The organism is Candidatus Glassbacteria bacterium, assembly GCA_019456185.1.
Lineage (GTDB): Bacteria > Gemmatimonadota > Glassbacteria > GWA2-58-10 > GWA2-58-10 > JAJRTS01.
Window position 1 is genome coordinate 110479 of the sequence record VRUH01000004.1, and the last position, 41068, is coordinate 151546.

General features: G+C 60.2%; 23 protein-coding genes. 6 read left to right on the forward strand and 17 right to left on the reverse strand.

Translation table 11 applies throughout. The annotated features are described in order from the left end of the window. The first annotated feature begins 26 nt into the window (after positions 1 to 26). Together FVQ81_02915 and FVQ81_02920 are read left to right on the forward strand one after the other, a co-directional pair. Positions 27 to 2945 (forward strand): hypothetical protein, encoded by a 2919-nt coding sequence (locus FVQ81_02915; protein ID MBW7995525.1) that lies wholly within the window; start codon positions 27 to 29, stop codon positions 2943 to 2945. Positions 2946 to 2968: 23 nt separating this feature from the next. After that, positions 2969 to 4228, forward strand: a complete 1260-nt coding sequence (locus FVQ81_02920; protein ID MBW7995526.1) for a PorV/PorQ family protein — start codon at positions 2969 to 2971, stop codon at positions 4226 to 4228. A gap of 104 nt (positions 4229 to 4332) precedes the next feature. Here the strand turns inward: FVQ81_02920 and FVQ81_02925 are convergent, their stop codons facing one another. The 15 genes from FVQ81_02925 to FVQ81_02995 all read right to left on the reverse strand — a co-directional run bounded on the left by FVQ81_02925 (position 4333) and on the right by FVQ81_02995 (position 31523). Then, on the reverse strand, positions 4333 to 5589 hold the full coding sequence (locus tag FVQ81_02925) for a Gfo/Idh/MocA family oxidoreductase (protein MBW7995527.1): 1257 nt from the start codon (positions 5587 to 5589) through the stop codon (positions 4333 to 4335). A 38-nt stretch (positions 5590 to 5627) separates the two neighbouring features. Then, positions 5628 to 8279, reverse strand: a complete 2652-nt coding sequence (locus FVQ81_02930; GenBank protein ID MBW7995528.1) for a hypothetical protein — start codon at positions 8277 to 8279, stop codon at positions 5628 to 5630. 62 nt (positions 8280 to 8341) lie between these two features. After that, entirely contained in the window at positions 8342 to 10426 is a 2085-nt protein-coding gene (locus FVQ81_02935) for a hypothetical protein (GenBank protein ID MBW7995529.1), read from the reverse strand. A gap of 157 nt (positions 10427 to 10583) precedes the next feature. Continuing rightward, entirely contained in the window at positions 10584 to 12242 is a 1659-nt protein-coding gene (locus FVQ81_02940; GenBank protein MBW7995530.1) for a sodium:solute symporter family protein, read from the reverse strand. 189 nt (positions 12243 to 12431) lie between these two features. Further along, positions 12432 to 13592 carry a hypothetical protein gene (locus FVQ81_02945; protein MBW7995531.1) on the reverse strand — a complete coding sequence of 387 codons (1161 nt, stop codon included), beginning with the start codon at positions 13590 to 13592 and terminating at the stop codon, positions 12432 to 12434. Beyond that, the gene (locus tag FVQ81_02950) at positions 13592 to 15895 is read right to left on the reverse strand and encodes a hypothetical protein (GenBank protein ID MBW7995532.1); all 2304 of its coding nucleotides are present in this window, start codon (positions 15893 to 15895) and stop codon (positions 13592 to 13594) included. Before FVQ81_02950 ends, FVQ81_02945 begins: the two co-directional genes overlap by 1 nt. Beyond that, a complete protein-coding gene (locus tag FVQ81_02955) occupies positions 15859 to 16710 on the reverse strand; it encodes a HEAT repeat domain-containing protein (GenBank protein ID MBW7995533.1) in 852 nt (283 codons plus the stop codon). Before FVQ81_02955 ends, FVQ81_02950 begins: the two co-directional genes overlap by 37 nt. 20 nt (positions 16711 to 16730) lie before the next feature. Beyond that, complete coding sequence (locus FVQ81_02960; protein MBW7995534.1) at positions 16731 to 18353, reverse strand: silent information regulator protein Sir2; 1623 nt, start codon at positions 18351 to 18353, stop codon at positions 16731 to 16733. A 137-nt stretch (positions 18354 to 18490) separates the two neighbouring features. Beyond that, positions 18491 to 20938 carry a hypothetical protein gene (locus tag FVQ81_02965; GenBank protein MBW7995535.1) on the reverse strand — a complete coding sequence of 816 codons (2448 nt, stop codon included), beginning with the start codon at positions 20936 to 20938 and terminating at the stop codon, positions 18491 to 18493. A gap of 16 nt (positions 20939 to 20954) precedes the next feature. Beyond that, positions 20955 to 22133, reverse strand: a complete 1179-nt coding sequence (locus tag FVQ81_02970; protein ID MBW7995536.1) for an amidohydrolase family protein — start codon at positions 22131 to 22133, stop codon at positions 20955 to 20957. 152 nt (positions 22134 to 22285) lie between these two features. After that, positions 22286 to 23845 carry a hypothetical protein gene (locus FVQ81_02975; protein MBW7995537.1) on the reverse strand — a complete coding sequence of 520 codons (1560 nt, stop codon included), beginning with the start codon at positions 23843 to 23845 and terminating at the stop codon, positions 22286 to 22288. 50 nt (positions 23846 to 23895) lie between these two features. After that, positions 23896 to 25758: a hypothetical protein gene (locus FVQ81_02980; protein ID MBW7995538.1), complete on the reverse strand. Its 1863-nt coding sequence runs from the start codon at positions 25756 to 25758 to the stop codon at positions 23896 to 23898. 505 nt (positions 25759 to 26263) lie between these two features. Further along, positions 26264 to 27793, reverse strand: a complete 1530-nt coding sequence (locus FVQ81_02985) for a sialate O-acetylesterase (GenBank protein MBW7995539.1) — start codon at positions 27791 to 27793, stop codon at positions 26264 to 26266. Positions 27794 to 27824: 31 nt separating this feature from the next. Next, complete coding sequence (locus FVQ81_02990; GenBank protein ID MBW7995540.1) at positions 27825 to 29384, reverse strand: sialate O-acetylesterase; 1560 nt, start codon at positions 29382 to 29384, stop codon at positions 27825 to 27827. A 24-nt stretch (positions 29385 to 29408) separates the two neighbouring features. After that, on the reverse strand, positions 29409 to 31523 hold the full coding sequence (locus tag FVQ81_02995) for a hypothetical protein (protein ID MBW7995541.1): 2115 nt from the start codon (positions 31521 to 31523) through the stop codon (positions 29409 to 29411). 247 nt (positions 31524 to 31770) lie between these two features. Here FVQ81_02995 and FVQ81_03000 point away from each other — a divergent pair, with 247 nt between their 5' ends. The 4 genes from FVQ81_03000 to FVQ81_03015 all read left to right on the forward strand — a co-directional run bounded on the left by FVQ81_03000 (position 31771) and on the right by FVQ81_03015 (position 38050). Beyond that, a complete protein-coding gene (locus FVQ81_03000; protein MBW7995542.1) occupies positions 31771 to 33942 on the forward strand; it encodes a hypothetical protein in 2172 nt (723 codons plus the stop codon). Positions 33943 to 34147: 205 nt separating this feature from the next. After that, complete coding sequence (locus tag FVQ81_03005; protein MBW7995543.1) at positions 34148 to 36298, forward strand: family 20 glycosylhydrolase; 2151 nt, start codon at positions 34148 to 34150, stop codon at positions 36296 to 36298. A gap of 19 nt (positions 36299 to 36317) precedes the next feature. Continuing rightward, positions 36318 to 37769 carry an amidohydrolase family protein gene (locus FVQ81_03010; protein MBW7995544.1) on the forward strand — a complete coding sequence of 484 codons (1452 nt, stop codon included), beginning with the start codon at positions 36318 to 36320 and terminating at the stop codon, positions 37767 to 37769. 11 nt (positions 37770 to 37780) lie between these two features. Further along, complete coding sequence (locus FVQ81_03015; protein MBW7995545.1) at positions 37781 to 38050, forward strand: hypothetical protein; 270 nt, start codon at positions 37781 to 37783, stop codon at positions 38048 to 38050. A gap of 7 nt (positions 38051 to 38057) precedes the next feature. On the opposite strand, the gene FVQ81_03020 is transcribed toward FVQ81_03015, so the two are convergent. Further along, on the reverse strand, positions 38058 to 38861 hold the full coding sequence (locus FVQ81_03020) for an endonuclease (GenBank protein MBW7995546.1): 804 nt from the start codon (positions 38859 to 38861) through the stop codon (positions 38058 to 38060). Between the two features lie 20 nt (positions 38862 to 38881). Continuing rightward, the gene (locus FVQ81_03025) at positions 38882 to 40213 is read right to left on the reverse strand and encodes a site-specific DNA-methyltransferase (protein MBW7995547.1); all 1332 of its coding nucleotides are present in this window, start codon (positions 40211 to 40213) and stop codon (positions 38882 to 38884) included. Positions 40214 to 41068 lie beyond the last annotated feature (855 nt).

A 41068-nucleotide genomic window follows, 5' to 3' on the forward strand; every position in this document is an offset into this window, starting at 1 on the left:
ACCTGCTCCACTCGCTCGGAGCGGCGATGGGCGCCAGCGGCCTGGAAGGCGAGGCGGGCAAGAGCGATTACAACAGGATCTGGAGTTCGCTGGACGCGGCCGAAGTTGCCGAGTGGCCGCCCGAGGGACGAATTCCCCGCACCTGGAGCGGTACCCCGGATATCGCCGCCGCCGGCGAGACTATGTTCTTCCACAGCGGCGATACGTACAACGGTTGGGGTTACGATCAGCTTTCTTTCCCCGTCGGCGTTTACCAGGGCTGGACCTTGCGTTTCCTGGACTTCGCCGAGAGCAACAACATCTGCTTCGTGAACAATTACGTGCGCAACATGAGCGAGTACATTCAATACGTCTCGAACGCTTCGTACCGAGACAACTTCGCTGCTGCCGCCAAAGACGAATTTGGCGGGATCACCTGGGCAGGGGTGGTGCTGGTCAAGAACAACCGGAATCCGAGATTTGGCGGTTCCTCGCGCGCCGGCTGGGCGGTCCATTATGGGAAGGAGATCACCTGCTTCTTCCCGAAGACCACGGGCGCTGGTGGCTGGAGCCCGCCGTCCGCCCCGCTGTATGTAATCAAGATGATCAACTACCCGGAGCTCAACGGTGAGACGATGCAGATGTCGTCGTTCCACACCTACGTCTCCGGCGATTTGGAGTTCGGTTTCAACGGCCACCTGCAGATGTATGTCGGTTACCGTTGGAGCACCACCTACCAGGTGGCGGTGGACAGGGAGACCGGTTTTTACACCAACGTCACCAACCCGTTCACCGGCAGGCTGCTTAAAGGCGCCTGGCCGGGCAGGCTGGTGCCCTCCGATGCCCGCTTCAACCAGTGGATCTGGGGCGGCGCCTCGAACTGGCAGAACTACACGAACTGGGGCGAGCTGCACGACGTGCGCCCGCGCGACACGTTCGAGTGGGATGCGGCCATTATGTTCCCGAAGGTGGGCCTGAGCGACTGGGTCATGCCCGACCTCGTTTCGGCCAACATCGACGAGCCGTTTATGCAGGACCTGCTGGCTCCGGCCGAGGCCTGGAGCGAAATCGCGGCGATCACCATCCAGGGTGGTTTCCAGGTGCCTGTCGCGCCTAAGACCCCGCTGCTGACGATCGTTCCCGGCGACCGCCAGGTCGTCCTGACCTGGAACGATCTGGCGCTGCAGCAGCCCGATCCGTACTACCTCTTCCTGCAGGACAACCCCGCACTCGATCCCAACGGCGTTTACCGCCAGTACGATTTCGAGGGCTACAGGGTCTACCGCAGTTTCGTCGGACCCAACGATTCCCACAGCGAACTGCTGGGGGACTTCAGCCTGGGCGGCGGCAACATGCAGTTCTTTTACATCGACCGCCTGGAAGACGACGAGCCGTTCAACCGCATGCGTAACGGGATGAGAGTCTGGTACGCCGTGCAGGCTTATGACTCCAATGTCGATCCTTCCACCGGCAGTGGCTTCAGCCTGCCCGCGTTGGGTAGCGGTAAGCTCTGGAACAGGCCCGGCGAGCAGATTTACTCGGTGATCCCGCGCGGGGATGCCAACGAATACCGCGCCGCCGAATTTGTCGGCTATGTGTACGAGCCGCCCAGCGCATACAGTGTCGCGCCGACCGCAGGGGGTACTGTCGCCCTGGCCGGTGACGGAACCCTGCTGACAGAGGATCCGGTCTTTATCCCGAGATTCCTGTCCAATGTGACATGGGACGCGGTGGTTGATGAGCGGATCACCTCGGAAGAGGTGTTCTATATCCAGGCTACCGACGATATGGATCCCATGGGCTTTCACAACGGCAGACGCTACGTGGTGTTTGCCGATGCCAGCGGTAACGTGCAGAGCGATCCGTTTCGTGTCGATGTTCGTACCAGGAGTCGAGGCTCGCACCTTTTTACCTTAGCTCATTCCGGGAACATGAGTTCGGAAGGCGTGTCCTGGGCTGTGTCGGCCAGGGCGTACACTGGCCGCCGGCAATCCGGCGAAGGCCGGCGTGTACAGGTTCAGATCGATGCGGGCGGCTACACCGGCGCCACCGTTGCTCTGATGGGCAGCCGTAACCTGGACGTCGGCGGGACTTCCCTGTATTCCGAGAAGGGTTACTATCAGGCCTACATTCGGAACGCCGCGTACGAGATCAGCTGGAGCAGCTCGGGTGGCAGCGTAACGGTCAGCGTAACCGACCGCACCCACGGCGTCAGCATTCCGTTCAGCCCGTATATCGACGAAGTGGGCTGGGGTTTCATTCCTATTGGAGTGGACCCGGCCGTGCTGAAGAGTGAAACCAACGTGGGCTGGGGCCGGAGGTCTCCTGTTCCGCAGTCTGACCGTTCGACCTTGCTGGTGGAATCACTGCCGGCGGACAACACTGAGGCCTGCGCCCTGTGGGTCGCCGGCCACATTATCCACCTGGCCGACGCTCCGATTACGATGCCGGGCAGCGCTGTGATGGTGCTGCGCAGCGCGTTGGGCTCGTGGGATGGCGATACATTCATCCAGGGCGCCGACGTGCTGATGCCCGGTGACAAATGGAAGTTCACCATTAAGCCGTTCAGCATGGATCCGGAAGACGCCGACCTGAGCCGGATCAAGGTCGTGCCGAACCCGTACATGGCTTCCTCGTTCCTCGATCTCTCGCCTGCCAACCGCAGGATTGAGTTCGTGAACCTGCCGGCTGAGTGCACGATCAGGATCTACACGCTCACCGGCAACCTGGTCAACGTGTTGAACCATATCGGTATCAACCGCAGCGGCTGGGGCAACTACACCGATTTCGACCGCCTGTCGCAGGGCGTTCCGACAGTGTTCACAGGTTACGATAACCATGGCGGTGTCGAACCCTGGAACCTGAGGAACCGTTTTGGCCAGATCGTGGCCAGCGGCCTGTATCTCTACCACGTGACGGATCAGCGGGGTGAGACCTTCACCGGCAAGTTCTATGTCGTCAACTAACTTTCGATCTGCAGGAGTTCAGTATGACAGCCATGGAACTTAAACCCCGCAGTAGATACGGAGGTAATCGTATGTTGATAAAAAAGGCAACACGCGTATTAATCGCCGCCTGCGTATTCCTGACGTTCGTCACTGGTGCCGTTTTGGCCCAGGGAGTGTCGCGGCAGGATTACACCGGTTTGGATAAGTACATCCCCCAGGGCAGGCCGGACAACGCCTCGTTTACTGGCGTGCGCGCCGCGGAGTTTCTGACGATTCCGATCGGCGCTCGCGGGATTGCGATGGGAAGTGCTTACTCCGCAATCGCGGATGACATCACCGCAATCTGGTGGAACCCGGCCGGACTGGGATTCCTCCAGAATAGCGAAGTGATGATGACGTTAGTCGATTATACTCTCGACATCACCTACAGCTACGGTGCGTTCGCCACACCGGTTGCTGACGGACGGGTTGTTATCGGAGCATTTTTCGGCTACCTGGATGTTCCCGACATGGAGATCACCACGGTCAGCAGGCCGGATGGAACCGGCCAGTTCTTCAACGCCTACGACTTCCAGATGGGCGGCTCCGTGGCCCTCAACCTGTCCGATCGGTTTACCGCCGGTGTGAACATGAAGTTCATCCACCAGGACGTTTACAGCAACACCGGTGGCGGCGCCATGGCGTGGGACGTCGGCGCGATCTACCACACCGAGCTGGCTGACAAGGAAATCAAGTTCGCCGTCTCGATCCAGAACCTGGGTACGAACATCAAGATGGCAGGCTCTAACCTGACGCGGTTCATCGGTCCCGAGGACCGGGGCGGACTGTCCCCCGATGGCTACACTGATTACTCGACTGACAAGCTGGCCATCTCCCGCCGGAACGACCGCGAGGCTGATCTTCGGACCCACACTTACCGCCTGCCTACGTCGGTGAAAATCGCCCTCGGTTACAATCTGGTAACCACGGAGAACGCCAACTGGCTGGCTACCGCTGAAATCTGGCGTCCGAACAACATTCCGATGACCTACGCCGCCGGTACAGAGGTGTCCTTCGCCTTCAACCCGGTTATCTCGGCAGCGTTGCGCGCCGGCTGGAAGATCCAGAACGACGAGTACACCGAGGGCCAGGATGAGTTCGGTTACAGCTACTTCGGCGATGACCCGACTTTCCGCGGCTTGAGCTTCGGTGGCGGTATCAAGCGTACTTTCGGCAGCAGGTTTGTCGAATTCAGCTACGCCTATCGCAACAAGGGACGCCTGTCGGCTGACAACTTCTTCACCGTCAGCTTCGGCTTCTAGTCCCCTGGCGACAGGATGCAGCAACAAAAAACCCCCCTCCCATGCGGGAGGGGGGTTTTTTGTTGCTCTTCCGGACTGGCGTTCGCTCCGGCTGTCAGGTCAGGCTATCCCAACACCTCGTCCATGGTCACCTGACGGCCGCCCTCGAGCGAGCTGTTGTATAGCATCAAAGCTGCCAGCGAAGTCAGCCGGGTGCTTTCCATGTCCATCACCGGCTTGTCGCCGTTACGCACACAGGCCAGGAAATGTTCCAGAGCTTTGCGGGAAGAGTTCTCGGTGTTGCCGCGGAAGTCGGCGATCTTGTCCGGCTCGGTGATCGGGGCCTCGCTGATGTTGAGCGACTGGCCCAGTTTGACACGGTTGAACTTATGGTCGATCCCGACCTGCTGGAGATGCCGCGTCGATTTTTCCCAGAAGATGCGGAAAGCCGGACCCATGTACTCTAGCGTGCCGTGAGTGCCGTGGATGGCCCAGCCGCTGCCCCATCGGCTGTTGGAGAGGTGGCCGCTGGCCACGCCCAGCACTCCGTCCTCCATCTCCAGGTAACCCATCAGGCTGTCGTGATGTTCGCGGCCGTCGTCGTAGACCATCAGCTTACCGTCGCACGATGCCTTAACCGGCCTGGTCCCGAGAATGTCCAGCACCATGTCGATATTGTGGGTCAGCAGCTCGGTCAGGATTCCGCCGCAATATTCCCTGTACATCCGCCAGTTGAGCACGCGCTCCCACTTGGGATCTTCGATATCCTTGCGCCAGCTCGTGTTGCGGTCGTAATGCACGTAAAACTGGGTTATTTTACCGAACGTGTTGTTCTGCACCAGTTCCTTGGCCTGCTGGAACGAATCGGACATCCTGCTCTGATACCCCACTAGATAGACCAGCTCGGGATGGCTTTCAACCGCTGCTTTAACCTGGTTCAACTGCTCGACAGTCAAGCCCATGCTTTTTTCGCTGTAGACGTGCTTGCCGGCTTCGAGGGCCGCCACGCTGCAGGGAACGTGCAGGAACAGCGGCGGCGCAACCACCACTGCGTCCACATCCTGCTGCTCGATTATCTTTTCCCAATGCTCGTGGGCGCGCACCTTTTCGTTGGCGGAATACTCGACACCCTTCTGGAGATGAGGCGGATAAACGTCGCAGACATCGGTGATCGTGATACCGGGCATTCTGGCCAGCAGGCGGATCAGGTAGCAGCCCCGGCTGCCCGTGCCGATCACGCCGACATTCAGTTGGCTGTTCATGTTCTGCGCGCTCAGTAGCGCCGGAGCCCCCAGGACGGCTATGCCGGCTGCGGCGCTGGCGGAACTCCGCTTGAGAAAATCGCGGCGGGAGAGGTTGTCCGTATGTTCTGATTTAGTCATCAATCCTCCATCCCCGTGGTCAGCTTGCCGGCCGGCATTTAGTGACCGACAGCCACTTTGATTGTTTTATCGCTGCCAAGAATTCCGGTTAGTACAGCGAAATCTTCGCCTGGCCTCCGCAGGAGATCGAAGCCATCGCTCTGGCTGGCTAAATTCATACCTCCAGCGTCAATATACAGTTCCACCGGCGCACCTTCAACCGCGCTGATTGTAAAAGCCAGTTCGCCGCCGGTGAGCTTACTGCCGACTCTGTCAGCGCCGCGGAAATAAACCAGCCGGGGATATTCGCCCCTGTCCGGAGTTACCAGGATCAGACGCGCCCGGCCCAGGGTAAGCCCGATTTTCTGTTCCCCGATTTCGGCTGGTTTCAGGGCCTCCGGCCACAGGTATCCGCCTGCGGCCAGGTCCACCGCCCGATAGCTTCCCTCGCTATCGAGACCGAGTTCGGCGGGCTGATGCAATGTCAGCGTTTCCTGACGTTCCGGCCGTTTGCCGCTGCCCGGCGAGGCGGCCCTGTCTCCGGCTGCCTGGTAGCCCATCATCAGCAGCAGGCTTCCGTCACGGGCGAACGTGGTCACGTGACTGCCGGGCTTGGCCAGCGAGATCACGTCGCGGCTGTCGAATGTTCTGAACATCCGGGCTTCGTTGGCGCCGAAAAAGCGCAGGACCTCCCAGTAGAGCCGGTTCATCCCGAGTTCGCTCTCCTGGTCCGAGGCAGCCCGCCAGTCAGCGAGGATCGACTCGTTGTTCCGGCTCTTGCGCAGCCGCAGCGAGAAACCGAACGTGGCCGCGAAATTGAGCATGTCCAGCGCGTTCTGCCTCTCCCGCCACATGATCGACGACTGCACACCCTGGCGCTTGCCGTTCCACGTACTGGCGATTGTCTCACTGCCGGCCACCAGCGGGTCGTTGTTCTCGCCCAGCAGACGCATGTCGAACCAGGCCAAGTTGGTGGAGGAAATCAGGTTGTTGGAATTGAGCAGCATGATCCCCTGGCCGTCGGTGTGACGGGCGACGGCGGCCCGCAGCCTGCGGGCGAAATCGTGGTAGCCCTCGGTGACAAACCGGCCGAGATAGGTGCCGCAGCCGTGGCGCGGGTTGTTGCAGAACCGGGTATGGAACCAGTGATCCACGTACACTCCGTCAAACTCGAAATCAGCCAGCAGCGCATCCACCTCGCGCGCCACGTGCTCTCGCCAGCCCTCGGCTCCGAAACACATCAGCGTGGTGTGGCCTGCGTATTCGATTCCCTTGGACTGCATCCATTCCGTGGCGTGCTGCTGGTAGCCGGGCGCCTCGAAATTCCAGTCGCTGAAGGTCACATAGGGGATTACTTTCATCCCGTAGCTGTGGGCCACTTTCAGAAATTCGCGGATTTTTTCGGGATAGGTGGGATGGCTGTAATCGCCGGAGAAATAGTTCGCCCCGCCGACAATTAGGTTGACGCCCACGGCCGCCCACTGGCGAACCAGTTCCTCGGCCGGCGGCGACCAGGGGTTCTTGCGGCCCCGCCAGCGGACCATCTGCACCTGGTGCGGACCGGGCCAGACAATCCGGCTGCTGTTGAGGTCTTTTCTCGGCAGCTTGGGCGGCGTGAGCTGTACGAAGAAGCTGCGGGAACGCTCCTCATCCGGATTTAGCACATAGGTCGTATTCCGGATATCGAACTCCTCCAGTTCGAAACCGTCCGCCCGACGGTAGATCTGGGTCAGAATGTCGCGCCTGCCGCGTGAGTCATGTGAGCCAAGCCGTTCGCCGCTTTCGCTCTGGACGGAACCGGTGGGAATAGTCCGGCCGTCCTCCAGCACCACCCGGCTGTCGCGGTAGCCGCTCCAGCGGTCGCCCAGGTCCTCCTTGGTGAACTCGATTCCGGTCAATGGATTGCCCAGGTGGAACAGCGGGGCGAAATGGGACTCCAGCACCGGCTCTCCGAGCGCTATCCCGCGAAGGCTCTGAGTTGGCGCGGGACGCAGGCTGATCGGCGGGGAGCCGGGATCAGGGTAGCGCGCAAGGAACTCCAGGCTCGCAGGCTCGAACGTGGTGTGCAGGAAACTGTGCCAGCGCAGCTTGACAGGCTCGGAAGTGGATAAGCCAACCGTTACTTTCATGAACCCGTCGACATCGCAGGAATAATCGACCCGCCAGCTCAGCGGGCTGGGCGAGGGACCGCCGTCCCCGCCGGTGTAGGTGCCCGAGGCGCTGACTTCCACGCGGCTGGCCGAGGAGCTTACGAGCCGGGTACTGACATTTACGCTTCCGCCTGCGTCGTAACGCCACGCACCGGTAAGCTTACCGGAGAACAAGGTGGGGCGCATCTCCATCGCTTTTTCAAAACTGTAACGGGCGCGCCCGTCTCCGCCGAGTTGAGATGCGCCCTCGTCATTTGGCGGAATCAGGCCCACGTAAGGGTTCGGGAATCCCGCGCCGTCAGCCAGGAACTCTGTCCCCAGGGCGGAGGCCGAACTCACCTGGCCGGTCGCTTTGTCGATCACGTAACGGAACGTTTCACCGCTGATCGCAATCGTTTCCCCGGTCTCCCGCACTTCCAGCGGCCGGTAGACGCCGAACACCTTGCCGTTGTAGAGCGCGTCTTCACTGGCGGCGGCTCCGCCGCCGTGCCGTGCGGACTGCTGTGTCCCGCCGCAGCCCGACAACGCCGCGGCCAGGATGATTACGATCAGTTTGCGCATGAGTGAGCTCCTCGGGAGTTTATGGTTGACCGTTCCACGGCGGTCGAATAACCGGTTTCGGCTTATTCGACCGGTTCGGCAACCACCAGCAGGCTGCCGGTGAACGCGCAGTTGATTGCAGGGTCGTGGGCGCTGACCTCCCCCAGATCGGCGCCGTTGATATAGTCGCTGACCCTGTAGGTTCTGCCCTGGAGGAGGCCGCGAATTTCAAGCGGCTTGTTCCCGGCCCAGCGCTCGGCGAAAAACGCGTAGTAAATCTTACCGTTTTTCCGGACGGCATGGGCTTCTGGTCTGTCCCAGGCCAGATCGTACAGGTTGAGGTATTCTCCGCTGCTGAGCATCCGCCTGTTGTACAGACCGAACCAGAGCTGCCATTTCTTGCGCTGGGCCTCGGAAAGAGCCGAGTAAAGCGTAGTCAACTGGGCGCCGGTGCCCACCGCGCTCTCGAACGACTCGGGCACGGACCATTCCTCCCATTCGTGAATCGGAATCTGGTAGCAGTCGCCGACACAGAACGATGGCCCGCGGAAGGCTTTCTCCACCTTGATCCGCCGTCTCATCTGGGTCAGATTCGTGGGGTCCGAGGCATTGGCCACATTATAGTATGGCATCTTGAACGGGTCGTGGGGCAGGCTGCAGATACACATTTCCACCGGCGCGCCGGGTTTGATCCGCTGCGCTGCCTGGTAGATCGCCTCGTACATCGCGCTCTGGCCGGTGAACGAATCGAGCGGAGAATCGTGGTTGTGCGCCGGGTTGAAACAGGGTGGGGCCGCGCTCAGACCGGTGGTGTCGAGATAAAGTCCGTCATAGCCCCAGTCACCCATGAATTTCTCCACCAGGCCGACCACATGGTCGACAGCCGGTTGACAGCCCGGACAGAGGTAATGGAGCTTGCGGCCGCAGCGCGGATAGCTGCCGTCCTCGTTCCGGATCAGCCAGTCGGCGTGATCCTCGTAGAGCCGGCTGTCGCGCTCGACTCCCGGCGGGTACCACCACAGGCTGGTCATGAAGCCTTTCTGTTTTATTTTCGTCACAAACTCGCGCATGTCCTTGCCGCCGCCGGGGAATTTGCCCTTATCAGGCTTAGGCTCCCAGTCCCCGTAAGTCGTAAACCACCCGTCGTCCAGCATCGCCATGCCGATCCCGAACCGCCTGATCTCGTCCAGCGCGCCGAAAATCTGTTCCCGGGTGAAATCCAGCCCGAACCCCCAGCTTTTCCAGTACGGCTTGTAACAGGCCTCGGGAGAGCCGGTCAGGATTTGCAGGCCGCGGGCGCGCAGCAGCGTGGTCCACGAGCGGATGGCGTCGTGGAAATCCAGCCGGTGAGCAATCAGCGCGCTGCGCAGGGACCTGGTGCTCTCTCCCGGCTGGAGGACCGTTTTCTGGCCGAACCGTGACTCGGGAGTCTCGGACAGCGCCGCCTCCACCAGCCCGTCGCCGCGGGTGCGCACTGGCAGCGAGGCCCAGACAGGGTGTGTCTCCGCGCTGGCGACAGCCAGGCCGCTCGACGGCGACCAGAGGTCCACCAGCGGCGACCCGCCGCCCTCGCCCAGGCCGGGCTTGTCCGGGTCGGCGCCGGTGAAATTCCGGCGGTTGAATTGCGAGTCGAGCCAAACCACCGAGTAATCGTCGCCCCAGCGGCCCGCAGCTCCCAGATACGATGCGAACTCCCAGGGAGGTCTGCCGGGATCATCCAGCCTGCGGTCGAGCAGTACGCGGCAGGAGACAAGCTCGTCGATAGAGAGCGGCTGCACGCCGTTGTTGGTATATTCCGCGCGGGCGGTTACCACTCCGGGCAGGGTATCATAGAAATCCAGCGTGAGGGTCAGCCCGATTTCGACCGGCGGGTAGAACTCCCTGCCGTGCTGGCTGGCCGCGGCGTTGATTATCAGGCTTTTGCCGCTGACCGCGCAGCCGGCCAGTTCCAGTTGTTCCACACTGTTCCAGTCCACCCGCCAGCCGTCGATATCGAACCCGCCGAGCCGGGCGACAAACGAGCTGTGACCCACTTCGCGGGTCAGGCACAGGCGGCCGGAATCGTGCATCAACCGGGGGATCAGCGCCAGACGGTCAGTCACCAGCAGACTCAGCGGGCCGGACTCGGCCACCAGGCCTGCTTCTGTCGCGGATACCTTGAGTATCATTAGTTACAGACCCTTCCTCTGGTATCGTTATGCGCTGAAGATTTCCCATCCTAATTAGCAGCAAGAGAGGAATTGGGGCAATCGAAATCCAAAAACTTAACAACCCCCTGTTTCCCCTTTTGCCGAGGGGATGTTTTTCTTGCCGCCACGTTACCGATCAGTCAAACAGTAACCGGGTTCCGCAGCCCACGAAATAGATGACCATGCCGCTGATAGCCAGCAGCGAGGCGTGCTCGCTGCCGAACCCGCCCAGCACGATCCCGGAGATGAAAACAAGCGCGCCGGCGATAATAATGCCCAGGGTGACCTTGCCCGGCAGCGAGCGGGGGATGACCGAATACCAGTCCTTACCCTCGCCCCGGTCGCTGCGGCGGATTTTTTCCACCCGCTCGGGATCGGGAGGCGGGAAAAACGGGCTGACAGTCAAAGTCAGCAGGCAGGCGCCGACGAACACAGAGAGCGTGGTCCACCAGAGGGGATCTTCCACCTGCCAGACCGCACAGAGGTAGCTGGCCGCCAGCCCGATCAACGCTCCGCCGACATAACCCGCCACAGCGCCCTGCTCGTTGATCCGGCGGCCCTTGAGACCGAAAATGATCGCCACCACGAAGATGGGCGTGTCGAACACGGAGATAAGGGAGAGGAAGTTGTCGACAATACTGCGGCCCGATGCCTTGGCGGCGATCGCGAATATCACCATCAGCACGGTCATCAGGACGGTCATGTAGCGGCTGAACTTCAGGCGCTGCTCGCCGGTCGGCTCTGTGCGGCGGAGGCGCTGCCAGACGTCCTTGGCCAGCACGGTGGCCCCGGCGTTAAGCTCCGCGTCGATAGTTGAGAGCTGGCTGGCCAGCAGTCCGACGATAAAAATTCCCAGCAGGCCCAGCGGAATCCGGCTGACATAGAGCTGGGTCATGATCGAGTCGGCGTCGAACGCGCCCGGATCGGCCACCAGCAGCGGAGCGGCCAGACCGGCGAAAAAGTGGAACGGGTTGACCGGAGTGAGGATAATCCCCACCAGCACCATCGCCACTACCAGCGTTTTGACATTCTTGCTGCCGAACGAGCGCTGGATCATCCCCTGGTCGCAGCAGAAAGCCACGATGCCCAGGAACAGGATGGCGACAATGAACTTGTAGCCGAACTTACCGCCTGCGGGGACGAAATTGAGCGCCTCAGCCGGGACTTTTTCGATAATCCCCGGCAGCCAGCCGGCCTCGCCGGCCACGAACCAGTAGCCGATCAGCGTGGCGATCAGGATCAGGATGAACTGGGCCGCGTCGGCGAAGATGACGCTGATCATCCCGCCCTCGTAGGTGTAGATACCCACCACGACGGTGAAGATGATTATCCACCAGTAGAAGCCGATTGCGGGTACAACCACGGAGCCTGCCAGGGCGGTGAGGTACATCATCAGGCCCAGCTTGCCTGCGCTCTTGAGCGAGTACATCCCGGCGGTAATCGAGTGGGCTCGGGGGCCGTAGCGCAGGCCCATGAACTCCGGGATCGTGGTCAGGCGCAGGCGGCGGAAGCCGGGCATGATAAACAGGCCGCAGAAGGCGAACGCCATGTTGCCGGTCCACTCGTGCCAGATGATACTCACGCCCTCGTAGGCGGCCTGGCCGGCCTCGGAGATGAAATTGTACATCCCCAGGTTGCAGGCGGCCATCGAGCAGACCACCAGTACCACAGGCATCTGACGGTTGGCGAGGTAGAAATCATCGGTATGGGCTACGCTGCGGCTCAGATAGCGGCCCAGGCCCAGCATGAACGCAAGCCAGATAAAAATTATCGCAATGTCGAACGTACCCAGCATGTTCGCTCCCTGGAAGCTCGGTTAAGCTGATCGAAAAGTTGGACTCGTCTATTCCTGGCTTTCGGTGTGATGTCCGCCGCGGGTAAACAGTTTGAATGCCTTGAACGCACCGAGAGCCACCAGTACGATCACGACGATTACGAAGGCGAACGACGCTATCTCGATCAAGTGCATGTAACAACTCCCGGTTCAGTTATAAGTGCACGCGCGGGCCTCGTCGCCAAAAGTGCGCATCAACTCTTCGTCGGCTTCGAAAAAGTGGTCGCTGGGCGCCAGGATGTAGCCTCCGCCATCGCCGGCCTGCTCGAAACAGCGGCGGACCTCGGCGCGGGTCTCCTCTGGAGAACAGCCGGTGAAACAGTGCCCCTGGTCGAACCCGCCGATCATGCAGACTTTGCCGCCGATCCGCCGGTTGGCTTCCGCCAGCTCGGTGTCGGCGCCCATCGCGGGCGGAGTGAACGTTTCGACCGCGTCCGGCCCCATCCCGGCGATCAGCTCCAGCAGCGGCATGATCCCGCCGCAGATATGGTAGACAATCCGCTGGCCCGCCTCGTGTGCGGCCTCGATAATCCGGCTGTCGCTGGGGGCGACGAACTCCTCGAAGATAGCCGGACTGATCACCGTGGAGCTGGCCGAGCCTCCGCCAAGTTCGAGCAGGTCGTAATTGGCTCCGGCGAGCGAACGGGCGAACACCAGTTTACGCCGCAGCAGGATATCGAGCAGTTCATGGACCCAGGCCGGATCGTCGAACGTCTCCATGATCAGCTGCTGGGTGCCGGTCAGGCAGGTGGCGTCCTGCCACGTACCGGGCTGGCCGTAGACGTCGAAACAGCAGATATGCCCGCGCACGATCCCGGTTTCGCCGAATTCGGCGGCCTGACGGTTGACCTCGTCCACGTCGCATTTGGGCGCGGTGGCGAACTCGGCGATCAACTCGATATCGCTCTTTTCCTTGATCAGATTCTCCGCGACCCAGGCCGTTTTGCCGTCGTCCTGGATCACCATGCCGAGCTCGCCGCGGGGAGTGTGGAAGCGGTAGCGGGTCGTGCAGTAATCCGGGTCGGGGATCTGTTCGGAAGCCACCCGCCAGTGGTCACTGGCAACCCTTGTGCTTTCCAGGAAACCAGCTTCACCCTGATCCGGATCCGAATACTCGCCGGAAGCTTTGTCCGGACGGTGGGGCACCGTCCAGAGGATCGGGTCCAGCCCGTAGCGCCGGAAAAAATCCATCCGCGATGCGCCGCCGAGGCTGTCCCTGAGATACGAATCCATTACGTGATGAGTCGTGACAGGCAGACGGTCGGGCTGACGGCGGTCCAGGGCCGCCAGCAGCCTCTGGCGGGAGGACATCACCTGACAGCCTCCGAGCGGTCGAAATCGATCTCCTTCTTGACTAGCATGTATCCGCCGGGACGGCTCTGCCAGCGCTCGGGGATTTCATCCAGGGGGTCCACGGCCACGTACACCAGCCGGGTGCCGCTCAGGCCGCTTACATCCCAGTTCACCCGGGCTACGCCGAACTCGCCGGGGGCTATCGAGGGAATGATTGTCTCGCCGATCACGTTGCGGTCCATCCGTCCCGCCACCGGCTGGCCGTCGTAAAAGCGCACCCGGACATTACGTGCCTCGCGGGCGCGGGGGAGATGCCCATAAAGGTTCTGGTTACGCACCAGGGCGGTGACAGTCATGTTGTCACCGTCGCGGCTGAAGGTTACGAACGAAGGGTCCTTGAGCACCAGTTCGGCCTTGTTGTAGACAACCAGCGGCCGGCTGGTGCGGTTGTCGCTCTCATCGGCTTCGGCGATTTCATTGTCCGGGTCGACCACCGCGTGGATAGTGTTGCTGATATAGCCCGTGCTCTTTTTGCCGCTGCCGATCGAGACCCCGGTGCCGGCGTCGGGCTGGTACTGGACAGCCGTCCAGGGAACCGATACCTCCACACTCCGGCCCGCACCGAGGGAGGCGACCGTGACGTCCTCGCCGATCCGCATGCCGCCATCGTCCGGGTCGCCGTCGAAAAAGCGCACTTTCACGTTTTCGGCAGGGCTGTCTCCCCGGTTGGTAACCAGGGCTGTGATCTCGATCCGGTCGTCAACCGCGGGGTCGTCCTGGCTGAACAGGATATTGGTATCCTCGAGCCAGTGGAACGTGACCTTGCGCGCGTGCCTGCCCCGGCTGTCGTCACGCCACACCAGTCTGTTGGTTCCGGCCTGAAGGTCGGGCAGGATCATCGGGCGGTAAAACAGGTCGGCGGTCAGGGAGATATCGCGCAAGACCACTTGGGCCGGGTCGTCGCCGGAAGCCATCCTGAAGCGTACCAGGCAGCCGTACTTGTTTTCGCTGTACCAGGTGACCCGCTGGGTCTCCTCGGTTCTCAGGTCGATCTCGAATTCCCCGGAGCCCTCGCTTTGCCACAGCGTCAGCCAGCTCTGGCCCTCGTCGGTGGAAAGCTCCACCGTTACCGGGCTGCCGTCGGTGACGCCGGCGGCTCGCACGCTGAGGCTGGGAACAAAATACGGGACCCGGATGCGGTAAACCATGCTGCCCGCCATGTTCGCGCTGCCCGGCGTAAACACCCCGTTAGTCGCGCGGATGCCGTCCAGCTCGACAGGCTGTTCCTTGATTCCTGCCGGGTCCAGCCTGCAGGTGAGCGTACCGTTGGCGTAGATCAGCGGCTCCAGGGTCATCGCCTCGCGTCCCTCGCGGTGCTCCTCGATCCATTGTGGAGACAAATCCTTGCGGTTCCACCATTTGCCGATGTTTTGCCAGCTCAAGTGCAGGAGTTCGCCGGCGTGAAGGTCCAGGGAGCTGTCCCAGACAGGGCAGGAGGAATTGAACAGGGTCCGGTTGGCGTAATGGGCGTTGAACCCGTCGTACCAGTCGCTGGCGGCGTTCATGTAGTTGCGCATGATCGAGGCGAACGACCAGTGGTTGTGCAGCCGGTTGTCGTAGTCCAGCCCGCGGCGGATCAGGCCGTCGTCCTTGTCCAGCTCGACCAGCGAGGCCACGGTGCGGTTGTCGTGGTTGAGGAAATAGCCGCGCAGGCGGGAGTCGTACATGTGCCACTGGTTATCGTAGTAGACAGCGCTGATCGTGTGGCCGCCGGGCATGCCGATCACGGGGTTCAGGAATATGGCCGGAAAATCCGCGGACTCCCAGAGCGCGTTGAGCAGCAGGGCGTAGTTTCCGCACCAGCTGAATCCCCAGATATTGATATATTCCAACGGGTCGTCGCAGCCCTTGCCGCCGCGGTCGTAGAGGTTCTTGATCGCGAAATAGAAAATCGCCCGCACTTTTTCCTCATCGGTCATGCCGGGACGGATTATACTGCTGGCCAGGGACTTGATACTGGAGAAGTCGAGATCGCCCTCGCGGGTCAGCCGCAGGTTTTCGGCCGGACCCTCGATTGTGATCCCCGTGTTGCCCGGCGGCGTCCGCCCGTCAACATCGATAACGAATTCAGCCGCAGCGGAACGGATTTCCTCGCTATGGCTCATCGGGCGGGGGGCCACTGCAAGGTTGGTAGAGGCGTAGAGGATGCCCGCCATGCCTAGCAGGAACGCCACGGGCATCATGTATAAAAAAATCCGGGGTTTCATCGCATCCTCCGGCCAAGTTATTGCGGCCTGTCGGCCGCCAGCCACTGACGCCATTTTTTTGCATTAGTTTTGTAATCCTGTCCGGTCAACTGCTCCAGAGCCACCGCGGCGCCCCAGCAGGCCCAGTCCCGTCCCTCGCGGCTGATTCTGTTTTCGGGGTCCTCCAGCGCTTCGATCAGAGGCAGCAGAGCCCGGTTGTCTCTCAAATCGCCCAGGCCCAGCGCGGCCTGCTCGCGGGTGAACAGGCTGCCCTCGTTGAGCAGCTCCACGAGCGGAGTGTATGCCGCCCGGTCGTTGAGAGTGGCAAGCGACCTGGCCGCCGCGACCCGGGCGCGCTCGTCGGAATCGTTGAGCCCGGCCAGCAGGCAGCTCCTGATTTTCTCTCCGGCGGGGGAGGAAGCCAGTTCCGGCGAACCGCTGACCAGCATTTCCCGGCCGATTTCGCCCAGCAGCTGAAACGTAACCACCCGGACACGCCAGAAACGGTCGCTCACCAGCCTGGCCAGCCGCTCGTCTATATCCCTGACACCGAGCCGGGCAGCCGCCTGCACCGCCCGCCAGCGGATAAAATCCGCGGGATCGTCGAAAGCCGCCAGCACGGGAGTCACCGCGTCCCCGTTCCCCGAATTGCCCAGCGCCTGGACCGCGCGCTCGCGGACGTACTCATCGCTGTCTGAGGCGGCTGTAATCAGCGAGCCGAGGCCCTCTCCGTGACAGGTAACCGCGATCCGGCGCACCGCATCGAGCCTCACCGCCGGGTCCGGCGAGCCGAGGTGGCCGGTCAGTTCCTGCAGGGCCGTCCCGGCAAATGCAGCCGAACAGATTAAAGCAAGCAAACAAACGGCGGGAAAAATACTTTTAGCGGACATCGAACAGAAGCCTCCAGAGTTTAAGGCATGGCAACCCCGCCGAGCTGCGGCGGATAGAAATAACCCATCGACGCGGCGGTTACGCCCAGGCGGTACTGCCTGTCCTGCATCAGGCAGGTGCGGCGTGTGTTTGTAGGGATAGTGGTAGAATAAATCCTGATCTCGCCGGGCAGGCTGGTGATAATTTCCTCGCGCCAGTCGCCGAGGCAATCAGCGATCCCGATCACCCGGCCCTCGATCTCGGTAATCGTCTCCCCGTTATAATCGAATATCCTGCCCTCGCAGTTGATTTCCTTCTGAGCGTCGCCGTCCCACCATATCGCGCGCGGTGCCAGGACATTATTCCCGAAAGGTTTGTCGCTCATACGCTCACCCTTGGCCGAGTAGAGCCAGAACTGGCTGCGGTCGCTCTCGCCGGCGTAACATTCCATGCCCGGATGGGCTGCGTCGATATCGCCGACCATACCCTGGCTGTGCACGTGGGTGGTTTTGCCCTGGTAACTCCAGATAATCTTACCCGATTCGGCTTCGGCCAGGCACACGCCGCCTGTTTCATGGTGGGTTTCGAGGCCGTAAAAGATTTCCAGGCCGGGCCGGGCCTGGTCGATATCCGCTACATAGCCGACATCGTTGTGCCCCAGGCCGGTGGTCCAGATAGCCTTGCCGTCGTCATCCAGCGCCGCCGAGCCGATCACCAGTTCATCGCGGCCGTCGCGGTCGATATCAGCCGAGATCAGGCCGTGCTGGGCCTGGCCCTGATATTTTTCGTTCTCACCCGAAGCTTCCCAGTACCAGATTTTTTCCAGGCTGGCATCGAACGCGCCGGTCTTGATAATCCCGTAGGTGCCGCGCTGCATGATCAGCGAGGGGCGCTTACCGTCCAGATAGGCGATTGTCAGGAAGTTCCGGGTAACGTGGCTCATCGTGTCGAACCCGTCGCGGCTGAACCATGGAATCCTGGAGACGACTTCACCACTCGAGCCGTCCACCTTGACCAGCCATTCAGGACCGCTCACCACCTCGCCGTCGATCTCCCGCGGATCGCCCTCGCCGGCCTTGGTGTAGAGCTCGGCACGGCCGTCACAGTCCAGGTCATAGACGATATAGGGCGAATACCAGGTACCCATCTCGATTGACCAGCCCATGTCGTAGCGCCAGAGGAACTTGCCTTTTGATGAATAGGCTTCGAGCTTGTACGTGTCGCGGCTGCGCCTCCAGTAACCCGGCTCGCGCCAGGGATCGGTATTGAAATCGGGCTGTTTGATCACGTAGTCGTAAGCACCGTCGCCATCCAGGTCGGCTACAGCCACGTTGTGGGCATCGTAATTCCCTTGCAGGAGAATCTGCACGTACGGAACATTGAATGGCCAGGCGCGGACGAAAAAAGTTGCGGACGGTGGTCCTTCCTTGCCGCCCGTCACCGGACGCACGTGGTAGTAGTACGTCGTACCCTGAGCCAGGGTGCTGTCCAGATAACACGTGCTGCTGGTTACGGGCTTATCGTTGACCCGTTCCAACTTATGGTTGAAAATATCCTCGCGGTAAAGATTGAAACCGATGTCGGCCGGATCGCTCTGGAGCAGACGCCAGCTGACAAAAACCTGGCCCCGGTCGCGGGCCAGGGCCACCAGACCGCGATCCAATTTCTCGCCGCCGCTCTGAGCTGGAGCTGCTGCGGCGCTAAGGCAAATTAAACAGACAACGGCGGAAATGATTCGCATTGACATGGCACTTCTCCCTGGTTCGGTCAGATGGTAACAATTGCCTGTTCTGTCCAGGCCTACCACCAAGACTGCGGCATGTTCGTAATATCAGGCATCTCGTCCGGTACACCCCTGGCCGGGCCGTACTGCACGCTGCCGCCGTAGGTTGTCAGATAGAGCATACCGGGGTTGTTGACATCGGGAATCGGGCGCTGTCCCCACTTGAACCGGTAACCCGTGATCCGCTGCCAGGAGTCTCCCCAGTCGTCGCTGCGGAAAGCCGCGTTCTGGAACGTGTTAAGATAGATAGTTCCAGAGGAGTGAGGGTCGAGCGCGGCGGAGTTGACCCGGCGGACCCTGTCGAACACGAGCTGCCAGTTCTCGCCGCCATCGAGCGTACGGTAGACTCCTCCGCCCACGTCGCCGCCCTCGCCGGCAACTGCCCAGCAGAGGAGGAACATCCTGTCGGGGTTATCGGGGTCGATAACGAGGTCGTGGGGTGCGTTCTCACCGGGAGGCAGGTCCATTTTCTGCCAGCTCGCCGCGTTATCGTCGCTCATGTACAGCTCGCCGTCGATCCGGTGCGATTTTCTCCGGTCGCCGTCCTCGAAACCCATCCCGCGGGCGATAACGAGATAGAGCATGCCGTTTGAGGCGCGCCTGATTTTCCAGGCGAACCTGTTGTCGCCCAGTCCGTTGTTGACCTCCATCCAGCTCGCGCCGCCATCGATACTCTTGTACACGCCGCGGCCGAACATGGTGGCGTAGACCGTGCGGGAGTCTCCGGGGCTGTCCGGGTCGTAGATCACGTGGGTGCCGACCGAATTATCGGGGATACCGTTCATGCTTTTGCGCCAGGTCCGGCCGCCGTCGTCGGTAACCGCCACGCCGCCCTGGTTGTTGCCGAACCCGCGGGGACTGAACATCTTGTCGCGCGGCAGGTCGTGGGCGTTGCCCCAGACACTCCAGGCGCGGCCATCGACCTGGTGGTCCATTTCCAGCCAGTAGCAGGTATTGGTCCAGCGGCGGGGCACGCCTTCCAGCGAGTGCCGCCAGCTTTTGCCGCCGTCGAAACTGTGGAACAGGCCGATATCCGTGTAGGAGATAAACAGGTGCTGAGAGTCGAACGGATCGAGGTGGACGCCGTAACAGGTGGTGACATCCAGGCCGTTGCTGGTGAATGTCCCGTCCGGGTTTTTCTTGCTGTGAATCTGCCGCCAGCTGCGGCCACCGTCAGTGGTCTTATACGAGCGTCCATTGTCGGTGCCGATACAGATATCGGGGTTCTGCGGAGCGATGCCGAGGTGGATCGGGTTGCCGCCCCAGCCCGGACCCCACTGATCGTCCAGCCAGCCCTGGGTGAAATTACCGGTCAGGTAGCCGGTCCCGTTGGCCAGCCACGATGGTTGCCAGCTGTCGCCGGCATCGGAAGACTTGAACACGCCGAAAACCCAGAGAGTGGTGTCCTCGCGGGCCTCGCGTGCGTTACGGCTGGAGAGGTAGAGCACCTCGGCGGCGCTCTCACAGGCGTCAATATCGCGGATAGCGGGCACCAGGCCGTCCGGTACGTCTTTGAGCAGTCCGGTGTTGACCTGCTGCCAGCTGCTTCCTCCGTCGCTGCTGCGGAACACCCCGCCGCTGACAGAGCCGCCGGAGTTCTGCATCGGGGCCAGCACGTAGAGCAGCGGACGGCCCTTGCTGATGCCGCCGGCCACATCGACGATGAACCGGGACGGCAGGGCGATCTGCTCCACCTCGCCGCTTTGCTCATCGACGGCCACGCAGGCGGTTCTGGTGAAAACAAGCAGCTTGCCGGTCAGCGAGGACGGGAAGATAGCGAGCACGCCGCGGCCGGGCAGATCGGTAACCTTGCGCCAGGTCCGGCCCCCATCGCCGGTGGCCACCAGGAACGCCTGTGCCGACATATCGCCCCTGCCGCCGCTCATGTAACTGACCAGCGGAGCCATCCCGAGATAGATCTTTTTGTTGTCCGCCGGGTCGACCTCGATAGTTTCGATCGTCCCGTCGAACGCGCCTTCCACGATCTGGCTGGGCAGCATGTTCCGCCCCTGGACCGGGCCGCGGTAAAGCGCGTTTTCGACACGGGGATAGATAATCTCCCACGATTTTCCCGTATCGGCGGAGCGGAGCAGGAGGGTGAGTCCCATCCCGCGGTCCTCGCTGTAGCTGAATCCGCGCGAGGCGGCGTAGATCACCGACGGGTCCACCGGATCGAACTCGAAATCCTCCGGGACGTTCCAGAAATCGAGCATCCGCCAGTTGGTCCCGTCATTCGTGATATAGGCCGCGGTCATGTCGCAGTGCATCATCGCGATATTCGGGTCGTGGGGGCTGAAAGTGGGCAGGAACATCCCGCCGCCTCCGCCCGGACCGATCACTTTCCAGTCAGCATCAAGGACGGTGGGCGCCTGCTCTCGAGGCTCCGGCTGGGAACAGGACGAGACGAAAAGCGCCAGGCAGGTTATGGCCAGACAGGTTGCGAGGACTGCGGTTTGGCGGTACACGGTGGTCTCCGGGTTGTCAGTTGGCGGCGTAAGCCGAGTTGACGCCCACAGAACCGATACCGGGGTACCAGTTACGGGCGTTTTCACGGAAAACCTTTTGCAGCACGTCACGCGGCAGGGCCAGGCCCCTGAACGGGCCGTTGACCTCCGGTGCGCTCATTTCCTCGCCGGTGGCGAAATAGCGGTAATCGGTCATGTACGTTTTTTCCATCCGCTCCAGGGTTTCGCTCAGGCCGGAACCCTGGCCGCCGCTGGCGATATAGTCGGTGGCGTACATCAGTCGGTCCTGGTACTTGAGGAAAAAGCTGCGGACTTTCTCGCGGTCCTGCACCTGGAAGTGGCAGATTCTCGCCGACATGTCAACCGCGAAATTAGGGTAGAGGTCCAGACGGCGGGCCAGCGAATCGACATCCCATTCGAGACTGCCCAGGTGGGCGCCCACAAGGCGCAGTTTCGGGTGACGGGCCAGGACACTGTCGCGCGCGGCGATATGCTTCCAGTAGTGGGGGATCTCCGGGTGCCGGTACGCGTGATACTGCGGGTTTTCCCTGAAGTAATTGCGGTCGTTGTTGACAGTCATCGAGTCCAGCGGGAGCCAGCAGTTACGGGGTTCGCCGATATGGGCCAGCAGGGTTTTGCCGTGGGCCTCGATCAGGCGGAAGACAGGCTCGAACCGCGGATCGTCGATCATCACGAAACCGCCGTCCGGGTCCTGGAGCACCATCCCGATCTCTTTCCAGACTTTCACTCCCACCGCGCCGCGCTCGAAACCCTCCTCGATAGTCGCCAGCGCCCGGTCCTTCCAGTCCGGCTCGCCCCAGTTTTCCAGGTTGAACGTGGTAATCCAGGCCAGGTTGTGAGGGTACTCGGGAGTGAGACGCACGGCGGAATCGATTATCTCCGTAACACGGTCCCACTGGGTGCCGCGGGTGGCGATAGTGATCCATTTCAGGTTGTGCCGTTCGAGAAGTGCGAAAAACTCCGCTTCATTCGCACCTTTCAGACTCACGATGTGCGCGTGGGCGTCGACTTTGGGCATCGCCAGCAGCTCCTCGACAGTCATACCTTCGCTCTCGCTTGCCTCACCGGCGGCTGGTTCTGCCTGCGGGGCCCGGCTGGAACAGGCGGCCAGCGATAAAACAAGCAGAAAGCAGAGTGATGTGGTATTGAAACAGCGGTTGACGCGTCGTGTCATTGATCCTCCGTGAAAGCTGAAGCAAGATGATTTCAGTTGTCGCCCGCGGTTCTATCGCCGGCAAAGCGGCTGAAGGATGCGGATATGGATGACGGATGTCGGGAGTTATTCCTAACGGCAATATAACAAATAAACAGTGCGATACTCAATCTTTAGAAAACTTCACCCCAGCGCAACCCGCCCTGCTCCTTCAGGTTGATCGGGAACGAACCGTCGCCCAGCAACTGCTGGGCGCAGGACCAGTTGACCGGGCGGACCGTACCGCCCCTGGTGATCAGCTCGCCGGAGAGTTTCATTTTCTGTCCCCAGGCGCTTTCGGGAAGCAGAAAAGCGGCCTGACGGATGTCCCCGGCATAGGGCCGGCCGGCATCGAGGCAGCCGCTCAGACGCAGCGAGCCGTCGAGGCTTTCCACGCTCAGACGAAGGACGCCGGGCACTCCCGCCACCCCGTCGTTGACCATACCCAGGATCAGCTCCGGCCGTCCCCAGCGCTCGCGCTGCCAGACCCATCCCGGCCGCACGCGCCAGCCCAGGCGTTTCCGGAGCGCCGTGATACCGCCCGGCCATTGTTCGTTGTATTTCGCCAGGTTATCCGCCTCGGTCCAGAGGGCCCAGTAGTTGGCGCCCATGCTCAGTGCCAGCAGCATCGATTTTTCCTTGGCGTTGAACCCGGCCTCATCGACCGGGATTTTGTCCGTGTCGTGGTCACGACGCCAGCCCTGCTCCATCACAACCGCGCACCAGGGCGGCCTGTTCGAGAGCCGTTCGATCTGGATCGGCTCGTCGTGGATCACGCTGTCGCTGCGCAGCCAGCCGTGGTCGCGGACAACCATGTCCACCACTTGACGGTTACCGGCCTGGTTGGAGTCAGGCTGCGTGTTGGCCGCCAACTGGACCTTTGTCCAGGCGTTTAGCTGGAGACGGGTGATTTCGCTGAAAACGGCCTCGGAGACCGGGTAGGGGCTGGCCGGGTTGGGAAAATCATGGGAGTGCCCCTCGCCCCAGAAGCCGTACATCATCAGGTCCATGAACTCCACCAGCGGGTCGCGGTCGAACCGTTCGGCCAGCAGCTCGTTCAGCTCGCGGAAGGCCCGCATGAATTCCGGGTGGTCGTATTTCGGTTCGTAGTGGGGGCGTCCGTTGTTCAGCCCCTTGACCACCGGAACCCTCTCGCGCAGGAAATCAGGCAGGGCCAGGCGGTCAGGCTGGCCGACCGTGTTGGACAACTGGACGCGGAAACATACCCGCAGGCCGCGCTGGCGCGCCGCCTGGAGCGTGAGGTCCCAGACCGGATTGAGGTCGAGGCGGCCGGGCGACGACTGCACGTCGCGCCAGTCGCAGCGGATATAGAGCAGGTCCACGAACGGCAGTGAAGACAGCTTGTCCACCGATTGTTCGAGAGTCTCCCTGCCGGCGCGCACCGCCCTGGCGGGGCCGCCCTCCTCCCAGGTGTAGCCGATCAGCCCGGTGCCGTAGTTGCGGACGTGATGTTCGCCGGGAGAGCTGTAGCCGATCGTGGCCCAACTCGCCACGCCGTCGTCCAGGCCGAACGGTCCCTGGTTCAGGCGGTCGGGTACGTCCGGGCCGGGTCCGAAATCGTAGCCTTCCCACAGATGGATCGGGACATCGGCGCGGGCCTGAACAGCGGAAGCTGAAACAGATGCCGCGGCAGCCGCGGCGCTGGTCTTGAAAAAGTCTCTTCGGTTGGGCATTAAGGATTTCTCTTTGCTGTTCGGGTTGATTTGATGAGCGGATATTGGTTTTATCGTAACAGAACCATTTTGCGTGTCTGGGCAAACTCCCCGGCCCTCATCCGGTACAGGTAGACCCCGTTGGCGACAGGGTTGTCCTGCTCGTCGTTGCCGTCCCAGAAGACAGTATAGGTTCCGGCCGTGCGGAACGCATCCACCAGGGTGCGGATCACCTTGTTGCGCAGGTCGAACACCTTCAGGCTGACCCGCACCCCGCCGGCGGATTCCGGCAGGGAGTAGCTGATCGATGTGCGGGGGTTGAACGGGTTCGGACTGTTCTGCATCAGCGCAAACGGTTCCCGGTAACCGGGCAGGGAACCGGTGCGGTCGAGCGCGGTTTCGATCCGGCGGCGAAGGGATTCCGTCAGGCCGAGCACAGGCAGCGATTCCCTGAGAGCCTCTCCCTCGCCGGCTGTCAGCTCCAGCGCTTCAATCTGCCCGTTAAGCCCCTCGGCCGCCGCCAGCGACGACAGGCCCGGACCGCAGAAGCCGGTCATGATATCCCGCAGCAGGATGACAACGTCGGCCACCCCGGCGACATTGTCACCATTGATATCGCCGCGCAGATCGCCGGGATTGCGGAGTTGAAAGATCAGCAGCGCCAGGGCATCGGCCACCCCCAGACGGCCGTCCCCGTTGAAGTCGCAGCCCATGCCGTCCGGCTCGGGGTCTCCTTCGGTCATAAATTCCTGGTGCCAGTAGCTCCAGTCGGACCAGGCCTCCTCATCGGACTGCTGGCGTACCCGGAGGTAATAGGTCGTGCCCGGAGCCAGCCTGATTTCGTTTGCCAGGGAGCCGCTGAACGTACCGGCCGATGCGCCCACGACCACGCTGTCGCCGTCGGTGACCGGGTTCGAGCTCCAGACAACACGGCGACCGTCGCGGTCCAGCGCGATCCGGACCTCCCAGGCGTCCTGGCTGCCGGGTCCGGAGTAGGGGGTCTTGAACAGTTCGGGGTTGCGGCTGGTCACCACCGGTCCGATCCGCGAGGTGGAGATTACGAAATTGTCGTACCAGCGGTTCTGTTCCACCGGGGAACCGCTGTTCCAGTACGCTTCGAGGAAGACGGCGTTGATCCCGAAGTTATCGTAACTGCCGCGCCAGTCCACGTTAAGGCGCTCGCACTCCAGCTTGCCGTCGATCCAGAGCTGGTTCTCGCCGTCTGACTGGCCCGGCGTATTCAGCTTGCAGCGGGCTTCCACGCAAACCCACCAGCCGGACTCTTCGGTGCTGGAGATTTTAAAGTCGCTGATAGGCTTATTGCCCATCCAGCGCAGGTTGCCGAAATCGTTGTAGGAGGTGGTGACAACATAGTTTTTGCCGGCGGGCACGCCGCTGGCCGGGTCGAGCGTGAGCGATTCGCCGCTGCTCCAGACGTGGGAGATCATCATTTGGCGCCAGTCGGTGGCGGTTATCAGGCTGGTGGCCCGGGACATTTTGGCCGGGCCGCCACCGGTCCAGCCGGCCTGGTGCTTCACATAAATCCGCCAGTAGACCTCGTCGAACTTCACCCCGGCGCGGGCCAGCGCGGTATAGGGAGTGTCCCCGAAAAATACCTTGCGGTTGCCGCTGCCCTGGCTGCCGGCGGCGTAAAAACAACGCATCGCCTTGCCGTAGTTGCCGAACCGGGTGGTATTATCCAGCTGCGGGCCGCTGGACTCGGTGTACAGGCGCTCGATGTCGAAATCATCGAACCAGATCAGCGACTGGCTGTTTTCCTGGGGCTGTCTCGAGGCCATCCGCACGCTTTCGATCCGCGGTATGTCGGGTTGCTGGGTTTGCGCTCCGAGTAAAATGGGCAGGCAGAGCAGGCAGCCGAGCACGGTTCGCAAGCGTCCGGGGTGCGGCAATAAACAAACAAGGTTTCGGTTCATTGCGGTCCTTTCGGCAGGTGTGGGGAAACAGGCGCAATCCGGCCCAAGCAGGGTCTGATAATTGCATAAGAAAAGCCGTGCCACAACAGCCCGTGGGCAAGTTTTTTAATTCCAGCAGGTTATGGAAAGAAAGGCGAAGAAGGTCTTCTCATATTTGCAAAAAGAGTTTCAGGAATGAGAATTTTTACTAGAAGCTGTTTATAACCTTAAAACGGGACAACCTCCGCCTGCTTCGCAGGCACCCCCTTTGTTAAGGGGGAATTGTCAGGTCGCAGGCTTTTTCGCACGGTGGCTGGGGTTATCCGGTTTTAGTCCCCCTTCATTAAGGGGAGAAACAGGGGGTTGTGTTTTTGGGATTACCTGCCAATGGGCGAAAGTTTGAAATAAAATCCAGTTATGAAACAGCTTCTACTTGCAATCCTTCCGGTTGGATGACTCCAGCAAAAAAAAGCCGTGGGGACGGATTTTCTCCGCGGCTTTCTCTGACGAATAAGATGAGCGGATATCACCTGTTTTCGCTGGTTTTCCCCGGCCAGTCGTCGGTGCGGAACGATGAGGCCGGCAGACGGGTCCCGTCGGCCGTGACATTGTAAAGATTCGCCTCCTCCGGGTTATCCCGCCAGGCATAGCGTACCGCCACCGGGGTGGGCACCTCGTCGCTCCAGACCACAACCAGCTCACCCTCGATCCTGGCCGTGGCCTGGACGAACCGCCGGTCCTGACCCGCGATCTCGAACCCCGCCGGTTCACCGTCGTCCCTCACCACGAGGCCCTCGCCCGTATGCGTAAACGAGATCCGCGCCTTGCCGCCCTCGATTTCCAGTGATTCGTACAGCGGCCCTGAGTACTCGATCCGCTCCATGTAGGCCGTCGCACGGGCGGCGCGGGCCAGCCGGAGGCCTACGTCCTGCTTGTTGCGCGGGTGGATGTCGTCGGCCTCGCCGATATCGGTGGTGACAGCCATGCCGGTGTTGAGCAGGTCGAGAGTCATGGTCTGGGCCTCGCGAAGTTCCGGCCAGACCTCGTCACCGGCGTTGAAATTCGCCAGCTGGACGAACAGGAACGGGAACGCGCCCACGCCGAACCGTCCGCGCCAGTCGCGGATCAGGGCGGGGAACAGATCGCGGTACTGGTAGCCGCGGTAGGCGTTGCTTTCACCCTGATACCAGGCCGCTCCCCGGATGGCATACGGGAGCAGGGGATCGATCATCCCGTTGAACAGCACGGTGGGCTGGTTGAAAAAAGCCGGCTCGGGTTTGCCCGCCGCGCGGGCTTCCTCGACTTCTTTCAGGTGCGCCTCGTAGCGGTCCTTCAGCCAGCTCTCGTCTTCGTTGAACGATGGCCATTCGGTGAATACGGATGAAATTTTGGAGTCGTTCTCCAGCGCCTGGCGGCTGATCCAGGCCTCGACAACGGTGCCGCCCCACGAGGAGTTGATTATCCCGACCGGGACACCGAGTTTTTCATTCAGTTCCCGGGCAAAAAAGTAGCCGACAGCACTCCAGTCGCCGACCGTTTCGGGCGAGGCCACTTCCCAGGCGCTCGACCGGGCCAGCGTATCCTGCGGCTCGCCGGCCTTGAACCGCGGCACGAAAAAGTGGCGGATTTTCAGGTTGGCGCTCGCTGCAATCTCTTCCTCGGCGTTCAGGCAGCTCTTGACCTGCATGGCCATGTTCGACTGGCCGGAGCAGAGCCAGACCTCGCCGGTCCAGACATCGGACAGCCGCAGAACGTTGGCTCCGGCTACAACCAGCTCGTGCGGGCCGCCCACGCCGAGGGGGCCGAGTTTCACCTGCCAGCGGCCGTCGGGTCCGGCCGTGGTCTCCGCCTGCTGCTCGGCGAAATAGACCACAACCTTTTCGCCGGGATCGGCCCAGCCCCAGACAGGCACGGCGCGGCCCATCTGCAGTACCATGTGGTCGGTGAAAATCCGGGCCAGCCGGACATCGGCACCGGCCGCCGCCGGGCAGAGGAGTGTTGCCGCCAGCAGGATTGGTGACAGGGCTTTGAGCGGAATTCTGGCGAAAGCCGACATCTGCTATCTCCTTGTGTGGGCGTTACGCAGTTCAATCAAAGAGTTCGAGTTCCGGCATGGTCTCCCAGTCATCGGTGCGGAACGGGGCAGCAGGCAGCCAGGCGGAGCCGTGATAAGTGCCGTAAAGATTCAGGTCCGCGGGAAAATTGGTCCAGGCGTAGCGGACCGCCACGGGCCCGGTCACTTGATCGCTCCAGACCACCACCGCGCCGTTTTCGATAACCGCTTTGGCGGCCACGAACACCCTGTCATCGCCCGCGACCGAAAAACCGCGGACCGGTTCGCCGTCGGATGAGGCCAGGCCATCGCCGGAGTTATTAAACTCCACCCGGCAGCGCGCGCCGGCGACAGTCATCGATTCGTACGCCGGGGCCTTGGAGGGGAGGTCTTCCAGGTACACCAGTCCGCGGGCTGCGATCGCCAGACGATTGCCCACCGCCTGCTTGTTGCGCGGGTGGATATCATGCCGCTCGCCCAAATCGATAGCCACGGCCATGGCTGTATTCGGCAATTCCAGCGCCGCGGCCTGGGCCTCGCGCAGCAACGGCCAGGTCTCGAGGCCTGCCTGGAAGCCGGGCAGCTGGACCCAGATGAACGGCAGATCGCGGCCCCATCTGTTCCGCCAGTCGGTGATTAAAGTCTGAAACAACCTGGCGTACTGGGCCGGCCGGGTGACATTCGCCTCCCCCTGGTACCAGATCACCCCCCGGATCCCCAACCCGGCCAGCGGCGCGATCATGCCGTTGTAGAGTACCGACGGCTCGCGGTAATAGGGAGGGTAGTCCCGGCCCTCGACCAGCGCTTTCTCCGCATTTGCCAGGTAAGTTTTATATCCGCGCCGCCAGCCTTCGGAGTGGCGGCTGTTCTCGGGCCATTCAGTCAGGATCCGGGCGATTTCCGCGCTGCTGTTCATCCCCTCTGCGCTGACCCAGGCCTCGGCCACTGAACCGCCCCAGGAACTGTTGATCAGCCCCACCGGGACCTCGCCGAGGTTCAGGTGCAGATTGCGGGCGAAAAAATATCCCGCGGCGCTAAAGCGGCCCACGGTCTCCGGGCTGGCAGGCTGCCAGCTGCGCTGATACGAGTTTTCCCCCTGGCCGCCGGTTTCACGGATATCGTCCAGCGGTTCTCTGGCATTGGTATGGGGTATTTTGAACTGGCGGATTTCCGGGAAATCGGCTGATGCGATCTCTGCTTCGGCATTGAGGCAGCGGTTGACAGTCATCTCCATGTTGGACTGGCCGGAGCAGAGCCAGACCTCGCCGGCCAGCACGTCATCCAGCACGATAACCTGTTCCCCCGAAGCAACCACCAGCTTGTCAGGTCCGCCCGCATCCAGCGGCCCGATCTCCACGCGCCAGCGCCCGTCGGCAGCCGAAGTGGTTTTCTCCATGAAATGACGGAAGGATACCTTGACCTCCCGGCCCGGTTCGGACCAGCCCCAGACCGGAATTACCCGGCCGAACTGAAGTACCATGTGGTCACCGAAGATCGAGGCCAGGCGAAGGTCCGCCCGGGCGGGTGCAAGCGACGCCGTCAGGGCAGCGAGTACAAATGATAGCAGACAAATCCTTCGAAAGCTTAAACGCATCCGGACTCTCCGTCCATTGCAGAATTATCTTCCGATACCCTGTTGCGGCTGAACCGCCGTGGTCAGACGTTTCTCCAGCAGCGTATTGCGCGCGGAGTCCATCACAACGATATCCCCGCCGGGAGCGCCGGTTGCATCGAATAAAATGTTGTAAATTTTTTGCTTGTGACTGATCTCCAGACCGGGCCGCGAACTTACCGGGTCCAGTGGCTGCACTTCCGGCGGAGTGTCGTCGCCGTCCATGGCGGCGTAGAGCACGTTCAGGAATTCCGCTTGCCTGACAGGCTTGCCGGCCGATACCTGGACCCGCCACGAACCCCACTGTTCGCCGTCGCGCTGCTGGTAGTGGGTCATGCCGGGCGGGTGGTTTTTCCCGAACACCCAGAACTCCTTACCCTCGCCGCCGATTTTGTCGATTACAGCGTTCGCGGGCAGTATTGCGCGAAGGTACAGCCTGCCCCGGCGCTCATCGGCCGCCAGCCAGCCGCTGCGCTTTACCGGCTCGTTGACCGTGTGCAGCAGCCAGTACTTGCGGTATTCGGGCCGGGTGCTCTCCACCCGGTCGAACACCACGAAAATGTCGGGCTGGATGTGGAGGTACTGGCGGGTGAATTTCTCCAGCTTGTGCTCGCTGTAGCTGGCGGTGGCATCCCCGCAGACATACGTATAATACTGGTTTGTCTCGAATGCTGTGATCTGCCCCGTATCCCATTGAGTCCCGGCCGTCTCGCCGAACTCGTTGCGCCCGGGCCGGGGCCATTTCTGGCCGCCGTCGTTGGAGAGCGTGTCGTTTCTGCTGATAAACAGCTCCTGCGGGTCGTAGACCAGCACCGAGTTCGAGGCGATAGTGCGGACCATGTAGTTAGGCCGATGGTCGCTGCCCCACTCATAGCGGCCGGAGTTGATCGCCAGCGAGCCGCCGCGGAAGATCGTAAAAGCGTTTTCCGCCGGGTGCTGGTGGCCGTAGTAGAAATCCCCGCAGTCGAACACGCTGTAGGCGGCTGTGCTGTCCCAGCCGCTGCGCAGCACAACCCAGCCCGTGCCCTCGAAATGACGGCCCAGGGGCCAGGAGTCGTCCGGCCCCTGCGGCTCGATTCCCAGGCCCGAGGGGTCCCAGACCACGTCCCAGGCAGTCAGGTGCCCGCTGTCGTCCCGTTTGCTCAACTGCCACAGCGCAACCCTGTCGCGATAACGGCAGGCCAGGTATTTGAAATGCCAGGGCTGGATACTGCCCAGCACGCTGCCGGTATCGTCGATCCGCGGCCACTCGCCGTTGGGTTTTTCGCAGTAGGTCCACCAGAGGCTGAAATGCTCCAGATATGGATTATTTTCGGTAAGGTCCTCGCCGGTGATCGATTTCCAGCTTTCGAAGATGAAGACCGGCGTGCGAAGGTAGTTGTAGGCCGCGTAGCCCAGTCCGCTGTACATCCCGCCGTCGTCCGAGGCCACCTGGCCCTGCATCTTGCGCCACTCGTAAATATGCTCTTTGACCCAGCCGGACCACTCTTCGGCGGTGCTGTCGGCGATACCGCTGTGGCGGAGTGTCATCGCGGGCCAGAACACCGGGTCCAGGGTCGCGTACCCGCCGCCGCCGTATGGAGTGAACCACTTTCTGTTCCAGGCCAGCTCTCCGGCCTCCAGGATTTTCCGCCCGAACTCCCTGCGTTTTTGCTCGCTCAGGCCGTTGTACAGCCAGTCCCAGGCGAAACAGCAGTACTTGCGGAACTCGACGGCTTCCCAGTACCCGCCGCCGTGCTCACGCTCAAGCTCGAGATAGCGTTCCAGCGCGTTGGCCAGGTATCGCTCGCCCGCATCGAGGTACTTCCGGTTGCCGCTGAGCAGGTAGAGCAGGCCGCATTGACGGGCCAGCCGGCCCTGCTGACGGACCGGGATCGAATCCACGGGCTGGTTGTCGATAAACCCGTCGACCTGCGCCGCGAGCGCCTGGTAAGCTCCCGAACTTCGCCCCTTGCAGCTTTCCCGTACCTGCTCCAGAAAGTCTCCGCTCAGGATCAGCCGCGGGTGGCCGGTCACCTCGCCCGGTTCGGCGGGAGAATCCCCTGTGGGCGAGCAGCCGGGAAAAAGATTGAGTGAAAGTATCAGCAGCGCGCATGAGGCAAGTCGGAGAGTGAGTTTCATCGCGGCCTTCCGGGATAGAGGTGACAGGCTTCGCCGGGTATACCATAATCGGTTTGCGGCTCGGTCCACTGCTCAAAATTAAGCAGGCGGGAGTGTGTCCGCCAGAGTAACTTTCCATACGGGTGTGGATAAAAAGAAATTGACCGGGGGGCTGGATGTGAATATAGTAAAGCACCGGCGGTGATGTCCCGGAAGCATAACCGCCTCGGTGCTGAGAGACCATTATCCCTTCATCCAGAGGTCCGCCATGCTGAACCGTTGCGCTGTTCTGCTGATCGTTCTGTTCTCGTTTTCCGGCCTTCGCGCCGCCGATTACCGGTTGAGCGAACACCCCCGGATTTTCGTCAACCCACAGGGACTGGCCTCGCTGGCCGACAGGGCCACCGGGCCGCTGGCCCCCGAGTACGCAAAAATCAAGGCGCTGGCCGACAAAGCCGTGGCCGGGGGAGTAGTGCCGCCCGGGGGACGGTTCCGGCCGCCGATGGATATGGTCAGCGCGGGATTGTGCTACCTGATCGAGCGCGAGCTGGGTAACGAGGCCGACAAGTATGCCGAGGCGGTCAAGCGCTACTGGGGCGACGGTTCGGTGCTGGACATGGACGGCGACGGGTATTTCGGGTTCCACGGGATGGTGTTCGACTGGATTTACGATGCGCTCTCACCGGCCGAGCGCAAAACGTACGGCGACCGGCTGGGCAGCTGGCTTCGCTGGTACACCGACACTCCGGAAATAACCCTGCGCAACGGGCACTGGTGGTACAACCAGACCTGGGGACCGGCCCACCTGAACACGCCCAACACCCGCGACGGGATAACGCCCAAGCTGTTCGTGGCCCTGGGCCTGGCCGGCGCGGGGACGATGCACGAGGCCGACGCGGTCCGCTATCTCGATTCCTGGGCCACCCGCGTGCCGGCCGAATGTATCCCGGCGTTCGAGGAAATGGGAGCGGTCTGGAGCGAGAGTATGGGCCACGGCGGCTATGGCCCGCTGATTGTCATTCCCTGGGCGTTCGAGGCCTGGCGTACGGCCACGGGCCAGGACCTGTTCGCCTGGAGCACTCCCACCGGCTACCTTCGCGGGATGACCCGCTGGGCAGTGTACCTCACCGTCCCGTTCGCCGACCACACAGCCTGGATCGATGATAACCGGGCCGGGCCGCTGGCTAATTTCGCCCGGGTGGCGCCGATCCTGGGTGCGCGCTACAACGACCCCGTGGCCAACTGGATCAGCGAAAAGAGCGCCGGCATGGGCTGGCAGGAAGTGCCCTGGAACCGGCTGTTGTCCTACGATCCCTCGGTCCTGCCTGTCTCTCCGGGCGGAATGGATTATCCGCTGGCGGAGTTTTTCCCCGGCGCGGGCCATGTCTACATGCGCAGCGGCTGGGACGATCCCGACGCCACCTGGGTCTTTTTCGGCGCGGGACCCAAGTTCGCCGGGCACAGCCGCGACGACGAGGGAAACTTCCTGATCAGCAAGAAGGGCTGGCTCGCCCTGCGGGCCTCCGGGCCGGGGCACAACGACTGGGATTACTATGCCGGCGGATCGCTGGCGTTCAACACTCTGACGATCTACGACCCTGCCGAAGAGTTCCGTCGCACAAAACCGGGCGCGGCAGATGGTGTGAAAAACGAGAACGACGGCGGGATGATCCGCTATGTCTACAGCGCCCACACCCGCAACGACCGCGCGGAAATCAAAGCCTACTACAACGAGCCGGGGTTGTTTACCTGCGTGGCCGCGGACCTTACCACGGGATTCAGGGAAAGCAAGGCTGTGGAAGTCACCCGCCAGTTTGTCTACCTGCGCGCGCCGCAGGAGTTCGTGGTCGTGTTCGACAGGGTCGAGGCCACTAAAGCGGAGTTCCCCAAACACTGGTTCCTGCACATGCCGGGCGAACCGTCGGTTAACGGCAGGGAGACGGTCGAGCTTAAAAACCACGTTTTTTCCTACAGCGGCGACCAACTTACCTCCACCTGGCTCTCCGACCCGGCGGGCGAGGAGGGGGTAATCGGCAAGGGCCTTGCCCGGACATTCCTGACCACCCTGCTGCCGGCGGGCGCGTCGCTAGTCAAACGGGGCGGAGAGGGCCACGACCTGTGGGGCCACCCCGATGAGCCGACCGCGCAGTACAACCATCAGGGCCGGCGCGCCGGCCAGCCCCCGCTGGTTCCCTGGCGGCTGGAGGTGGCTGCCCCCGGCGGCAATGCCCGCGATTATTTCCTCAACGTGTTCGAGATAACCGATGGCGGCGTATCGGCTGCGGTGCCGGTACGGCTGGTGGATCGCCAGGGATATCTGGGAGCCGCATTCATTACCGACGGCACGCCGGTGGAGATAACCTTCCCCGCCAGCGGACCGCTCTTTACCCGGGTGAGGGTCGGTGACAGGGAAGTGTTTGTCGAACCGTGGAGAAAGTGACGGACAGCTTAACGATGCCAACGCAAGAGCGACGAAGCGCGCCAGCCGGGCTGCCGCCGAGTGCGTACGGGCGCTCAGGGAGGCGGGAGCATCAGGAGTGGAGCTGGTCGCGCTGGCCCGGCGGGTCGGCTGATAAAGTACATAATCAGATGCTGCTGAAGGTATTCTGAGCTGGCACTATCACTATTGCGAGAGGACAAACAGGATGAGGACTGCTCAGCTAAAGTTTCTGACGGTAATAAGTTGCCTGGTTCTGACTGTTTCATCCGCCGGCGCGCAGGCGCAAACCGAGCTCTGGAACGAGGGGATCAGCCTGATCCCGTACCCGCAGCAGGCGGTGCCGGGTGGCGATGATTTCGTGTTCGGCGCTTCGGTGAGTATCGTGCTCGACAACGAAGCCTCGGCTGCGGACAGGTTCGCCGCCGAGGACCTGGCCGGGCAACTGAAGGCGCGGTTCGGGATTACGGCCACAATCGGCGGGAACGCTGCGGGAGGGTCAATCGTGCTGACCAGCGCCGGAGTGCCGTCCGAGGGTTACGGACAGGGGTATGCCCTGTCCGTGGAACCGGGAAAAATAACTGTCAGCGGGAAGGGGCCGGGTCTGTTCTACGGGACCCGCAGCCTGGTGCAGCTTGTCCAGAACAGGCGTGAGGGCTGGGCGGTGCTCGGAATGAAAATTACCGACTGGCCGGATATCAAATACCGGGTGGCCCATTACGATACCAAGCACCATCAGGACAAGGCGGAATATGTCCGCCAGTTTATCCGTGAGCTGGCCGACTACAAGCTGAATGTCCTGCTCTGGGAATGGGAAGACAAGTTCGCCTACGAGAGCCATCCCGAGATCGGCGCGCCGGGAGCGTTCACGCCGGATGAGATGCGGGAGTTCACCCGCTACGCCCAGCAGTACCACGTCCAGATAGTGCCGCTGGTCCAGGGCCTGGGCCATGTCAGCTTCATCCTCAAGTGGCCGCAGTACAAACACCTCCGCGAAATAGAAGCCTCGAACTGGGAATTCTGCCCGCTCAAGGACGGCTCATATGAGTTGTTGTTCGACCTCTGGGACGAGGCGATCGCGGCCACGCCGGGCTCCGAGTTCATGCACCTCGGCACCGACGAGACCTATGAACTGGGCCGGGGTGTGGAGTGCGGCTGCCGGGCCAAGGCGGAGGAGATCGGGCGCTACGGGCTGATGCAGATTTTCCTCGAGCGCTGTTTCGAGCATATCAGCAAGCAGGGCCGCCGGGTGATCAGCTGGGGCGGCGAGTATCGTCCGGGCGAGAAAATCAAACCGCCCAAAGGGCTGATTGTCTCGGAGTTCACCGAGGACCTCGATATCGCTGAAGCCTCGCGGGACGCAGGTTACCCGGCCTGGGTCTACGACCCGAACCCGGGGATCGAGCACCTGTTTCTCCCTTATTTCTACAGGTTGAGGAGGGGCCGGCAAACGGTCGGGGCGCTGGAAAACTCCTACCGCCGTCTCAGTGTCGCGGCCAGCAGCGGGCTGTACGAGGGAATGGTCAACACGAGCTGGGACGACAGCGGGCTGCATAACCAGGTCTGGATGATGAGCTGGGTCAACAGCGCCGAGTACTCCTGGAGCGGCGCCGCTCCCTCGCTGGATGAGTTTATCGATAAGTATTTCGTCAGCTACTACGGCCCCGGGGTCCGCGACATGCGCGAGCTGTGGCAGCTGTTCAACGACGGGGCGTATTACTACATGGACACATTCGAGCGCAATGTCTGGCACCACGGCGATATCGGCAAAACGCACCTGCCGGACCTTCCCCGCGGCGATGCGGTGGAGTACGATCCGTTCTGGAACCGCGAGTACGCGGATATCCTGGCCCGCAGCCGCGGGCAGCTTTCGGCGATGGAGCGGGCCAGTCTGATCTGCCGGACCAATATCCGGAATGGCGTACGCCACCACTATGATTTCGAGATTTTCCTCACGATCGCCGACCTGATAGCGCATACCGCCCGGACGTATGTCGCGCTTTCCGAGCTGGAAAACACTATCACCGAAGCCCACCGGGCGAGGTTTGTCAGCCACACTCAGGTGGTGGGATCACTGCGAAGGGCGGCGGGAATAATCGAGGACAATCTGGACGAGCGCAAGAGAGTGTACGACAACCTGGTGGCTGTCTGGGAGAAAACCCGCCTGCCGAAAGGGATGAGTACGCCTGCAAAGAAATTTTTCCACTCTCAGGACAGGGCTCGTCACTACGCCTTCCGTACGGCCGATATGAGTTACCTGATCTGCGACGAGCAGTTGCTGGGCCTGGAGGATTATCTGGCCGGGCTGAAAAACTACACGGAATGGTACAAGAAGACTTACAGCCAGTTCCTGAAATAACAGCCAAGGAGTATGATCGATGAACCTGGTGAAAGTTCTGTTGCCGCTGGTTTTCCTGATGGCCGCGATGATTCTCGGAGCCTGCACGGGCGGGGCTGGTAAGCGCGACAAAAGAGTGGATTCCAGCACCGGCTGGCTTGGGGGTCAGCGCGCGGATGAGGACAAGCTCTTCGCCAGGGTCAAGGGCGCTGTCGATGCCGTGCGGATGATCGACACGCACGAGCACCAGGTCAGCGAGAAATACTGGCTGGAAAACGAGTACAGCCTGTTCAGCTGGTTTATTCAGCCCTGGTTCGGCCAGTACGCGGGCGGAGATATGGTCAGCGCCGGGCTGAAACCGGAAGACCTGGAAAAACTTCGCGACCGCTCGGTAGCGATGGAGAAGCGCTGGGAGATAGTCTCCCCCTGGTGGCCGTTCGCGCGTACCACCGGGTTCGGCCAGAGCGTGCGGCTGGCTGCCCGGGATATCTATGGCGTGGCTGAGATAAACGATTCGACCTGGGCCGAACTGAACAGGCGGATAATCGCCGGCCACAAGCCAGGCCATTACCGCCGGGTGCTCTACGAGATGAGCGGGATCGACGTGATGATTCTCGACCAGAATGTCCGCGCCGACCCCTATGTCCACAGTGATTTCGTCAAGCCGGACGTCCGTCCCCGGGTAGCGCTGGTCAAGCGGTTCGACGACACGTTTATCCGGCTCACTTCCGACTCGCTGAGCCTGATCGAGCGTGACTGGGGCCAGCGGGTGGATGACCTGGACGAACTGCTGCGCGCTCTCGACGACCGGTTCGACTGGATGGAGCGAACCGGAGTGTACGTGGGCGTCAAATGCGCGATGGCCTACGACCGGATTGTCCGTTATGAGGACGTGCCGCGCGAGGTGGCCGAGAAAATTTTCTACCGGATTCACGGCGGCGAGAGTGTTGGCGCGATGGAGCGACTGCCGTTCGAGGATTTCATGCTCAACCAGGTGGCCCGCCGGGTGGGCGAGCGGGGTCTGGTGATGCAGGTCCATGCCGGGATCCTGGCCGGTGGAACTGGCAATATCTCACGTACCAACGTGATCCACATGAACAGTCTGTTCGCCCGTCACCCCCGGACGAAATTCGCGGTGTTCCACGGCAGTTTCCCCTACATGGGCGAGCTGGCGTCAATAGCCAAGAATTTCGCCAACGTTTACATTGATAACTGCTGGATGCCGATAATATCGCCCAGCCAGACCCGTGAATGGATGCACTCCTGGATAGAGACTGTGCCGCTGAACAAGCTGATGGGTTACGGTGGCGACTATAATTTCCCGGACGGCAGCTACGGGCACAGCCTGGCGGCGCGGCATATCCTGGCCGAGGTGCTGAGCGAGAAGGTTCGCGAGGGTTATTTCACCGAGGACGAGGCGGAGTGGGCGGCAAACCGTATCCTGCGCCAGAACGCGGTCGACCTGTTCGGACTGGAACGGTTTCTGGACTAGCAGGATATGCAGTGGAGAGGAAAGGATGGACCATGGACGGGGGGGAGCAGCTGAAATTCAAGTGCGGAGCTTGCGGCTGGACAGGCACGGGCCCAGAGGCAATGAAACCCTCGGGCGAAATAAGAGAGGATTGGGAGCGCGTGTGGAGGTTCCGCAAGGGATTGAAAGACGAGTTCGGTACCCAGTTCTACCTGGGTACGATCAAATGGGAAAACGAGCTCGACAACAACCAGGTTTGCCCGGTCTGCGCCGGGGAAGCGAGCAGGGTGGAGGAGGAGTGATTCGGAATTACAGTATGCTTGATAAACTTTGACGGGAATATTCTGCTATTTCTTTTAGAGAGAGTTCGTTTTTGCTTACTAGTAAGTAATGTTTCTCAAAAATGATTCTGATCTGGTCCTCGTGTTTAGTGAATGAAAATATTACGATAACATCGTCTTTTAAAAACTGCGCGGCTAAAGGTCGACATATCATATTCGGAAATTTAGTCTCACCGAATGCAAAGTATTGTTCTATTTGGATTCGACCAATCTTGTCTTTTTCGCCTTTTGCTTCTACTGGGATTATATAGTGAGCACCTCGTTGGTCAATTCCCACATAGACTTCATCAATTTCAACTTGACCTATATCTTTAATTTTTGTACGTAAATGGTTTTGAAGAGAATAACAAGTGGCACCTGTAAATATATCGATGATTCTATTATATCTGATTTTTGCTAAGAGAGCCTGTTCGTTGTTAAGTGCATATTTGTCAATTACTCCTGGAGTTGAATTCAAGATTTTTGTCTCTATGAGACTTTTATTCGGAGTTAAATCTAATATTGGAAATTGGATAAATTTATAATGAGCTGTTCCGCCATATTCACCTGTAGCTCTAATTATCCATTCGCAATTATTTTTGGCGCTATCCCTAATTTTTTTGGGAAGTGGATATCTCGAACGGAAATGATAGAGAACGTCAGGTAAATTTCTAATATTATATGCGGCATTAAGTTTTTCCAGATCCTCCTTTGTAAAATCTATCTCATTATCGCCGTCTCTGTATTTTGCAAAGAAAAGTTTCGAAATAATTTTATCGTAATTGCTCCGCATATTATTATCCCAGGAGAGTTTTAGGGCCAGCGCAGAACTAATACCTCTTCTCGCATGTTCATTTTTGTTGCGCTTGCAAATCTTGTCCTGAATAAGTCAATGGATACAACTTCATATCCCAAAGATTCTGCGATTTCTGCTAGTATTTGGCCTGTTGGAATGAAAACTCTTAGATAAGAAGCTTGATCTCCAACAACATATCCAAGGTAGGCGCCTTTTTTCAAAAATACTCTCAATTCCGCAAGATGTTTCGCCATCCCACCAAAGTATAATTTTGTTACTCTACTATAGAGCTTTTCAAATCCAGATGTTTTACCTTGTTCAATGCGTCTTTTTTCAATAATGGCTGCTATTTCATTGATTATTGTGAAATTTTTAATCCATTGGTCATCTTTGTCTTCCTTATAGACTCCCCTTGTATTTGATCTTATAAAAGTCTTTTTCATTTCGCGTAACTCTTGCTTGTTCTTAATAAACCCAAGCATTACTGATTCTAAGCGAGTTGTACGGGAATAGTCTTTTTCATTTGGATAGGGAGGGGAAGTAAAAACAGCTTTTATCGATTCTTTGTCCAAGTGTTTCCCAATATGTCTTGAATCGCTGAGTATGACATCGGAAAGAACAGCTTTACTTCCCGCGTAAGCCTCAAGATCTTTGGAAATATTATTAACATTATTCAACCAACTAGGAGCAACTAAAGCGTCCTTCTTAGCTTTCCTAACACCGACCTCAGGGCCGAAGTGAAGGTTGCTGGCTGATTCAACTAGCATTTTTACAAATGCGATTAGCTCATGCGCAACGAAATCGTTCTTGGGTGAACTTTGAATAGCTCTGAGCAGTAAAAGTGATTTGTGTAATGGTATAGGACTAATTGAATTTTTAAGGATTAATTTCTCTTCCTCTTGCGTTAATGAATATAAATCTCTATTGGTGTCATGTCCTATTTCAAATAGACATTCCTCTGGTAAAACATCATCTCGCATATTTTGATTTGCTAAATCATGCTTCACTTTTTCTGCAATAGTATAAGCATGTTCTTGTAAGGGGCGTGCATTAATATCCCAATTGATTTTTACTTTACTTGCAAAATGCGCCATAGGGTTAGCTTCTATACCAATACTGCTAATTCCGTTTTTCTTTGCTTCAACTAACGTTGTGCCTGTGCCACAAAAAGGGTCTAATAATGTGTCGCCATCGGTTAACTCAAATCTATCGATGTAGTGTCTCACTAAATGCGGAGGAAAAGACAATACAAAGCGGTACCAGTCATGGATTGCCCTATCATTGGGTTCAAGTTTATTACTATTATTGGGCAACGTACTCTGATCGTATTTTAAATTGCTAATACTCATTGTTCTCGATTCTGAAAAACGAATGTGTGTTTTTAGGAAACCACTCTACGTAAAAATAACACAAATCCAAATGTTATTCCAGAATCGGTTTTTTATGGTATTGGCAAATTAGGATAGACGCAATTTTTGCCTTTCCTTACCGCTCACCAGGCTCCGGTTTCCATGTCGTGGAACAGTTTGGTGTCGTTGAGGTAATAGATTGTTCGCAGGACCTCGTCCGGCAGTTTGAACCCATAGTTCATCCACCAGGCTGCCTGTTGCCCCCCCCTTCACCCAATCTTTCCCGTTTTGACATCTCTTTTCACCAGCCTGCCCTCGCGGCAACTGAGATTGACCATGTGGCCCACGTTGACCGCCCGCACGCCGAATTCGATATCCTCGACCGGGGCCGTGTCGTTGCGGATCGAGTCGTAGAAATTGCGCAGATGGGCGGTGGTTGACCCCTCGGCGCCGCGCACGGTGTACTCGGACGGTTCGCCGGCGGTGGCCGGCGCGCCCTCCAACGGGCTCATGCTCTCGTCGAGACCCATCACCTGCCTGATCTGCTCTTTCGTCCCGGACGGGAAGCTTTTGGTGGAGTAGGCAAAGTTTTCGCGGATTGGCTCATGGTAGATCGTGAACGAGCCGCCGCGGAACTCCATCGTTCCCTCGGTACCGTAGAAAGTTAGTTCGGGTCCCTGGTGGCCGTGGCAGACCGAGGTAGTCAGTCTGAGCATGAATTCCTCGGGGTAGGTTGCAATCGCGGCGATCTGGTCGGGAACCTCGCGATAGTCTTTCCAGAGATAGATATCACCGAAAGCGAACACGGATTCCGGGCCTCGGACATCCAGCAGGTAGTGGGTAGCGCTAACCAGG

Bases quoted from the DNA above. Each gene is read 5' to 3' on its own strand.
- FVQ81_02915 (MBW7995525.1), top strand. From the start codon at position 27: ATGGGCGCCAGCGGCCTGGAAGGCGAGGCGGGCAAGAGCGATTACAAC.
- FVQ81_02920 (MBW7995526.1), top strand. From the start codon at position 2,969: ATGACAGCCATGGAACTTAAACCCCGCAGTAGATACGGAGGTAATCGT.
- FVQ81_02925 (MBW7995527.1), bottom strand. From the start codon at position 5,589: ATGACTAAATCAGAACATACGGACAACCTCTCCCGCCGCGATTTTCTC.
- FVQ81_02930 (MBW7995528.1), bottom strand. From the start codon at position 8,279: ATGCGCAAACTGATCGTAATCATCCTGGCCGCGGCGTTGTCGGGCTGC.
- FVQ81_02935 (MBW7995529.1), bottom strand. From the start codon at position 10,426: ATGATACTCAAGGTATCCGCGACAGAAGCAGGCCTGGTGGCCGAGTCC.
- FVQ81_02940 (MBW7995530.1), bottom strand. From the start codon at position 12,242: ATGCTGGGTACGTTCGACATTGCGATAATTTTTATCTGGCTTGCGTTC.
- FVQ81_02945 (MBW7995531.1), bottom strand. From the start codon at position 13,592: ATGTCCTCCCGCCAGAGGCTGCTGGCGGCCCTGGACCGCCGTCAGCCC.
- FVQ81_02950 (MBW7995532.1), bottom strand. From the start codon at position 15,895: ATGGCGTCAGTGGCTGGCGGCCGACAGGCCGCAATAACTTGGCCGGAG.
- FVQ81_02955 (MBW7995533.1), bottom strand. From the start codon at position 16,710: ATGTCCGCTAAAAGTATTTTTCCCGCCGTTTGTTTGCTTGCTTTAATC.
- FVQ81_02970 (MBW7995536.1), bottom strand. From the start codon at position 22,133: ATGACACGACGCGTCAACCGCTGTTTCAATACCACATCACTCTGCTTT.
- FVQ81_02975 (MBW7995537.1), bottom strand. From the start codon at position 23,845: ATGCCCAACCGAAGAGACTTTTTCAAGACCAGCGCCGCGGCTGCCGCG.
- FVQ81_02980 (MBW7995538.1), bottom strand. From the start codon at position 25,758: ATGAACCGAAACCTTGTTTGTTTATTGCCGCACCCCGGACGCTTGCGA.
- FVQ81_02985 (MBW7995539.1), bottom strand. From the start codon at position 27,793: ATGTCGGCTTTCGCCAGAATTCCGCTCAAAGCCCTGTCACCAATCCTG.
- FVQ81_02990 (MBW7995540.1), bottom strand. From the start codon at position 29,384: ATGCGTTTAAGCTTTCGAAGGATTTGTCTGCTATCATTTGTACTCGCT.
- FVQ81_02995 (MBW7995541.1), bottom strand. From the start codon at position 31,523: ATGAAACTCACTCTCCGACTTGCCTCATGCGCGCTGCTGATACTTTCA.
- FVQ81_03000 (MBW7995542.1), top strand. From the start codon at position 31,771: ATGCTGAACCGTTGCGCTGTTCTGCTGATCGTTCTGTTCTCGTTTTCC.
- FVQ81_03005 (MBW7995543.1), top strand. From the start codon at position 34,148: ATGAGGACTGCTCAGCTAAAGTTTCTGACGGTAATAAGTTGCCTGGTT.
- FVQ81_03010 (MBW7995544.1), top strand. From the start codon at position 36,318: ATGAACCTGGTGAAAGTTCTGTTGCCGCTGGTTTTCCTGATGGCCGCG.
- FVQ81_03020 (MBW7995546.1), bottom strand. From the start codon at position 38,861: ATGCGGAGCAATTACGATAAAATTATTTCGAAACTTTTCTTTGCAAAA.
- FVQ81_03025 (MBW7995547.1), bottom strand. From the start codon at position 40,213: ATGAGTATTAGCAATTTAAAATACGATCAGAGTACGTTGCCCAATAAT.